This is a genomic window from Azoarcus sp. L1K30 (genome assembly GCF_018122735.1).
Classification (GTDB): domain Bacteria; phylum Pseudomonadota; class Gammaproteobacteria; order Burkholderiales; family Rhodocyclaceae; genus Parazoarcus.
The window spans coordinates 332,475-390,145 of the sequence record NZ_JAGRRD010000001.1; the positions used below are offsets into that span (position 1 = coordinate 332,475).

Here is a 57,671-nt window from a genome sequence, read left to right on the forward strand (position 1 = left end):
CCACAGCGCGTCGCCCAGCGGGGTGTGGGCTATGAGAAGACGGTTCATGGATGAATGTGCTCGACGAGGTTGTCGGTCGGGCGCGCCTTGGCGCGCCCGTTCTGTCGTTGGTGCGAGGTCTCAGAGGGCCGGGCGGATGAGGATGTCTACCCGGCGGTTGACCGCGCGGCCTTCGCGCGAGTCATTGGGGGCGATCGGCTCGGCTTCGCCGTGGCCTTCGAAGGCGACACGCGATTCCTCGATGCCGAGCGCGATCAGAGCCTCGCTGACGGCCTTGGCGCGTTCGGTCGACAGGTTGATGTTGCGTTCGGGGCTGCCGAGATTGTCGGTATGGCCGATGACCAGAAGCGCCAGTGCCTTGCGCGGGGCAAGGCTTGCGGCAATGTGTTCGAGCACCGGCAGCAGCTTGTCGTTGAGCTTGACGGTGGCGGTGCGAAAGGTCTGAGCCGAGCGGATCTGGACCAGCACGTCCTTGTTGCCGAGCTCGGTGACGCTCAGGTGGGGATCGCGGCGCAGGGCTTCGATGGCTTCGAGGCGTTCGAGCTGCCACTGAGCCATGGCCTCCGCGGCGGGATCGGGCTTGACCTCGGGGGCGGGCTCGGGTTCGGCCACGGGCTGAGTGGTGACGCAGGCACTCAGGACGAGCGACAGCGCGAGCGCGGGAAGAATCTTGGCGAGGGACAGCATGGGTAATCTACTCCGGAAAGGGATGATGGCGGCGTATGGTGCGGACGGGGGCGGCCGTTGGGCCTAGTTCGAGTACATCGACGACACGATGACATTCACCTGATCGATGTCGACGCCGTTCAGGAAGTCCTTCAGTGCGTTCAGCGCGGCGACGCTGTTGGAGACGAAGTCGGTGCCCCGGGTCTTGCCGACCAGCAGGCAGCCGTCGGTGTTCTCGGGGTAGTTGCCGTTGTGCATGAGGATATAGCGGCTCTGCGGCACGACGGCGTTGAACAGGTGCGGGACGGGGTTGTAGGGGGCGACGCCGCTGAGGCTGGAGTCGTGCCAACGCATCTGGTAGGTGCCTTCCGGGATGCGCAGGCGCAGGTTCGGCGTGCTCGAGTCCGGGCCCGGACGTTCGAGAATGAAGCCCTTGAGGTCGCCACCGTCGACGCTGTATTCGGAGATGGTGGACTGAGCGGTCTGCCACTTGCGGACGATTCTGATGAGGGTGTTTGCCATGGTCGAGTGCTTACTTGAGGGTCGGTTGTTGCCGTGCGGAAAAGTGCGCACGGCGCCGGGGGTCAGTCGGGTTCCGCCACCTGGTCGCGCATGACATATCCGCGCGCGGGATTGGCCGACGGGAGCGAGATTTCGATCCAGCGGTCGTCGTAGGTGGACAGTTTGTCGACAGTGGTGCCGGGATAACGGGTACCCAGAACGGGGCTTCCGGCATCGGGACGGGCAAAGATCGGTACCGGTCGATTTGCGGCGGACACGATCAGCAGGCGCTGTGGCGGCAGCATGGCGCAGCCCTGATCGCCGCTCGCCAGGGCTTCGGGCAGCGCGGTGAGCACCTTGGAGCCGTCCGGGGTGAAGGCGGCAAGGTCGATGTAGTAGTGCGTGCGGTCGCAGTCGACGGCCGAGAGGATGTTGCCGGCGTTGAGCCTTCCCCTGATCAGGACGGTGCCTTCCTGGTAGCGCAGAAATGACTCGGGAATCTGCGCCGGCGGAAAAGTGGCCCGCAACAGGGCCTCGCCCGAAGCGGCTGAGAAATACGCAGGTTGCGCGGACTTGGGGTCGATCGAGGCAAAAATGTCGAAGTGTCTTGCATCCTGGCGGATACGGGCGTCAAGGACCGGGTCGGCAAGGTGCGGGAGGCGGTTGATCGCGTCCGCCTCGGCATGAAAGCGGAAGGACAGCCGCTTTTCCTGAATGCCCGTGACCGCATCGGGGGCGGGCGACCAGTAGGCCTGCAGATAGCCGTCGAGCTCGATCGTGCCGCTGACGCGGATGCGATCTTCGCTGCCCGGGTGGACGTCGAGTACCGCAACCTGCGCTGTAGTGACAGGACTGCCAGCTGCCGCAGTGGCAGGGCCGGGGAGACTTGCTGTTGCCAGGACCAGACCGGCTATTGCCAGGGTCCGGGCTGTGATCGATCGCATCATTGAGCGTCCGTATTGAATCCGGGTTGAGGGGGTGTGCGTTCGGCGCCATCGCGAAAACGCTGCGTGGACGCATCTTCGATGTTCTGTGCGGAGCGGGGGCGTACTTTCATTCGTCGTAGGGAAAACGGGCGCCTGGGCATGCGAATGCCGCCGCCCGCGGCCGGCGCGCTTGCACGCGTCGACCGCTGGCGGCGGCTGGTGTCGATCAAGCCATGTTCTGCTTGACGTCCCAGGTGCCGGTCACCGAGGCGCCCATCGAGCCGTCGGCGTTCTGTTCCTTGACCTCGACCTTGATCTTCGAATACGAGATGGAGACGTTTTCGAGCACGCGCGCGGTATCGGTGGTGCCCGACGGTCCGGCGAAGGTGATGATGCAGTCGGTCAGGGTGATGTGCATGTATTCCTGCGAGCCGTCACCCGACTTGCAGCACGACACTTCGACCGAGCTCAGGTGCTTGCCCGATGCGCAGTACTGCATCAGGTTGGGCGTGGCCTTGTCGACGTAGTGGGTGAAGGTGATGGCGTCGAAGTTGGCCTTGCCGACGCCGCCGCCGCCGCCGGTGAACACCGACGAGGACTGCGACACGGCGTAGTTGAACGACAGGACGTCGATCCAGCCGGCGTGTTTGGAGTCTTTGGATTCACCGTCGATGCCGGTGATCTTGATGTAGAAGTCCTGCAATGATGCCATTTGATAGCTCCTGTAAAGTCAGGTTGGTGTAATTGGCCAGGCCAATCGGGGTGCCCGATATGCGTTAGCTTGCGGACGATTCCTTCACCGAGGGCAGCTTGGATACGAGCCGCAGGCTCATGGTCAGGCCCTCGAGTTGATAGTGGGGACGGAGGAAGAACTTGGCCCCGTAGTAGCCCGGGTTGTCAGGGACTTCTTCGACGACGACTTCGGCGGCAGCAAGCGGCTTGCGTGCCTTGGTTTCCTGGCTCGAGTTCGACGGGTCGCCATCGACGTAATTCATGATCCAGTCGTTGAGCCAGCGCTGGACGTCGTCACGCTCCTTGAACGAGCCGATCTTGTCGCGCACGATGCACTTCAGGTAGTGGGCGAAGCGGCAGCAGGCGAAGAGATAAGGCAGGCGCGCGGCCAGATGGGCGTTGGCGCTGGCGTCGGGGTCGTAGTACTCGGCAGGCTTTTGCAGGCTCTGCGCGCCGATGAACGCCGCAACGTCGGTGTTCTTGCGATGGACCAGCGGCATGAAGCCGTTCTTGGCCAGCTCGGCCTCGCGTCGATCGGAGATGGCGATCTCGGTGGGGCACTTCATGTCGACGCCGCCGTCGTCGGTGGGGAAGGTGTGGCAGGGCAGGTCTTCGACCAGACCGCCGGATTCGACCCCGCGGATCGAGGTGGCCCAGCCGTAGTACTTGAAGCTGCGGTTGATGTTGACCGCCATGGCGTAGGCGGCGTTGACCCACAGGTACTTGCTGTGGTCCGCCCCCTCGGTGCGTTCCTCGAAGTCGAAGTCGTCGATCGGGTTGGTCTTGGCGCCGTAGGGCAGGCGGCCGAGGAAGCGCGGCATGGCGAGGCCGATGTAGCGCGAGTCGTCGGTGGCCCGCAGGCTGCGCCAAGGCGCGTATTCGGTGTTCTCGAAGATCTTGGTGAGGTCGCGCGGGTTGGCGAGCTCTTGCCAGGAGTTCATCTGCATGACCGCGGGGTCGGCGCCGGCGATGAAGGGGCAGTGCGCGGCGGCCGAGATCTTGGCCATTTCGCCGAGGAGTTCGACATCCGGTGCGCTGTGATCGAAGTGGTAGTCGCCGACCAGGCAGCCGTAGGGGGCGCCGCCGAGCTGGCCGTATTCCTCTTCATAGATGCGGCGGAAGATCGGGCCCTGATCCCAGCCGATCCCCTTGTGCCGCCGCAGGTTGCGATGCAGCTCTTTCTTGGAGATGTTCATGACCCGGATCTTGAGCATCTCGTCGGTTTCGGTGCTGTTGACCAGATAGTGCAGGCCGCGCCAGGTCGATTCGAGTTGCTGGAACTCGGGGTGGTGGATGATGTGGTCGATCTGTTCGCTGAGCTTGCGGTCGATCTCGGCGATGATGGCCTCGATGGAGCGGTAGGCGTCGCCGGAGAAGGTGACTGCCGAGCCCAGTGCCTGCTCGGCAAGCGTGCGCACGGCGCCTTCGACAGCGGTGCGTTGTTCGTCGGACTTGGGCTTGAACTCCTTCTCGAGCAGCATGGCCAGATCGGAGCCGCTCGTGGTGGTCTCTTGCTGGAGGTCAGTCAGGGTATCGGTTTGGCGCATGGGATCAGCTCTCCTGGTCCTTGTCGTCCTGCGGTGCAGGTGGGTTGGCGCGCGGAAGGCCGGCGAGGGCCTTGAGCAGGGTGGGGTCGCGCAGGACTTCGGCGAGCAGGTTTTCTGCGCCGCTCTTGCCGTCCATGTAGCTGAGCAGGTTGTTGAGCTCGGTACGCGCTTCGAGCAGACGGCGCAGCGGTTCGACCTTGCGCGCGACGGCGCCGGGGGAGAAGTCGTCCATGCTGTCGAAGGTAATATCGACGGCGATTTCACCTTCGTTGGTGAGGGTGTTGGAGACGGGGAAGGCGACCCGCGGTTTGACCGCTTTCATGCGGTCGTCGAAGTTGTCGATGTCGACCTCGAGAAACTTGCGCTCGGACACCGCCGGCAGCGCCTCGGCAGGCTTGCCGGAGAGGTTGGCCATGACGCCCATGACGAATGGGAGCTGCACCTTCTTTTCCGAGCCGTAGAGTTCGACGTCGTATTCGATCTGCACCCGGGGGGCGCGGTTGCGGCCGATGAACTTCTGGCCGCTCTTGCCTTTCGCTACGTCATTACGCGTTGCCATGGTGTGCTTCCTGTCTGGTTGTCTGAAGTGGGGGAAGATCAGTTGCCGGCACTCGAACCCGCGAGTTGCTTGAGTTGCGTCATGCCTTCGGGGGCGAGCTCGGCCATGATTTCGATGAAGTCGAGGTCGGCGAGACGCTCGATGCGCCGGATCAGCAGGGGCGCGGGATGCGAGGGTTCGTGTTCTTCGAAGTAGCGCCTGGCGAGCGACAGCGCGCGGAAGGCGTCGGCCCGGCTGGAGATGTCGCCGAGTACCGACCTTGCGTTCCGGGATACCTGGGAGTCGGCGGCATTGGCGGTGCTGGCGGCATCGGGCAGGGCGTCGGCGGGCGCGTCGTCATGCGCGACGCCGCCACCTGTCGCGCGCTTGAGCCGAGCCAGCATGTCATGCAGGCGTGAGAGGTCGGGCCAGTATTCTGCTTCGACCTGCGCGCGCCACCGGGCTTCGATGTGTTCAAGGGTATCGGCCGCCTTCGCGATGGCGGCGAAGCGCTCGTCGTTGCCCTGGCGCTCGGCGTCGATGATGCGGGTGAGCTGGTCGAGCGAACCGACCTTTGCGCCCGTGGGCAATTGCAGCCCGCGCAGCACGGCTTCGGCGTCATCCACGGTGATGACGCCGATCCGGCTTTCCATCAGGGTGGCCTGGCGCAACGCGCGGATGAGGCCGCCAGGGTCGGCGAGTGCGGCGACGGCGTTGGCCCTGGGCAGGGGGTCGTATTCCCCGTCGAAGCTGAGTCCGGGGTGGATTTCGGTCCAGTATCGAGACAACAGCTCGGCCACGACGTGGAGCCCCTGGCACAGCCCCGGGATGCCATGAACATGCGTGGCGGCGAGGACGACGGCGGCGGCAATCCGCAGGTCGCGCGTTTCGGCCAGCAGCGAGGTGCCGGTCTTGAGGACATTGCGCCAGTCGGGCTCGTAGGCCGGCAGGGTGCTGTCGCCGAGTTGCTGTTCCGGGCGCGCCAGCGCGAGATCGAAGAAGGCGGCGAAGCGCGGCGTGTATTCCAGGTCCGGACCGCATGCGCTGCCGTCGGCAACCACGTCACCCAGGATGGTGGGGGCGAAGATCGAGGCGATCGATTCGCTCATTGGGATCTCTCTCCGTGGAGGAGGCGCGAGACGGCGTCAGCCGCCAGGTCGGGGCATGTGTGCCGCGCTCGATGACTCACTTTGGGGCTCATGGCACGCATTGTTGTTCGGTAACGAAATGATAAATGTGTATCAGGGTGCGGATTCTGAATTCGACGCTATCAACATGTCAAGTGACAATGCTTAAAGGATATACCAAGGTGATATGAAATGTTGCTATTTGCGGACGTGTTGGATATGCTCTCGGCGTCGTTCGAACTGGTGCGGTATCGGGTATGAAATCTGGATTTTCGAATCCCTCGGCATGGGGGTGGATGCTGTTGGCGTTGGTGCTGAGTGCGTGTTCCGGCAGCGTACGCAAGGAGCTCCCGGTGCCGTTCGAGCTGACCATCGTGGCGTCCGAGCGCCTGAATCCAACCGAGCTGGGGCGGCCGTCACCGGTTGTCGTGAAGGTGTTCGAGCTGGCCGACCGGGGGTTCTTCCGCTCTGCGGATATCTTCACGCTGCTGGGCGATGAGGGGGCTGCCCCCCATGCGGAGGTCATCGACGTACAGGGCTTCTCGATGATGCCGGGTGAAATCAGGGTGGTCCGGCGGTTGGCGACGCTGGGCGCCCGTTACATCGGTGTCGTGGCGGGCTACAGGGATGTCGAACGCTCGGTGTGGCGCGACGTGGCGGTGCTGCCGCCGCCGTACTACGCAGGCAGGCTGTGGTCGGACGGCGTGTCGCCCGAGCGCAAGTACGACGTTCTCGTCGGGGAGCGAGCAGTGACGATCAGGGAAACAACGAAATGACTGCCTGAGCGCGGTTGTCCGGTCGATTTCAAGTGCCCGCTTTGCACGTTGTGTGGCGCCCCCGTTGCGGACTGTCGCATCGAGGGGGCGGGCGGGAAAGCTCAATTGTCCAATCAGCGACGCGGTGGCGCGCTGTTCGGGATGCGTGCGGGATAGGTATGAGTTTCAGGCACAAGGTGGTTTGGTCAGAGGGGATGTTTCTGCGTCCCCAGCATTTTCAGCAGCAGGAGCGTTACCTGGAGGCCTATGCGCACCTTCGTGTCTCGGCTCTGGGTGACTTCCAGTGGGGGTTCGTCGAATTGGAGATCGATGACGATGCCCTGGGTCTGGGGTGCGTTGCGGTACGTCGTGCCCGGGGTGTGTTGCCCGACGGGCTGCCTTTTTCGCTGCCGGCGGATGGGGCTGACGGACTGGCGATCGATATTCCGTCGGGCGCGCGCGACGTGAAGGTCTGCCTGGCGCTGCCGCCGGTGCGGGAGGGCAGCGAAGCGCTCATCTTCGACGACGATCCCAAGAGTAATGCGCGCTTCGTTGCGCGGCTGGAGGAGGTTGCCGACGCCAATGCGATGGGGCAGGCGGGGGCAGAGATCCAGACCTCGAGAGCGCGTTTCAGGCTCTTGCTGGAGCCCGATGTGCCCGCGGGCTGGAGCACGCTCGGCGTGGTGCGCGTGCGTGAGCGGCTTGCCAACAACCAGGTGAACCTGGACCACGACTATGTGCCGCCGATGCTGAGTTGCAGGCAGCATGCCATCCTGGACGGCTATGTTCGCGAGGTGGCGGGGCTGCTCGGGCAGCGTGGCGAGGCCTTGGCGCTGCGCGTGTCGTCCGCGGGCAGGGGCGGGGTATCCGAAATCGGTGATTTCCTGTTGCTGAAGCTGGTGAATCACTGGCTGCCGTTCATGCTGCATCTGAATCAGAGCGAGGTCGTGCATCCGGAACGCCTCTTTTCCGAACTGCTGCGACTCGTCGGCGAACTGTCGGTATTTTCAAACCCGAACCGGCGACCGAATACCTACCCGGCCTATCGACATGACGATCTGCAGGCCTGCTTCGGACCCGTGATGGTCGACCTGCGGCGGGCGCTCGCGCTTGTGCTCGAGCAGACCGCACTGCGTATCGCGCTGGAGGAGCGCAAGTACGGGATCTGGACCGCGCTTGTCCCGGACCGCTTGTTGTTCAAGACCGCTTCTTTTGTCCTCGCCGCGCACGCAAACATGCCGCCGGAGCAGCTCCAGTCGCAGTTCCCGACGCAGGTGAAGGTCGGCACGGTCGAGAAGATCCGGGATCTGGTCAATCTGCACCTGCCGGGCGTTCGCCTGAAGCCGCTGCCGGTGGCGCCAAGGGAGTTGCCCTATCACGCGGGCTATCAGTATTTCGAACTCGATACACACCACGAATTGTGGAAAGAGCTCGAACGCAGCGCAGGAGTGGCCCTGCACATCGCGGGTGACTTCCCGTCACTGGAACTCGAATGCTGGGCGATCCGGCGCCAGGGCTGAGGCACAGAAACACATGGATGTTCGGTTGAGTCTTGTTGCAATCACGGCTGGAGGCGCCCGGCCGTGACTCAGAATAGTCTTCTTTTCGGGCTGGATGGCAGCGTACCGGGGGGGCAGCGGCACGAAAGCCGCGGCCCGACCCATCGTCAAGATGGCGAGCCGGTGAGTCTGCCGTCGTGGAGCGACAATCCGCTCGTCGCGGCGGCAGACAAGTTGTTGAACCTGTTGTCCCGCATTCCGACCGTCACCAAGCTGGATGACCCCGGTACGCTGCGCGAGCGACTGCTTCACGAGTTGCGTGCGTTCGAGCAGCGTGCGCTGGCGGCAAATGTCTCGCGCGAGGAGGTCATCGGTGCGCGCTACTGCCTGTGCACTGCACTTGACGAGATGGCGGCGCAGACGCCCTGGGGGAGCCAGGGGGTGTGGGGACGTCACAGCCTGCTTGTGACCTTCCACAACGAGACCTGGGGGGGGGAGAAGTACTACCAGTTGCTTGCCCGCCTGGCCCAGAATCCCGAACGACATCACAACCTGATCGAGTTGCTCTACTACTGCAACGCGCTGGGGTTCGAGGGCAAGTTCCGTGTGGTCGAGAACGGCCACTCGCAGCTCGAAATCCTGAAGCGCCGGGTTGCCGGTCTGCTGGGCGCCGGATCGGCGGGCTATGACCGTCGCTTGTCCCCCCATTGGGAAGGTGTGGCGACCACGCGCGACACCTGGCGCCTGGTTCCGGCCTGGGTGGTTGCGAGCATTTGCGCGTTTCTTGCGTTTCTGGCCTTCATGTGGTTCGTGTTTTCGCTTGCGCCACCGTCCGATGCGCTGTTTGCGCGGCTGGCGGGGCTCGACATTCCGCGCCCCGAGCTGAAGGCGGTGAGCGAGCCGCCACCGCCGCGGCTGCGCCGCTTTCTCGAAGCCGAGATCCGTGCCCGCATGCTCGAGGTGGAGGATCTGGCCGACCGAAGCGTCATTACGCTGGTGGGCGATGGCCTGTTCGATTCGGGCAGCGTCGACATCCAGGCGCGCTACTTGCCCGTGTTCGCCCGGATTGTCGATGCGCTCAACGAAGTGGGTGGCAGCATTCTGGTGAGCGGCTATACGGACAGCCGGCCGATGCGAAGCGTTCGCTTTCCTTCGAACTGGCACCTGTCCGAGGCGCGTGCCCGTGCGGTGGGCGAGCTGCTTGACGCCCGCCTTGCGGTGCGTGGCCGGGTCAGAACCGAAGGTCGCGGCGAGGCCGACCCGGTGGCGTCGAATGACACTGCGGAGGGGCGCGCGCGCAATCGTCGCGTGGTGCTGACGCTGATGCTGTCGGCCGAAGAGATTCATCGCCAGATCAACGTCGCAGCCTTGCCTGCCGCGGAGGCCGCGCAATGATCTATTCCCTGTTTCGCCGCATGCTTTCGGCATTGCTGTCGCGTGCGTTCTGGACCGTGGTCGGGGTGGTGTTTGCATCCCTGCTGATCTGGTTCGTCGGCCCGATCGTGGCCTTCGGCGAGATTCGCCCGCTCGAGAGCGTGTCGGCCCGTATCTGGACGATTGTCGTCCTGGTCGCGTATTTCGTGCTGCGCTACTTCGTGCGCAGGTGGCGCAAAGGGGCGACCAATGCGCGGATTGCGGACCGCTTGAGAAATACCTTGCTGCCCACGCGCGCCGACGAGTCGGACGAGGCGCGCATGCTCCGCCAGCGCTTCGACGATGCCTTGAAGATTCTGCGCCATGCGCGATTTGCGAAAGGCGGCACTTCGTTCGTGTCGCGCTTGATGGGGGGCGGACGCTACCTGTATGAGTTGCCCTGGTACATCATCATCGGCGCGCCGGGGGCAGGAAAGACCACCGCATTGCTCAATTCGGGGCTGTCGTTTCCATTGGCCAAGTCGCATGGCAAGGGGGCGGTAAAGGGCGTTGGCGGCACACGCCATTGCGACTGGTGGTTCACCGACGAAGCGGTGTTGATCGATACCGCTGGTCGGTATACGACGCATGAAACCGATGCCGAGGCGGACAAGGCCGAATGGCAGAGCTTCATGGGGCTTCTGCGCAAGACGCGCGCGAGCCAGCCACTCAATGGTGTCCTGCTCACGCTTTCCGTGTCGGAACTGCTCGATGCCAGTGTCGAAGCGCGCAAGGCCCATGCCGAGACGCTGCGGATGCGGCTCGACGAGCTGCGTAACGATCTTGGCATCGAGTTCCCGGTGTATCTGCTGGTAAACAAGTGCGACCTGCTGTCCGGTTTCGACGAGTATTTTGCCGCGCTCGATCGCAGCGGGCGCGAGCAGGTGTGGGGTTTTACCGCGCCCTATGCCGATGGCGCCGTCAATGTGCTGGATGCCGACGCGATCAATGGCGAGCTCGCTTTGCTCAAGAAGCGCGTGCACGAGGGCCTGGTCGACACGCTGCAGGGCGAGCCGGAGTTGGGCCGACGCGCGCTCATCTATTCGTTTCCGCAGCAGTTTGCCTTGCTGTGCGATGTGATCGGCGAGGTTGCGGCGGCCGTGTTCGCCGATTCGAGGTTCTCCAGTGCGCCGCTGCTCAGAGGGGTGTATTTCACCAGCGGAACCCAGGAGGGCACGCCGCTCGACAGGGTGCTCTCCATCATGGGGGCGCCGGCGCCGCGTCCCGAACGGCGCGTGGCCGGTCAGGGGAAAAGCTATTTCCTGAACGAGCTGCTGACGCATGTCGTCTTCGAAGAGGCGCACCTGGCGGGGAAGAACCGGCGTGTGAGCCGTCGGCAGCGTCTGCTTGCGATCTCTGCATATGGCCTCAGTGCCGTCCTGCTCGTCGGTGCGCTGGCAGCCTGGACGGTGAGTTATCGCAATAACCTTGCCTACCTTGCCGAGGTCGATAGCAAGACGGCACGTCTCGAAGCCCATTTGCAGGCGCTCTCGCCAGAGGTCGACGGCAATCTCTATGCGCTGCTGGGTACGCTTTCCGAAGCCGAATCGGTTGCCGATGCCACGGCCTTCCCGGTGGCCCAGCCTCTGCTTGCGTGGACCTTCGGTCTGTACCAGGGAGACAAGCTGCAGGCCGGCGCGCGTCCGGTGTACGAGGCATTGCTGCGGGAGCGTCTTGCGCCTGCCTTGAACGTACGCCTTGAGAATCTGCTCAGGACGGTGGCGGTCGAGGACCTCGAGTTCGCCTACGAGATTCTCAAGGCCTACCTGATGCTGCACGACCCCGCCCATTTCAACGCCGACGAATTCAAGGCCTTCGTCATGGCCGATTGGGACTACAACATGCCTGCCGGTGCCGCTGCCGGCGAGCGGGCAGCGCTCGAGCGCCACGTCAGCGCGCTGGCCAGCCTCGGTAGCGTCGCCTCGGGGACGGCGGTGAATGATGCGCTGGTGGCATCGACCCGGGCCAGGCTGTCGCAGTACTCGTCGGCGCAACGAACCTATCGGCGTCTGGTACGCGCATTGACGAAGAATGCACTGCCCGATTTCTCGGTGGGCGGCACGGTCGGGCCCGGCGCGCCGACCGTTTTCCGCCGGGTGAGCGGGCGCCCGCTCACCGACGGGGTCGCTTCGCTGTACACCTACCGCGGCTACCACGAACTGTTCGAGAAAGAGGTCGCGAATGTCCTGCGCTACGTCGGCAAGGATGAATCGTGGGTGCTGGGCGTTTCCGAGAAAAATGCCAAGGACCGCGCCGAGGCACTGGCCAGCGGCGAATTGGCGCTGGAGGTCAAGCGTCTGTACATGTGGGACTACGTCGCGCGTTGGGAACAGTTTCTCGACGATGTCGACATCGTTGCGCCGACCACACTCAGCGCGGCAACCGAGCTTGCGAGGATTCTCTCGTCGCCGGATTCGCCATTGTCCCGGCTGATGCTTGCGGTCGTGCGCGAAACGACCCTGCTCAAGCAGGACAAGAACGATGCCCGCGCCGAGTATTCGATGCTCGACCGCGTGCGGCGCACGGCGAAGGCGACCAGCGACGATGTGACCCGGATCGTGGGGCCCAGCGCGCTGCCCGGAAGAATCGGCCCGGCCGAGCGCCCCGAACTGATCGTGGACAATCGCTTCGAGTCCCTGCGCCGGTCCGTGGGCACGGGGACGGACGGTTCTGCCGCATTGGGGGGCTCAGCCCAGGGTCTGTCCGAGTTGTATCTGTTGCTGAGTTCGGCCGAGGCCGCGCGGGCAGGCGGCTACCCGCCCCCGAGCAGCGATCTGCCGGCGCGCCTGCAGGCCGATGCCGCACGCCTGCCGCAGCCGGGACGGCGCCTGCTGGAGACGCTCGCGAACTCGGGGGCCACGCTGGTGGCACGTGAAACCCGCGTGGCCAAGAGCAAGCAGTTGGTCGGCACCGTCACGCGCAGTTGCCGCGAGGCGATCGAGGGGCGCTATCCGTTTGCGCAAGGGGTGTCCAGCGAGGTGGCGGTGGGCGACTTTACCCGTCTGTTCGGTCCTGGCGGCATGTTCGACAGCTATTTTCAGACTGAACTCGCGCCCTTCGTCGATGCCTCGACCAACCCATGGAGATTGCGTCCCGGCGCTCAGGGGGGGCTTGGTGCGGGGGGCGCGTTGAGTGCATTCGAGCGCGCGGACGTCATCAAGGACGTGTTCTTCCGCAGTGGCTCGGGGGCGCCGACGGTGACCGTCATCATCAAACCCATCGTGATGGATGCGTCGATCACCAGCCTGGTACTGGATGTGGATGGACAGGTTGTGCGTTACCAGCACGGGCCGCAGGTCGGCCACACGCTGCGGTGGCCCGGCCCCAAGGGCAGCAACCAGATCCGGGTGGCCATGGAGCCCGCGCTGGCGGGGCAGTCGTCGGGTCTGGTCGTCGACGGGCCATGGGCGCTGCACAGGCTGTTGGACAAAGCGGAAATCATCGCTGGCGACAGCCCCGAGCGTTTTCGGGCAGTGCTCGACGTCGGTGGCCGCCATGCGACTTTCGAGATTGCTGCCAGCAGTGTGAAGAATCCGTTCCGCCTGAAGGAAATGAGGGAGTTCAAATGTCCGACAGGTCTGTGAGCGTGGCTTCCCGTCGTGGCGGGCACTCGGTGCCGGTGCGGCAGGGGCGGGGCCGCAACAGCATTCGTTCGAAGTGCCCGATCGTGTCAGCGTTGGGCGGTCCTGTATGAATTCGGAATTTCTCGACTATTACAACAAGGAGCTCGGCTACCTGAGGGAGATGGGGAGCGAGTTCGCCGCCGCCTTCCCGAAGGTCGCGTCCCGCCTCGGCATGCAGGGCGAGACCGTGGCCGATCCCTACGTGGAGCGCCTGCTGGAGGGCTTTGCCTTCCTCGCGGCGCGTATCCACGTGAAGCTCGATGCCGAGTTTCCCCGCTTTTCCCAGCGCCTGCTGGAGGTGGTCTACCCGCACTACCTCGCGCCGACGCCATCGATGGCGATCGTCCAGATGGTGCCGGACGAGCAGCAGGGCGAGGACAAGCAGTCGGGCGGGATGCTGATTCCGCGCGCAACTCGTGTCAGTACTGCGGCGGTGCCCGGGACGCAGACACCGTGTACCTTCACCACCGGCCAGGATGTCGAGGTGTGGCCGATCGACATGCTCGATGCCACGGCCGAACTGCCGGGCGAGGACTTGGGTAATCTGCGGCTCGAAGGCACGGAGCCGGTGAAGGGCGTCATTCGCCTGCAGTTGCGATACCGTCAGAACGACCCCGCATTGCGTGGGTGTCCCGATCGCCTGACGTTCCACATCGCTGCGGAAGAGCCGGACGCCAGTACCTTGTACGAGGCCGTCGTCGCGCATGGACTGGGCGTCGTCGTCAGGGAGCGTTTCGGTCGTGGCGTACGAACGGTGCTGGGTCGAAGCGCGATCAGGCCGGAAGGCTTCGGTGCCGATCAGGCCTTGCTGCCGACGGACAGTCGCGTGTTTCAGGGCTACCGGCTGCTGCACGAGTATTTTGCCTTCCCGCGGCGCTACCTGTTCTTTTCGCTGTCGGGCCTGGCCAAGGGGCTGCGGCGGATCGACGAGGCCCACTTCGAGTTGTTGATCCTGCTCGATTGCGATCCTGCGACGCTGGGACTGCAGGTCAGCCGCAAGGACTTCGAACTCAACTGCGTGCCGGTCATCAATCTGTTTCCCGCACCGGGAAACCGGCTCCTGGTCGGGCCGGAGACGCTGGAGCACCATGTGGTGGCCGACCGCACCCGGCCACTGGATTTCGAGGTCTATCGCGTCGACGCGGTCGATGGTTTCGATCGTGGCAATGACCCGGTGCGAACATTCCGTCCCTTCTATCATTACATCGCGCCCGATTGCAGTGGTACGGGCGAGGCTTTCTTCTCCGTGAGACGTGCCCCCAGGCGGATTTCAGAGCCGGCCAAGCGCAGCGGGGGGCGCTCGGGCTACCTGGGTTCGGAGGTCTATCTGTCGCTGGTCGATACCAGGGAGGCGCCGTGGCCCGAGCGCATCGACCAGCTCACCGTCGATCTGTTGCTGACCAACCGGGATTTGCCCTTGTTGCTGCCGACCGGGGACGTGCTGCGCCTGGAGGTCGATGCCGGACTGCCGGTTCATGGACGGTTGATCAAGGGGCCGACGCGGCCGCGCAACCCGGTCGCCGAGCGCGAAATGACCTGGCGCCTGATCAGTCACCTGTCGCTCAACTATCTGGCGCTGCGCGACATGGATCCGGCCAGCGGCGCGGGCCTGCTGCGTGAGTTGCTGGGTCTGTATGCGACGCTGGCAGACCCGGTGGTGGCGCGCCAGGCCGATTCGATCACCGCCACCGACACGCGCGCAGTCAACCGTCGCCTGCCGGTCAGCGGCCCGCTGGTGTTCGGGCGGGGAGTGGCGGTGTCGGTCACGGTCGATGAGCAGCCCTTCGCCGGTGGCAGTCCCTATCTGTTTGGTGCCGTGCTCGAGCAGTTCCTGTCGCGTCATGTGTCGATGAACATGTTCTGTGAGCTCGAGTTGGTGAGCACGACCAGAGGCAGTCTGGCGAAATGGCCGCCGCGCTGGGGAGGACGTCCCGATGTCTGAATCACGCGCGGTCCGCGCGGGCGAGATTCCGTATCGGCGTGTGCTGGAGTCCGAGCCGTGGCGGGTGGACTGGTTCAACGCGCTGCGCTGGTTCGATGCCCGGCATTCGGACAAACCGCGCTTCGGCAGGGCGTTCCGGCCGGGTGACGAGTCGATCCGGGTGAGCCAGCCGCCATCCCTGCAGTTTGCCCCCGCTGCGGTCTCGGGCTTCGGCCATGACCGTGCCGGGCGTGTCCGGATCGAGCAGCTCGGGTTCGGGCTCTTCGGGCCGAACGGCCCTTTGCCGCTGCATCTGACCGAGCATGTGCGCAGCCTGAGTGCGCTCGACAAGGATGAGTCGCTGTGCGCCTTCGTCGACATGTTCCATCACCGCTTCGCCATGCTCTTTTACCGCGCGTGGGCCAGTTCGCAGTCCGCCGCCAGCCTGGACCGGGATGATGAGGACCGATTCGGAACCTACGTCGCGAGCCTCATCGGCTATGGCGAAGCGGCCGCTACCGGGCGCGACGCCGTTCCCGATCGGGCGAGGCGCTTCATGGCCGGGCATCTGGTGCGGACGACACGCAACCCGGAAGGATTGAAATCCATTCTCTCGAGCTATTTCGGCTGTCCGTTCCGCGTCGAGGAGTGGGTGGCACATTGGCTTGAGCTGGCACCGGAGGATCAGTCGGCGCTGGGCTCGGTGGCGGCACATTCGGGCTTGGGGACTGGGGCCGTGTGCGGCGCGCGGGTGCCCGACCGGCGGCATCGTTTCCGCCTTCATGCCGGGCCCTTGTCCATCGCCGAATACCGCCGCTTCCTGCCCGCGGGCGATTGGCATAGGGCCGTCCGGGATTGGGTGAGGAACTACATCGGCTTCGAACTGAGCTGGGACCTGCGACTTGTTCTGCGGCGCGACGAGGTGCCAAGGACGGCGCTGGGGGGCGGGGAGCGATTGGGGTGGACGACGTGGTTGGGTACGCGGCTCCACGAAGCCGACCGAGGGGATCTCGTTCTCGATTGCGAGCGATCGGGCAGCGCCGTGCGGCCCGCCGACGCGTCGGGCGCGCAGTCAGAAATTCACTGAAATAGAGGAAGTCATCATGACCACAGTCAGCCGAGTTGCGCTGTTTGGAAAACTGAACTCGCTGTTGTACAAGGCGATCGAGGCGGCGACGGTGCTCGCCAAGCTGCGCGGCAACCCGACCGTCGAGCTGAGCCACTGGCTCTATCAGTTGCTGCAGCTCGACGATAGTGACCTGCACCGTATCCTGAAGGCTTCGGGATGCGATCACGGACGTTTGCTCGCACAGTTGCTGGCGTCGCTGGAGCGCCTGCCTGCGGGCGCGAACGGCATCGAGGATCTGTCCGGCGACATCGATCTGGCGGTCGAGCGTGCGTGGATACAGGCTTCGGTGCGCTTTGGTGCATCTGCCGTGCGCAGCAGCCATCTGGCAATCGCGTTGCTCGCCGATCGCCGCCTGCGGGAGGTCGTGATGTCGGTGTCGCGCGAGTTCGCCGCCATCGATCCGACCGCGCTCGGGGACAAGCTTGCCGGGCTTCTCGCCAACAGTCCGGAGAACGCGAGCGGCGCAGCGGAACAGGCCTATGGCGGCGCGCTGGCGGCCCCGGGAGAGACGGCGGGCGCGACTGCGCCGGCGGTCATGGGGCGCGGCGAGGCGCTCAAGCGCTACACCGTCGATCTGACCGCGCGTGCGCGTGCGGGTGAAATCGATCCCGTCACTGGCCGCGATGATGAGATCCGCCAGGTGATCGACATCCTGATGCGGCGCCGTCAGAACAATCCCATCCTGACCGGGGAGGCGGGCGTGGGCAAGACCGCGGTGGCGGAGGGCTTTGCACTGCGGATCGCGAGCGGGGAGGTGCCGCCGCCCCTGCGCGATGTCGAGCTGAGGTCGCTCGACATCGGCCTGCTGCAGGCCGGTGCGAGCATGAAGGGCGAGTTCGAGCAGCGCCTGCGGCAATTGATCGAGGAAGTGCAGCAATCCGAGCGTCCGGTGATCCTGTTCATCGACGAGATCCACACGCTGGTTGGCGCGGGTGGGGCGTCCGGTACCGGCGATGCGGCGAACCTCCTCAAGCCGGCCCTGGCGCGCGGGACGCTGCGCACGGTCGGGGCGACGACCTGGAGCGAATACAAGCGCTACATCGAGAAGGATCCTGCCTTGACCCGTCGTTTCCAGGTGGTGCAGGTGCACGAGCCGGACGAGGAGCAGGCCGCCGCCATGCTGCGGGGCGTGGTCGCTGCGCTGGAAAAACACCATGGGGTGAGCATTCTGGACGAGGCCGTAGCGGCCGCCGTGAGCCTGTCCCACCGCTACATTCCCGCGCGCCAGCTGCCCGACAAGGCGGTCGCCTTGCTCGATACGGCTTCGGCGCGGGTTGCGATCAGCCTGAACGCCATGCCGGCGGCGCTCGAAGATGTAAAACGGCGCATCGAGGTCAATGCGACGGAGCGCGCCCGCTTGTTGCAGGAGTGTGCCGTTGGCCTGGACCATGCGGAGCGCATCGCGAAGATCGACGCCGTGCTGGCAGGCCTGAATGAAGAGGCGGATGCGCTCGAGCAGCGCTGGGTCGAGGAGCGCGAACTGGTCGAGCGTATCGTCAGCCTGCGAAAGTCGCTCCTGGCGCCCCCGAGCGCGAAAGAGGGCGCGGGCAGCCCCGAACAGGCCGGGTCCGACGAGGGCGTGCATTCGTGCGATGAACCGGAGGCCGCGCCGAGCCTGGGTCGCGCCGATCTGATCGAGCTGGAGGCACAGCTCAGGCTGATCCGGGGCGAGTGTCCGCTGGTGTCATCGGCGGTGGATGAGCAGGTGGTGGCAACGGTGGTGGCGGACTGGACCGGTATTCCGGTGGGCAGAATGGTGCGCGATGAACTCAAGAGCGTGCTTGAACTCGCCGACCATCTGGAGGCGCGGGTGGTGGGGCAGCGCCACGCGCTGGAAACCGTGGCGCGCAGGATTCAGACGGCCCGTGCGCGGCTTTCCGATCCGGTCAAGCCGGTCGGTGTCTTCCTGTTGTGCGGCCCGTCCGGCGTGGGCAAGACAGAAACCGCGCTGGCGCTGGCCGAAGCCTTGTACGGCGGGGAGCAGAACCTGATTTCGGTCAACATGAGCGAGTTCCAGGAGGCGCACACCGTGTCGACGCTGAAAGGGGCGCCGCCGGGCTATGTGGGTTTCGGCGAGGGCGGGGTGCTGACCGAAGCGGTGCGGCGCCGACCCTACAGCGTGGTGCTGCTGGACGAAGTGGAAAAAGCGCATCCGGACGTGCACGAGATCTTCTACCAGGTGTTCGACAAGGGGCGCATGGAGGATGGAGAGGGGCGCGAGATCGACTTTCGCAATACCGTGATCCTGCTGACCTCGAATATCGGAACCGAGCTGATTGCCGCCATGTGCCAGGATCCGGCGCAGCAGCCCGAGCCCGAGGCGCTGGCCGACGCACTGCGTACCGAACTGCTCGAGGTGTTCCCGCCTGCACTGCTTGGCCGGCTGATTGTGGTGCCCTATGTGCCGCTTTCGGAGGACACGCTGGCGCGCATCGTCAGGTTGCAGCTCGATCGCGTCCGGGCCCGCGTGACGAGCGCACACGGCTCGCGCTTCGAGTATGACGAGCGCGCCGTGCAGCTGGTGATCGATCGGTGCAACGTGGCGGCATCGGGCGGGCGGATGATCGACGCCGTGCTCACCCATTCGGTGCTGCCGGAGATCAGCCGGACCTTCCTGGGTGCGATGGTGGATGGGCAGCCGATCGTGGATGTCCGTCTGTCTGCGGACGAGGGCGGCTTCGCGCTTGCGTTCGACCATGGCGATCGCGAAGTGGCGGCTGAAGACGCGCTTGATGCCAGCATCGACTTGGAGCGCGCGCAAGCGCCTGCTCCTGGACGGGACGGCAATCAGTTGATAGACGAAACGGTGGCTTGAGATGACGACGACCCCGTTTCAGAAGTTGAAGCCGACTGCCATCCACCCGCTCAATGCCCTTGGGGCGGGGATGCGATTGCAGGAGTTCGAAATCCGCACGGTGATCGGCGAAGGTGGGTTCGGTATCGTCTATCACGCGTTCGACACCTTGCTCGAGCGCGATGTTGCGATCAAGGAGTATCTGCCGGTCAGTCACGCGGTACGGGCGAACGATGGCAGCGTGGTGGCGCGTTCCGAGCGCCATGCGGAAACCTTCGCCAAGGGCTTGATGTATTTCCTGTCCGAGGCACGCATGCTCGCCCGCTTCAAGCATGCGGCACTGGTCGAGGTGTTTCGGTTCTGGGAAGAGAACGGTACGGCCTACATGGTCATGCCGTATTACCGGGGAAGTTCATTGAACCAGATGATCCAGGCAGGTTTTCGTGTCGAGAACGAAGACGAGTTGATGGCCTTTCTCGATCCGCTCATGCAGGGCTTGAAGCAACTGCATGAGGCCAGTTGCTTCCATCGCGACATCGCGACCGACAACATCCTGATGCTGGAGAGCGGTGAGCCCGTGCTGCTCGACTTCGGTGCCGCGCGTTCGATTCTGGTGGGCGAGGCGGAGCACTCCACCGTGATCCTGAAACCGGGATTCGCACCCGTCGAGCAGTACAGCAATGACAGGCAGCTCGCACCCCAGGGCGCATGGACCGACTTGTATGCGCTTTGTGCGGTGGCTTACCAGTTGATTACGGGCGACATGCCGGTGATGTCGGTCGCGCGAATCATGCGCGATCCGTTGGTGCCTTTGAGTACGCGAGCGCCGGCAGGCTTCAGTGCCGAGGTGCTGCATGCGATCGATTGCGGGATGAAGGTGGATCCGGCCAGCCGCCCTCAGTCCGTCGATGAACTCTTCGAATTGTTGCATGCTTCGGCAGCAGCGGGCCGAGATGGCGTGGGCTTCGCCCCCGACCTTGCCGCTCCGGTGGAACGCCCGGCGGCAGTGGCGCCTCCGACCGCATCGCCTGATCCTGTCACGCATGGGCGTGCCGACCACTCCGCCACGGCGTCGGGACGTGCGCAGGTGAGCGACCCAGGCGGCCGGGCGGATCGCGCGCCTCCTCGGTCGACGCCAATCTCGACCGTGCGTCCGGCTTCCGTGCCGCAACGCCAGTCGGCATTGTGGCGCGTGCTCGGTGCGGCGGGCGCGATCGGGGCGCTTGCCGGCTGCGTTCTGATCTATCAATCCATGAACAGCGAGCCGACATCGCTCGATGACGGCGTGGCCATCGCCGCAACCGAGCAGCAAGCCATGCCTTTTGGCATTCAGCCTGCGCCGGCCGGCGCGAATGCCGAAGTGGCGCGCGCCGCCGATTCTCCGTCCACCGCTGCCTCGGTCTCCGCGCCGATGCACGAGGTGATCGCCCATGATGAGGCTGTGACACCGGGCGCGAGCGTGGAGCGCGGATCAGCGCCGCCAATCGTGCTGGCGGCCGAGCAGGGGCCGGGTGCCGGCCCGGCAGCAGTGAGCCCGGCCACGGTTGCCGCGGCAGCTCAGACCGCTGCGTCTCAGCCGGCAAGCGCGCCGGAGGCGCCGCCGGTAGGCAAGGTCGTCGATGCGGGCGTCGTTGGTCGCGGCGAGGTCAGGCAGGTGGCACTACAGGGCACCGAGGTGCCCGCCGGCGCGACGTCGGTTCCAGCTGTCCCCGCAGCGGAAGGCGCGGCGACGGAGGCGACCGATGCGACCCGGCAGGTGCTCGATCATGGCGTGGTGGAGGTCACGGTTGCGCCCTGGGGCAACGTCTATCTGAACGGTCAGCTGGTCGGCGTTGCGCCACCACGGGTGCAGATCGAAGCCGCGCTGGGGGCGAACGAGGTCGTGATCAGCAATGAGACGCACCCGCCGCGGACGGTCAGCCTGTTCGTCGAGGCCGGAAAAACTTATCGGATCCGTCATGACTTTACGAAGCAGTGAGGCGTCTCGCCGTGCGTCCGTGTCTGTCTTATGCGGATTGATGTCTTTGGCAATATTGGGCGGATGTTCGATCCTGTTCGACTCGCCTTCGGCCGATGACGTGCCGTCGGTGTCGATCGACCACGTGATGGTGCGAAAGGCGCGCGAGACAAGCGCCGGGGGTACGTTTCCCATTGGCGGTGGCATCGGCGCTGGCGCTCCGGCGAACGATCAGGCAATGGCGTCCGCGCTCTCGATCGAGACGGGACGCAGCGGTTCCGACGCGTCCTTCCTTGTGATTGAAACCAGCGTGACCGGCGAGGTCTTCGTGGACGGACAGGCAATCGGCCTGGTCCAGGACGCGAGCCGTGCCCGCCTCGTCACGCTGATCCCGGGCAAGCACGAAGTCCGGGTGGAGCGCTTGCATGCAGCGCCGGTGCTCGCGCAGTTCTATATCGATTCGGGAGAGCGCATTACCTTGCGCTGGGAATCCCGCCAGTCACGATAAGTGGATCCTTCCATGCTTGAAATTGTTGCCATTACCTATAACGACATTGCGCCGGTTCTGCCGATTGCGGCGGTTTTGCCCGACTCCGGTGGGACGATCGGGCGTGACGAGCGCAATACCGTCGTGTTGCCCGACCCGATGCGCGTGGTATCGAGACGCCATCTCGAACTGCTGTGTGCGCCAGACGGCATGTCCCTCACCAACATCAGCGAATCGAATGCTGCGCTGGTCAACGATGTTTCGCTGGCCCCGGGGGCGAGCTGTCGCGTCGTCATCGGGGACCGGGTCACCGTGGGATGCTATGTGCTCGAGATTCGTGAGCATCGGGGCGAGGATACGCGCTGCGCGGACGGTGGCGACCTCATTGTGCGCGACTCTCCTGCAAGGTCGGTGGCGGCCGAGTACGAAGCCAGTGGGCGTGGCGGAATCGGGTCCGTCGAGGCGGAGATCGCTTCCCTGTGCGGCGGGACACCGCTGGCCGCAGCTGGCGTGACCGATGCTGATGCAACTGCGGATGCAAATGTCGATGCCATTCTCGAGACTCGCAGCGTCCGGATGTCGGACATCGATCCACTGGGTGAGGCATGGACGCACGGGGTCGATCTGGTGGATCTGTCGGGCAAGGGCGATGCCCTGGTTCGTGGCATCGACGACAATGCGCTGGCTCAGTCTCTTGTGCTCGACCCTTCCGCATCCACTGCCCGAGCGGTCCTGTCCGAGACGTCATCGGATCCGCTGGAGATCTTCGGCGCAGTGGACGGAGTCGATCTAGACCTGGCCGACATGGGCATCCTGCAGCACCCCAAGCCATCGAGCGAAAGCCATAGCGTCAATCACCGTGTCGAATTGAGCACACCCTTCGTTCTCCCGGTATCGGAAGCAGCGGCAGAGGGGCATTGGGCGGACGCGTCCTCAGCGTCGGACTCGGCGGCCGCGGCGGGTGTGCGGCCGACAGCATTCATCCCGGACGACGATTTCCTGAACGTCGCCGATGTGGTGGCGGCCCCTGCGAGTGCGGAGGCGAAGCCGAATGGCGGCGTTGCGGGCCGCCAGGGCGCGTTCAGCCAGGATCGTGGCGAACGGCTCCCGCCGGTTGGGGCGGTACCACCGCGAAGACCCCAGGCCGCGGCGCCCAAGGCATCACGGGTTGCTGACAACGCGGACACGGCAGCCAATGTCAATGAACTCTACCAGGCGCTTCTTGAAGGACTGGGGATCGACGCGCTACCGGACAGGCACGCGATCGATCCCGATTTCATGCGCCTGATCGGCCAATTGCTCAAGGCCACCACACATGGAACGGTGCGCCTGATGTCGGCGAGGGCGGCGGTCAAGCGCGAAGTCAGGGCGAACGTGACGGTGATTGCGCCAGTGAAGAACAACCCGCTGAAGTTCTCGCCCGATGGGGAAGTGGCCATGATGTACCTGCTTGGTCGTCCCTACCCGGGGTTCATGGGGGCACTCGAGGCCATCGATGAGGCCTATGGGGATCTCTATGCGCACCAGGTGGGCATGGTTTCGGGAATGCGCTCGGCACTCGGACATGTACTGGAGCGCTTCGATCCGGAGGCGATTTCACGCAACGCCAATACCAACGGCTTGATCGAAGGGCTACTGTCCGTGGGACGGAAGGCGCGGCTGTGGGACGCCTACGGACGATATTTCGAGAATACGCGCGAGTTGGCGGAGGATCGCTTCCAGGAGTTCTTTGGTGCCGCATTTCTCGAGGCCTATGAGGAGGTTTCTCAGGCGCGCGCTTCGTCGGGCTCGAACGGCGATCAGGGAGCGGCTTGATGCATCTGGCGATTGCACACTGCACGGACGAAGGCGGGCAGGCCTCCAACGATGACTTCGTGGGATTCTGTGCCACCGAGGAGATCGGCTGTTTCGTTCTCGCCGATGGTACCGGAGGGTACCGGGGTGGCGCCCTTGCCGCTCGCACCGTTGTGAACGAGGTCCTGCGGCGCTTTCGTGAGTCGCCCGTCCACCATTGCACCTGCGCCGACTGGAGCCTCGAGATTGCACGCGATGCCCTGCTCAGGGCGAGGGCCGCTCATCCGCAGATGTCGGAGATGAACACCACCTTGGCGACCTTGCTGATCGACCTGAACGCCGGTCAGGCCTGCTGGGGGCATCTTGGAGACAGCCGCATCTATCTTTTTCGCAATGGACGGGCACGTTTGCTGACACACGATCACAGCGTCGTTCAGGCCATGCTGGATGCGGGTTACACGCGGGAACCGATTCGCGGCAGTGCATACCGCAATGCGCTCTATGCATCGGTGGGGTCGGAGGAAATGCCGCCGACCGCACTTGGCGCCGAACCGCTCGTTCTGGCCGAGGGCGATGTCTTTCTGCTGTGCAGTGACGGATTCTGGGACGCGCTCGACGAATACGGCATGGAGGCAACATTGCAGGACGCCGAGACGCCCGAGGCCTGGGTACAGGTCATGGTCGACATGATCAGGAAAGAGGGGGGGACGGTGGACGACAACTTCAGCGCACTGGCAGTGTGGGTGGGAAAGAGGATATCCGTTACCCGGATTCTGGGCGCGCCCGCACCGTCCATCTCTGCCGTATCGACTGCCGGGGCACGTGGAGAATGAGGTTTCCGTTCTCGCGCCGTGAGGAGGAGCCGGTGCTGGGCTGGTTCGGAAAACTCCCCGCTGTGGGTGACTTTGCCGGGCGGGGCCTGTCCGTGTCGCTGCGTGAAAGCGTCGGGGGATGGTGCGAAGATGGTATGAAGGCGCTGGTCGATCGCGGCGGTGTCGATTGGCGTGAGGCCTACCTGGTCTCGCCTGTATGGCACTTCGTCATGAATGCCGGCCTATGGCACGACGGTGCGCTGACCGGCTGCTTTGCGCCGAGCATTGATCGCATCGGTCGATGCTCGCCGTTGATCGTATTGCGCTCCTTCGACCCGGCGCGGATCACGGACATCTTGCCGCCGACGAGCGATTGGTTGTACGCGGTCGACCGCCTGATTCGCCAAGTCGTCGGTGATGGGCTTCCGGTCGACGCGGTGCTGCCGGCGCTCGAGTTGGCCACCGATGCGGACAGGCAGGTGGGCGTGGGGGCGGAGGGGACGGGCGGTATTCTTGCCGATCTCGGTATCGAGGCGGCGCCCCTGTCCGGGGCTGCATGGTTCTCATGGCCCGGGCTCAAGACGCAATTCGGCGAACGGCGCATGACGAGCTACTGGTGGGCCGAGCCCTCACCCAAGAAGCCGCCGCTGCAATTCATTCATGGTGGAATGCCGGATGCGGCGCTGTTCGCGCTGCTGATGGGAGGATGGGTCGGGCGTGAGCACACATGACACAACGACCGTGAGCCGTGCCGGTTTTCTGCCTGCGCTCCTCGACCGCCTCACCGAACCCACGGCGGAGGCGGCCGCGCCCGGGCGGGCACAGGGGCGTGCGGCCTACCAGGAATCGGTGCTGAGAGACCTGCGCTGGCTGCTGAACAGTACGACGGCATTCCACCGAGGCGAGTTGCGCGCATTTCCCCACGCATCGCACTCGGTCGTCAACTTCGGCATTCCCTGTGCGACGGGCCTGCATCGCTCCGAAAAGGAGGCGCAGGAACTCGCCAAGGGGATCGAACAGGCCATTCTCCGGTTCGAACCGCGAATTCTCGCGGAATCGCTGATCGTCGAGGTCGTCCCCGAACAGGAGGGAAAATCGCACGCCCATCTCTTGCTGAGAATTCACGCGGCATTCTGGTTCGAACCGCACCCGATCGAGCTTTCGATCCGGGCACGTTGGCATGTCGAAGGTGGATCGGTTGAGGTCGAGAGCATCTCGGAAAGAGCCGGGCGACGCTAGATGGTGCGGATGGCCAGGCCGGCGCATGCGCGTGCGCCGAGCATCAAACGATGGGCTTCACGCCGGCCATAACGGCGGCTCATCCATCAGCGCAATCTGTTCGCGCAGCTCGAGGACACGGTCCTGCCAGTAGCGCTGGGTGTTGAACCAGGGAAACGCCGAGGTGAATGCGGGGTCGTTCCAGCGCCGCGCGAGCCATGCCGAATAGTGGATCAGGCGCAGCGTACGCAGGGCCTCGATGAGGTGAAGTTCGCGCGGTGCGAAGTCCATGAAATCTTCGTAGCCGGCGAGCACGTCGGCCAGCTGCCTGACCTGTTCGTGGCGCTCTCCGGAGAGCAGCATCCACAGATCCTGCACCGCCGGCCCCATGCGTGCATCGTCGAAATCGACGAACTGCGGACCGCTGGATTCGCCTTGTTGCCACAGGACGTTCCCCATGTGGCAGTCGCCATGCAGGCGCAGTGAGGTGGTTTTGCCTGCGCGCTCGAAGCAGCGGCGCACGCCGTCGAGCGCCTGGTCGACCGTGCTCTTCCACGCCGGCAGGATATCGGGCGGAATGAAATCGTGTGCGAGCAACCAGTTGCGTGGCTCCTCGCCGAAGCTGGCGATATCCAGCGTCGGGCGCGCCTTGAAGGGGCGCAGCGCGCCGACAGCGTGGATGCGGCCGATGAAACGGCCCAACCACTCCAGCGTCGCCGGGTCGGAGAGCTCTGGCGCACGGCCGCTGAGGCGCTCGAACAGCGTGAAGCGCATGCCGGCGTGGGCATGCAGGGTGCTGCCGCGGATGATGATGGGTTGCGCTACCGGGATCTCGCGTTCGGCGAGTTCGGCGGTGAATGCGTGCTCTTCGAGGATGGCGGCGTCGGTCCACCGGGCCGGGCGGTAGAACTTGACCACCTGCATCGGTCCGTCCTCGATGCCGATCTGATAGACGCGGTTTTCATAGCTGTTGAGCGCCAGCAGCCTGCCATCGGGCCGCAGGCCGACGCTCTCGAGCGCGTCGAGAACGAAGTCCGGGGTCAGCCCCGCGAACGGGGCTTGACTGTCTGCGGCCTTCGGCACTCAGTCTTCCCTGCGCTTCTTGGGCTTGTCCGCCGAGTAGGGGGCAGAGCGCCCGGGGCCGGCACGTCCGGGACCGCGCTCGTCCTTGCGCGGGGCGCCGGCCCACGGTTTGGCCGGTGCGCCGGGTTTGCCGTAGCCGCCCGTGGGCTTGTTGCCCCATGCCGGCTTGCCTTCGCCGCCGGCAGGGCGCGGTGGCCGACGCTCGTAGCCACTGTCTTCACGGCGCGGTTCGTGTTCGCGGCGGGCGCCATGCTCTGGCCGTGGCGCGCGCGGGCGCTCCGGCGTGGCGAGTGCTTCGGCGTCGGTCAGCGGACGGATGTTGAGCGTGCACTGCTTGACGCGGGTACGCTTGAGCACACTCAGGAGGTCGTCGGGCAGGTTGGCCGGCAGCTCGACGGTGGAGAAATCGTTGAAAAGATGGATCTGGCCGATGAAGCGACCGTCGATGCCGCCTTCGTTGGCGATGGCACCGACGATTTCCTTGGGGGTCGCGCCCTGGTTGCGGCCGACCTCGATGCGATAACGTGCCAATGCGCCATCCGCGAAGGAGCGGCGACGGGCGAGGATCTCGTCGCGATTCGGACGTTGCGTGCGTTCGCGTGCGGCACCGGTGGTGAAGACCTCCTCGCGTGGCGGGCGACCGCCGGCACTGCTGGGCGCGGTGGCCAGGTCCCAGCCACGTCCCGACTCTTCGACCTGCAGCGGGCGCTCACGCTGGGCGAGAAAGGCGAGGGCGGCAGCAATCTCGTGGGCGTCGAGTTCATTCTCTTCGACGAGGCCATTGACGACGTCCATGAAGAAACCGAGATCCTGATTGCCCAGGGTGTCGAGCACCAGTTGCTTGAACTGGTTCACCCGCAGCGTGGACACTTCCTCACGGCTGGGTAGTGCAATCGGTTCAATGGGCTGGCGGGTGGCGCGCTCGATGGTCTTGAGCATGCGCGTCTCGCGCGGCGCCACGAACAGGATCGCCGAGCCTTCGCGGCCGGCGCGCCCGGTTCTGCCGATCCGGTGCACATAGGCCTCGGTGTCGTAGGGAATGTCGTAGTTGATGACATGGCTCACGCGCGGCACATCGATACCGCGGGCGGCGACGTCGGTGGCGACGACGATATCGAGGCTGCCGTTCTTAAGCTGTTCGATGACGCGTTCGCGCAGGCCCTGGGTCATGTCGCCATTAAGCGCGGCCGCGGCATAGCCGCGGGCGGCGAGCTTGTCGGCGAGCTCCTCGGTCGCGATCTTGGTGCGGACGAAGGCGATGGCCGCGTCAAAGGACTCCTCCGCATCGAGGATGCGGGTCAGGGCGTCGAGCTTGTCCACGCCGCGCACCAGCCAGTAGCGCTGACGAATCTTGGCCACGGTGGACGTGGATGCGCGAATCTTGATCTCTTCCGGTTCGCGCAGATGGCGACGCGCCACGTCGCGAATGACGTTGGGCATGGTGGCCGAGAACAGCGCCGTCTGGCGGGTTGCCGGGGTGTGATCCAGAATCCACTCGACGTCGTCGATGAAGCCCATGCGCAGCATTTCGTCGGCTTCGTCGAGAATCAGCATCTTGAGTGCATCGAGCTTGAGGCTGCCGCGTTCGAGGTGATCCATGACCCGGCCCGGCGTACCGACGATGACCTGGGCACCGCGCGACAGCTGGCGCAGCTGCACCACCATGCTCTGCCCACCGTAGACCGGCAGTACATGGAAGCCCTTCAGGTGGTGGGCGTACTTGGCAAAGGCCTCGGCCACCTGGATGGCGAGTTCGCGCGTAGGCGTGAGCACCAGGACCTGGGGGCGGGTGTCGGCGACGTCGAGCATGGCCAGCGTCGGCAACGCGAAGGCGGCCGTCTTGCCGGTACCGGTCTGGGCTTCGCCGAGAAGGTCGCGTCCGGCCAGCAGGTGCGGGATGCACGCGGCCTGGATCGGGGACGGCGTTTCGTAGCCGACTTCGGCAAGCGCCGAGAGCAGATTGTCGGGCAGGCCCAGCTGGGCAAAGGATTCGATGGATTCAGTCATGGCAAAGGGTGAAACTCAGTGAGGCCGGGGCCAGGGGGCGCGGTGATCTGCAGCCTGAACAATGTCCAAGTATGGCTGGCCGGCACCACAAAAACAAAAACGCGGCCCGCAGGCCGCGTTATGCGTAATCAGAAAGAACTGATCAGAGCGGGCGAATGTTGGCTGCCTGCAGGCCCTTGGGGCCGTTCTTGACTTCGAATTCGACGCGTTGGTTCTCGGCCAGGCTCTTGAAGCCCTTGCCTTGAATTTCGCTGAAGTGAGCGAACAGGTCGTCACCGCCCTGTTCCGGAGTGATGAAGCCGAAGCCCTTGGCGTCGTTGAACCACTTGACGGTACCGGTTTGAGTGCTCATTTTGCGTTCCTTAAAAACATGAATAAGGGCTTTCGCCCGGAGTGCAGGAACGATCAAGAAACAAGTATCGAGGGAATCAAACCGTAAAGTTCGCGGAACGAACACGCGGAAACGACACCACAAAGACAACTGCTTGAATCGACTGCGACGCCACAATACACGTTTTTACTGGGGTGTGGGGTTTTTTTTAATGTTCGGATTGTTGTCCGGGATATGACGGAGACGATGCTGCAATGCATCGTCGTGAGCGGGCGCGCTCAAGGATGGCCCGATGATGGGATAATGCAGCCCCTTTTCCGTTTGTCCGGATTTCCGATGCCCATCCAGTGGTTCCCTGGCCATATGAATTCTGCGCGGCGCAAGGCCGCGGAGACGCTGGCCGCGATCGATGTCGTCATCGAGGTCACCGACGCCCGCCTGCCCGAGGCCAGCAGCAACCCGATGATCGGCGAATTGCGCCGGTTTCGTAACCGTCCGTGCCTCAAGCTGCTGAACAAGGCCGACCTCGCCGACCCGCAGGCGACCCAGGCATGGATGGACTTCTACAACCGCCAGCCGGGGGTGAAGGCGGTGGCGATCTCGGCCAAGAAGCCGGCGGACGTGGCCCGCATCACCGGCCTGTGCCGGCAGTTGGCCCCCCATCGCAGCGACAACATCAAGCCACTGCGCATGATCCTGATGGGGATCCCCAACGTGGGTAAATCCACGCTGATGAATGCACTGATCAAGCGCAAGGTGGCCAAGGTGGGGGACGAACCTGCAGTGACCAAGAGTCAGCAGACGCTGGACCTTGGTCCCGGGCTGACGCTCACCGACACGCCCGGACTGATGTGGCCCAAGATCGATCATGACGCCGACGGCTTCATGCTCGCCGCGAGCCACGCGATCGGCCGCAATGCGGTGATCGACGAAGAGGTTGCAGCCTTTCTCGGCGAAGTGCTGCTGCGCCGCTATCCGGCCCTGCTCGCGGCGCGTTACCGCATCGATCCGTCCACGCTCGACGGCCCGGCACTGGTCGAAGAGGTCGGGCGCCGTCGCGGCTGCCTGCAGAAGGGCGGCGGGCTCGATCTGGAGAAGGCTGCGCAGATCCTGTTGCTCGACTATCGCAGCGGTGCGCTGGGCCGGATCAGTCTCGAGACGCCGGACAGCCGCGGCGAGATGCTGGCGGCGGCGCTGGCGAACGGTCCCGCACCGGTGAATCCCGATCTTGCTCGGAATGACGACGAGGACGAAGACGAGTAGCGCTGCCCTGGACGGCTTACGGCTGCCGTGCAGCGGTGCCCTCAGGTGCTGGCCGCGTCGATCGGCCTGATTTCGACCCACTGCAGCCATTGTCCGCAAGCGTTGCGCGGTCCACGCAGCGAACCGTGCCATGGCCCCTCGGTGCATTTTCCACGATTGTTGGCAGGGTCGAGTTCGACGCTGTGGCCGTCTTCGCCTAGCCTGCGCATGCCTGCCCAGCGCTGGCAGGTCGGGCAGCGGCCCAACTCGGCAATATCGACGGCCACGCTCAGATTCCGAAATAGCGGCCGGGACGGTGGTTGACCGCGATGACGAAATTCACCGCCACTGCGCCCAGCACCGATAGCCCCACCAGACGGGCATCCACCGCCAGCAGCGACAATGCCATGATCACACAGTCCGCCGCCATCTGCACCCAGCCGGCCCGCCAGCCCTTGCGCTGTTGCAGGTAGATCGCCAGGACACCGACGCCCCCCAGGCTGGAGCGGTGCCGAATGAGCATCAGCAAGCCGGTGCCGGCAAGCAGCCCGCCCATGACTGCTGCAAAGACCGGGTCGACGCGGGCAATGCTGAGCAGGCTGGGCAGCCACTCGGTACACACCGAGAGCAGCAGCACGGTACAAAAGGTCTTGAGCGTGAATTCGCGCCCGAGCGCGCGCAGTGCAAACACGTAGAAGGGCAGGTTGATGGCGAAGAAGACCGGCCCGAATGGCAGCTCGAAAGCGTAGTGGATCAGGAAGGCCAGACCGGCCGTGCCGCCGGTGAGCATGCCTGCATCGCGAAAGAACGAGATCGACAGGGCAAGAAACAGGGTGCCGACGAGCAGGCCCTGTACGTCGTCGAGCAGGCCGTGACGGGCGGGCGGTTCCGCGGTGGTGTTTGAGCTGACGTTCGATGGAACCTTGGACATGACGACCTGAGCGCGGGGTTGTGCTGCGATGATAACGGTTCGGTGGCCGTCTCGTAGCGCGGGATTTCCGTCATGTTCGTCGTCGTGGCCGTTGCGCGTACAGGTCTGACGGGGCGCTCAGATCTGCTGGCCGGATTCGTCAAACTCGATCGACGTGGTTTCGTCATCGATATCCGTGATTTCCGCCTGTTTCAGCGTGCCGTTGTCGTGATAGACGTAACGATGCACGAGTTCGGTCTCGCCATAGGCCAGTTTTTCGAAGCCGACAAGGCGATCGGCCTCGTCGAAGTGGCCCTGGAAGTAGGTATTGCGGTTGTCGAGTTCGTTCGCGCCGAGTTCATTGACCAGCTTGAACGGAAGCTTGACGCCGCTGTAAGTGACGAAATAGCGTGTGGTGCGTGAAGATGTGCTCATGGCCTTTCTGCCTGTAGGGTTAATCGGGCAATGATTGCATACAGGCAGGGTCGCCACAAACAGGGGGGCGCAGGCGCGGTGCGCGAGGGCAGTGCGTCACGGCGTGACGCCTTGAACGGGAAATTGTCGAGAATCATACACAGAAGGATGCATATGCATTCTTCGAGGTAAATTTTTATCCATGAATAATCATATGGATACGGATATTTCTCGAATTTGGAAGAACTGGCACTCAATCTGCTGGAAGGAGGATAACCCCGACCAAGAGGAGCCTGCCCCATGCAACAGAGCGCATTGCCCATTACCCGCGACGCCGCGCTGCGCGTTGCCCTTGCAGCCCGGGCCATGCCCGGAATCAGCCTGGCACAACTGATCGATGTGCTGCTCAATCGCCTTGGCAGCGACCGGATTGATGTCGACGAACTACGTACGGTTACGGTCACGGACCTCAAGACCGCCTTTGCCAGCGCCGATGGGGAGGAAGACGGAGAGGATATCGGCATTGGCCTGGAGGCGATGAAGCTCGCTGTGCGCATCTTGTGGGGCGATACCGAGGGCGATCCGCTACCGCCGGTGCAGGAATACGTTGACGGCGACATGCCGGGATCGGTGCGGGTGGCATTGGCCTCCGATAGCGGCGAAGCATTGAACGGACACTTCGGTTCCTGTATTCGCTATCTGGTGTACCAGGTGTCGACGACGGAGATTCGCCTGGTGGGTATTCGCGACGCGCTAGAGGCCGATTTCGCCGAGGACAAGAATGGCTTTCGCGTGCAGTTGATTTCGGACTGCCATGTCCTCTACGTCGTCTCGATCGGCGGTCCCGCAGCGGCGAAGGTGATCAAGGGCAATATCTATCCGATCAAGCGTATCGAAGGCGGGCCTGCGGTCGAGGTCATGGCCGAATTCCAGGGCGTGATGAACGGCTCGCCTCCGCCATGGCTGGCGAAGATTCTCGGTGTCAGCGCCGAGCGGCGACTGCGCAACTACAACGCTGCGCTGGTCGAGGAGTGAGATCGTGGCCGACAAGGACTATCAGCGTATCGTTTCCGACCTGATCGCCAACGCCGTTTCCACCAGTCGTGTGGCGGGTGAAAACGGGCGTATCACGCGCCTCGTCGCCGGCAGCATCGGCCGCTTTGCAGCCGAGTTGAAGGTGGGCAATCAAGCGGCCGAAGCCGATGCCTTGCTCGCCCATGCGCTTCAGCTGCTCGACGAAAGCGAAGGGGCGGAGGTCGTGCCGGCGCTCACCGCCGCGGTCGAGGCGATGGCGACGATGCGCTGAAATGCCGGCTGTGCGTCCTGTTTCCAGTGGGGCGGGGTAAAATCCGCGCCCCGGAGCCATTTATTGCCGCCAGTGTGCGGCCACCCCATGGAAGAGCGCATCGAACGACTCGAATCGAAACTGATGTTCGCCGAGGATCTGCTCGACGAACTCAACCGTACGGTGTATCGCCAGCAGCAACAGATCGATCTGCTGCAGCAGCACCTGCGGCAACTCGCTCAGCAACTGCAGTCCGCCCAGCCGCCCGGACGCCTGAGTCCCGAAGACGAGGTGCCACCGCACTATTGAGCGGTGAAGCCGGCGCCGGGGCGCGTTGGGTGGAAGCTGATTTTCTGCGGGGCGACCTGCGCCTGCAGCCTGGCGACATGCGGTTTGAGCTCACCCATCACATGCATCTCGCAGCGCTTGCAGTCGAAGCGCAAGGTGAGTGTTTCGTTGCCGTTGATCAGCGTCATCGGGTCGGGCCGAATGCCTTTCACTTCCTTGGGGCACAGGTTGAAGCTGTAGCGCAGGCAGTGCTTGGTGATCATCACGGACACTTCGCCGTGCTCTTCGTTGGCTTCGTAGGCAGCGTCGATCAGCTTGACCCCGTGCCTGACGTAGAAGTCGCGGGCTTTTTCGTTGAGCACGTTGGCGAGATAACTCAGCGAGTCCTCCGGGAACGGCACTGGCGGCTCGACAGGGGCCGCGCGCAGCGGGCGGACGTGGGCGCGCTGACGCACGGCTTCCAGCTGCTCGACGGCGTCGCGGCGTAGCGCATTGAGTGCCGAGGCTGGCAGGAAGGGCGCGTCGGCGACATCGAGCGTGATTTCTTGTGCCGTGAAGATCGTGTTGCCAAGCTTCGCGATGTGGTCGCGGATCGTGCTCCGTGCGCGTTCGGCGTGCTGTGCGGCTTCGTGCGCTGCCTGGATGGCAGCCGTCGCGGTCACGCCGTCCTCGTCGGTCAGGGTCAGCGCGTAGCCATCGGACGTCGCGAAAAAGCGTGCGTCCACCGTGATGCGGCGATCGGCGGATTTCTTTTCCAGCGCACGCTCGAAAGCCTGATCGTGGTTGCGGAACACCGAAGTGCCCGGCACCAGGTCGGCCGGCAGGGCGTCGGCGGTAAACACGCGATCCACGCCTTCGCCGGCGGCGTCATGCTCGGCGCGGTTGATGCGCAGGCCGGTGAGCTCGCCCCTGGCGTCGTACCAGGTGAGGCCGTCGCCGTTATTGATTGGTGCCACACGCTCGATCTCGAAGAACTTGTGTGTCTTGCTGTCGATGCGGGTGACGCGGCCGATCGCTTCACCGACGAACTTGGGCGACTCGAAGGCTTCGATGCCGTGCTGGCGCTTGTTGGTGAAGTAGTCGGTGTAGCCGCGATTGAAGGTCTTCTCCGCCTGCGGCGTGAACAGGAAGGTGCTGCGTCCGCTCGAGGCCCGCTGCCAGGCCGGGCCGTCGGTATCGGGATGTTCGATGATGTCGTCGAGCAACTGCCGGTAATGGGCGGTGATGTTCTTGACGTAGGAGAGGTCCTTGTAGCGGCCCTCGATCTTGAACGAGCTCACGCCGGCCGCAGCCAGGGTGCGCAGGTTGGCGCTCTGGTTGTTGTCCTTCATCGACAGCATGTGCTGGTCGCGCGCGATGATCTTGCCGTCCTTGTCGGCGAGGTCGTAGGGCAGACGACAGGCCTGCGAGCATTCACCGCGGTTGGCGCTGCGTCCGGTGTGGGCGTGGCTGATGTAGCACTGGCCGCTGAAGGCTACGCACAGTGCGCCGTGCACGAAATATTCCAGCTGGCACGTGGTGGCGGCGGCGATCTTCTTCACTTCGTCCAGCGTCAGCTCGCGCGCGAGCACGATCTGCGAAAAACCGACATCCTGCAGGAAGCGGGCCTTGGCGGCATTGCGGATGTCCGTCTGGGTGCTGGCGTGGAGCTGGATCGGCGGCAGGTCGAGTTCGAGCAGGCCCATGTCCTGCACGATCAGGGCGTCGGCCCCGGCATCGTGGAGTTGCCACACGAGCTGGCGTGCGGGTTCGAGTTCGTCGTCGCGCAGGATCGTGTTGAGCGCCACGAACACGCGCGCGTGAAAGCGGTGAGCGTGCGCGACCAGACGTGCGATGTCCTGGACGGTGTTTTCCGCCGCTGCGCGCGCGCCGAACGACGGTCCGCCGATATAGACGGCATCTGCCCCGTGGGTGATGGCCTCGATGCCGAAATCGGCATTCTTGGCCGGGGACAGGAGTTCGAGATGATGGCGGGTGTTCATCGGTGTGGTTGAGGCAAGCGCTTGAGCGGAAAGGCGGTAATGATACCGGTTCGCGATTTCTCAGGCGCGCCTTTCTGCCTGCCCGCCGTCTGTATTCCGCGCCACCGACGGGGGGCGCAGCGACGCAAACAGGCGCAGTGCGAGCCCTGCGGCGAGCAGTCCGATGGCGTCGGCAAGCCAGTCCCAGACGTCGCCGACGCGATAGGTGGTGAATGACTGGGCGATTTCCATCGCGGCGCCATAGATCAGCAGACCGATGGCCAGCCGAAACAGACGATCCCGCCAGCCCAGGCTGCCCAGCACCATCAGCCCGGCGAACAGCACCGCATGTTCGATCTTGTCCTGCCAGCTGACGATCTGTATCAGCTCGGGGGCAGGGCGCAGGGCGAGCCAGAAGGCGCCGATCAGGGCGAGAGCGAACAGCCCTCGATAAAGGCGCGAAGAACGATGCATCGTGTCGGGAGGCAATCGGATGCCTGATGGTTGGTCAGGCCCGGATTCTATCAGGCGGGTGTGACGGACAGTCCGGCCCGGGGAAGATGGGCGCGCCACTTGCGCACGACATGAACGAGATTGAGCTGCAAAAAGACGAACTCGACGATCAGCATGATGCCGGCGACGGGTCCCAGAGGCGGCGCAAGTCCTGCCGCGAGCAGGGTCGCGAGTGCCGCCGCATGGACCCTGAGTTGCGTTCTGGCGCGCACGTCGGGGAGCAGCTTCTTGACATTGGGGGCCTTGATGCCGGCCTGGGTGAGATGAAGCCAGGCCAGGAAGGGCACGATCTTGTACAGCATGGCACTGGTTGCGCCGCCGAACCCGCCATGCAGGATCAGGATACCTGCGAGCACCGGCCAGTGGTCCGCGTCGGAGGGGTGGGGGAAGGCCAGCAGCGCGGCGCCGGCCGCGAGTGCCAGCATGGCCAGGCGGAACGCGCGAAACGAGGCGTCGGGCGTGCTGCGTCGCGAACGCGCCTGCTGCCGCAGCGTGATCACGGCAAAGCCGGTCGCGGCGCCGATCAGGCACACCGACATCGTGGCCGCCAGCGTGGTGACGTTCGCGACGAGGGCGACCGACCAGGCCGCGAGCAGGACGGTCACCGTCGGGGCCCAGTAGCGGGTGAGGCGCGCCGGATAGGCCGGCGTGATCTGGAACATCGGTACCACCACCCAGCTCGTGGCCGCCAGCAGCAGGCCTGCCCAGTCCAGCAGGGCCCAGGTAGCGTGGAGATTGACCGCGACGGCAAGCGGCAGCGGCGCGCCGCGTCCAAGCCCGAGTTCGAGGACCAGCGACAGCCCCAGCAGCAGTGCGACCGTGAGCCCGCCCAGCGCCAGTCGCAGATCGCGTGGGGTGTGGCTTGCCATGCGTGTTTTCGGCGCGCGGATCGCCGCCAACGCCGCACTGCATAGAAATCCGGTCACGCCGAGCCCGAGAAAGGTCGCGCCGCCAAGCAGCAGCGAGGGGCGGCCGAACTGGAATCCGGCCGTCAGTCCGATCGCGCCGAGATTGAGGCCGATATGCGTGAGGCGTGCAGTACGCAGCGGGGCGGTCAGCGTGATGCCTGCCACCACGGGCAGGATCTGGATCAGGGCGCCGAGCATGATCTGCAGCAGGAAGCCCACCGCCAGCAGATGCACCAGGGCGAGCGTGCCCGGTGTCCACCTCGATGCCAGCAGACCGCCATCGACAATCAGCAGCAAGCCTGCGGCAATGCCGAACAGCGGCGCGGTGAGGAAGAACCTCAGCGGCGCGCTGAAGGGGGGCGTGGCGTCGTAACCGAGGCCGGGATTGGCGCCGCTCATCGACGTTCGATCAACACCTCGACCGCGCCGTCTGCCCGGATCTGCGGTGTGTAGGCATAACCGTCGCGCTCGAGAATGCGAAACAGCGGATGAGGCATGCGATCGAGCAGGAGCAGTATCGATCCGCCCGCGCCGAGATCGGCCACGGCTTCCAGGGCCATTTCGAACGGGGCCGGAGGCTCCAGGCCGCGCGCGTCCACCAGGATGGGGGCGCTCATGCCGCCACTCCATGCGTGGCGCGCGCGTGCAGCGTGGTGTCGAGCGCGGCCGCGAGCGCATCGCGCTCGAGGGCAAGGCGATCGTCGCACATGGGGTAGAGGATGTTCTCTTCCTTCATGTTGTGCTGCTGGATCATGATCATCAAGGTTTCGGCTTCGCCGCCAAAATCATCGGCTTCACCGGCATCGATGGCGGCGGACATGGCGTCGAGGAAGGTGCGCATTTCCGCGTGCTCTGCCCGCATCACCGCGGTCGGCCCGGCACTGAATCCGGTTACCGCCTCAAAGCGGGGAAACAACTGCGTCTCTTCGGCCCTGAAATGCAGCTCGAGCGCATCGGCGAAGTTTCGCATGGCGGTTCTCGCGGCCGACCAGTCGCCCGCTGCAACATGCGTTTCGACCCGGGCGAAGAGGTGGTCGCAGGCGCGGTGATCGTCGGTCATCAGGGTGGAGAGTGTGCTCATCGGGGCTCCTTCGGCAATGGAGTCGATTTTCCGCATCGATGCCGGTACCACCTTGATGCGGGTCAAGACGCCCATGACGACCTCCGCCACAAAGCGGCCCGCTGCACGCCTAATGCAGGCAGAATGCCGCCTTTGCCTTGATTGTCGGGGTGCTGAAATGAGTGCTGCGCATGCCCCGGGCAGCTGGGGGCGGATCTTCCTGCCTTTCGCGCTGGGCTATTACCTCTCCTATCTGCTGCGTACCGTGAATGCGGTCATCTCGCCCGCCCTGAGCGGGGAGCTGGGTCTGTCGGCGGCCGACCTCGGACTGTTGACCAGTACCTATTTTCTCTCGTTCGGCCTGGCGCAGATTCCGGTCGGCATCGCGCTCGACCGCTTCGGGCCACGACGGGTGGAAGGCGGACTGATGCTGCTCACCGCACTTGGCGCCGTGGCCTTTGCCGTGGGCGATTCGCTGGCCGCACTGGGCGGTGCGCGGGCGCTGATCGGCGTCGGCGTGTCGGCCTGCCTGATGGGCGCCTTGAAGGGCTTCGCGATGTGGTACCCGGTCGAGCGTCAGAGCTCGATGACCGGATACATCATGGCCGCGGGGGCACTTGGCGCCCTGACCGCGAGCGCCCCGGTCGAGGCACTGCTGCCGTTGATGGGGTGGCGCGGCGTGTTCTGGATCATCGCCGGGCTGGCGCTGACGATTTCGGCATGGATCTTCATGTCCCTGCCCGACGAGGCCAGCCATGCCGGCGGCGAGAGCATCGGGGCCGCACTGCGCTCGGCCGCGCGCATCTTTCCGGCGCCGGCCTTTCTGCGCTTTGCCGCTTCGTCGATGTTCTTTACCGGTGGTTTCATGGCGATGCAGAGTCTGTGGGCGGTGCCGTGGATGATGCATGTGAGTGGTCTGACGCTGGCGCAGGCGGCTGCCTATCTGGTTGCGCTCAATGTCGGCATGCTCTGCGGACAATTGTCGATCGGCGTGCTTGGTGCCCGCCTGGCCCACAATGGCGTGCGTCCGCTCAACCTGCTGCAATTCGGCTATGCAGGGATGCTCGTGGTGCAATTATGCATCCTGTTCGACCTGGGGCCGCTGCTGCTGCTGTGGTTCCTGCTCGGCGTCCTGTCCTCGGTGAATGCACAGACCTACCTGGCGACGGCAGCGAATTTTCCTCGGCAGGTCTTTGCCCGCGTGTCGACGTCGATCAACCTGATGGCCTTCGCCGGCGCTTTTGCCGTGCAGTGGGGGCTGGGACTGGCGCTCGACGCGCTGCAGGGCGCGGGGCGGACGATGCCTGCCTCCCTGTCGATCGCCTTTGGCGGGCTGATCGCGGTGCAGGTGCTTGCCTATCTGCCGCTGCTGCCATGGAAGCGCGGCACCAGACCATGAGCGCAGGCGTCAGGAGGCGAGCCCTTCAGGCTGCGTGGTGGTACTTGCCGTCTGCTCCGCTTTTGGCGCAGGCAGCGCCGTGACGGCATGGTGTTCCCCGCGCCAGTGGATCAACTCGAGGCGGCCATCGAGATGCTCGACGATGGCGGTGCAACTGTCGACCCAGTCGCCGCAGTTCACGTAGGTCAGATCATCGGACTCGCGGATCGTGGCCCAGTGGATATGGCCGCAGATCACGCCATCGACGCCGCGTTCGCGTGCGCCATGCATCACCGAATCCTCGAAATCGAAGATGAAGCTGACCGCAGTCTTCACCTTTCGCTTGGCGTAGCCGGCCAGCGACCAGTAGCCGGAGATGCCCAGACGCCGACGGATGCGCGACAGCCCGCCATTGATGCGCACGAGGGCGTTGTAGGCGACATCGCCGAGCACGGCGACCCAGCGATGATGGCGCGTGACCTGATCATATTCGTCGCCGTGCAGTAACAGGAAGCGGCGTCCGTCGGCGGTTTCGTGGATCCAGTCGTTTTCGAGCTGGATGTCGCCGAAGGTGATGCCGATGTATTCGCGCAGGGCTTCGTCATGGTTGCCGGGGATGAAAATCACCCGCGTGCCTTTGCGCGCGCGTCGCAGCACCTTCTGCACCACGGTATTCTGCGTACGCGTCCAGTGGATGCTGCGGCTCATCGACCAGAAGTCGACGATGTCGCCGATCAGGAACAGGTTCTCGGACTCGTGGTAGCGCAGGAAGTCGAGCAGACGCTCTGCCTGGCAGCCGCGTGTGCCGAGGTGGATGTCCGATAGGAAGATCGAGCGAAGCTGTTTTTCCTGCATGGGCAGTCTGGGGCGAAAGGGCGCCGCCCAGCTTGGCGCAAGCGTGTGACAGGGCGATGAAAATGCGCCTGCTCAGGCGTGCTGACCCGCGGCGTAGCCGGACGACCAGGCCCACTGGAAGTTGTAGCCGCCAAGGTGACCGGTGACGTCCATGACTTCGCCCACGAAATACAGGCCCGGCACCGCGCGCGCCTCCATGGTTTTCGACGACAGCGCATGGGTATCGACGCCGCCAAGCGTCACCTCAGCTTTGGCATAGCCCTGGGTGCCAGAAGGCACGAGCTGCCAATCGGCCAGGGTGGCGGCGATCTGCCGCAAGTCGGTATGGCGGAAGGTGTTGACCGGACCTTCCCACCCTTGCAGCGCGCACAGCGCGTGGGCAAAACGCCGTGGCAGGTGGGCAGACAGCAGGTTGGCGAGCAGCCCGCGCTCGCCAGCGTGAGCCAGCAACCATGATTCCGCGTCGATGCCGGGCAACAGGTTGAGACTGACCGGTGCCCAGTCGGCCTGGTCATAGGCCTGCGCCTGCCAGTAGCTGGAGGCCTGCAGGATGGACGGGCCCGACAAGCCGCGATGGGTGATCAGCGCAGCTTCGCGAAAGGCCGGGCCGCGGCAGGAGGCCTCGACCTCGAATGAGGCGCCCGCGAGCGGCGCGAGGCGGGACAACGTTTCTGGCGGCAGCGTGAGCGGCACCAGCGCCGGGCGGGGCGGGATGACCGATATGCCGAACTGTTCCGCGATGTGGTAGCCAAACGGACTGGCGCCGATCTTGGGGATGGACAGTCCGCCGGTCGCGATCACCAGGCTGTGGGCGTAGAATTGGCCCAAGCTGGTGGCAATGCTGAAGCGATCATGTTCGCCGTCCGTGGCTTCGATCGAGTGCACGGTTGCCGGCATGCCCCACCGCACGGCGCCTTCCTCACATTCGGCGCGCAGCATGTCGATGATCTGTTGCGCGGAATCGTCACAAAACAGTTGTCCCCAGTCACGCTCGTGATAAGAAATCCCATGGCGTTCGACAAGGTCTATAAAATCGCGCGCCGTGTAGCGTGAAAGCGCGGAACGGACGAAATGCGGGTTGCGGCACAGGAAGTGTTCGGCGGTAACGCGGCGATTGGTGAAGTTGCAGCGGCCGCCGCCGGAGATGCGGATCTTTTCGGCAAGTTTGGTGGCGTGGTCGAGCAGCAGCACGCGGCGTCCGCGCTGTCCGGCGGTGGCTGCGCACATCATGCCTGCCGCACCGGCGCCGATGACTACGAGGTCGAAGCGTTGCTCTGCCACAATGGTGCCCGTTGCATTGAAAGCGGCGCAGAATACGCCCGGCGGCGACCCGCGGCAAACCTGAAGGCTTCTGGCTGGGAATTTTCCGGCCAGAAGTGTGTTGATTGAATTGAGAGCGGTTTTCCAGCAAGTGGAGCATGTGAATGTCTGATTCAACCCCCGGCCCGATTCCGCAACCCCGTCTGCAGCGCCTGCTTCGGCCGGCGAAGTGGGGGGTGGGTGTCCTGCTGGCCGTGGCCGCGATCGGATTCGGCGTGGTGCCGCCGGTGGCGCGGCATTATGCGATCAAGATCGGGGGAGAGATGCTGGGGCGTGAGGTCGCGATCGACGGCGTCATGTTCAACCCCTTCACGCTTGCCACCGAGGTGCGCGGTGTCAGGGTGATGTCCGCCGACGGCCAGCAGCCCGATCTGTCGGTAGCGCGCGTGGATGCCAATTTCGAGCTCGAATCCATCATACGCGGCGGACCGGTGCTGCATTCGTTCGCGGTCGACGGTCTGCAGCTTGCGGTGGTAAGGCTGCCCGAGGGTCGGCACAACTGGTCGGACGTCCTCGAACGTCTTGACGAGCAGCCCGAGCGCGAAGGCGAAATGCATTTTTCGGTGGGCAACATTCAGGTCAGCAACAGCCGGGTTACCGTCGACGACAAGGTCACCGGTCTGCGCAACGAACTTACTGACATCCAGGTCGGCGTGCCTTTCGTCTCAAATCTTCCGGTCAAGGTGGACGTGTTCGTCGAACCTGCGCTGTCGGCCATGCTCAATGGACAGCCGCTCGGCATCAGTGGCCGCAGCAAGCCTTTCAGCGATGAACGCGAGACGGTTGTAGACCTGACGCTGAAGCACTTCGAACTGTCGCCGTGGATGGCCTATCTCCCGTTCGAACCCGCATTCAAGCTGCCTTCGGGCGTGCTCGGTGCCGATCTGCAGCTGAGCTTTCGGCAGCCGGTGGATGCTTCGCCGGTCGTGGCGTTGAGTGGTCAGGTGCAGATTGATCAACTGCTCATCCAGGACAAGGCGGGGCAGCCGGCCTTGAGCGCTGCCGAGTTCGGTATCGAGCTGGCGGATGTGCAGCCGCTGGTGAATCGCTACCAGTTCAGCAAGTTGCGCCTGATGCAGCCCGAAGTCGATCTGGTACGTCTGGCCGATGGCGGCATCAATCTCATGCAGATGCTTCCTCAGCCGTCGAAGAAGGTGCAGGCAAAGAAGGCGGCTGGCACGGCCAAGGTGGCGAAGAAGGTGGCAGACACACCTGCCGGGACGCCGCCCGCGACGGCCGCTGCGCAGCCTGGACAGATAGACTTTCTGCTCGCTTCGGCGCGCATTCGCGATGGCGTGCTCCGTTTCGAGGATCGCACCGTTGCGGGGCCATTCAAGACCCGCATCGACGCGATCAATCTCGATCTGCGCGATCTGTCTACTACCGGTGACATGCCCGCGGAAATCCGGCTCGACTACGTCAGCGAGGCCGGCGAGAAGCTCGTGCATCAGGACAGTCTGCGGCTGGTGCCCTTCGAACTCGACGGCAGCGTGACGGTAGAGCAGCTGCTGCCGGCGCGCTACGCGCCATACCTAGCTGCGGTGCTGCCCAATGGCGAGGTGCGGGGCGGCCGCATCGATGGCGCGTTGCGCTACAAGGTGGCATTGAAGGGCGACGAGCCGCAGGTTGAGCTCAATGCCGAGGCGCTGACGCTGAAGGATTTCGTGTTCGGCCTCAAGGGCGAAAAGGGGGCCGCGGTGAAGGTGCCCGAGCTCAATATCCGCAATGCGCAAGTGCAGTCAGGCGCGCGCAAGGTGAGCATCGGCGAGCTCGAGCTCAAGCGCGCGGCAGTGTCGACCATCCGTCAGCGTAATGGCGATTTCGATCTGATGGCGCTGGGTGCAAAGGCCGGAGGATCATCGTCGGCCAAGCCCCAGGGCGACAAGCCCTGGATTGTTACCGTGGGCAAGCTCGGTCTCGATGGCGCCTCCGTCCGTGTGGAGGATCGCAGTGCCGGCAAGCCGGTCGTGCTGCAGGCCGATGGCATCATGCTCAAGGTGGAGGATTTCTCGTCCGCGAAAGGTACGACGCTCAAACTCGACCTGAAAAGCCGTATCAACGAGCGCGGCAAGATCGGTGCCGCGGGTAGCCTGTCTCTGGATCCGCTCAAGACCGCACTCGCGCTTGAAGTAGATGATGTCGACCTGCTGCCGCTGCAGCCCTATGTGCTCGAAGAGACCAAGATCGCCATCTCGCGAGGCAGCCTGAGCACGAAGGGAAAGCTGGTGCTGGCCTCGGCCCGTGACGGAGGCCTCGAGGGACGCTTCAGTGGCGATCTCGGGGTGGCCGACTTCTCCTCGGTCGATCGCCTGAATTCGACCGATTTCGTGCGATGGCGCGCGCTCAATCTGAATGACGTCGACCTGCACCTGTCGCCCTTCGCGCTGAGCATTCGCGATGTCGCGCTGAGCGACTTCTACACCCGGCTGATCCTGAGTGCGCAGGGCAAGCTGAATCTGCGCGAACTGCAGCCCGAAGCCGAGGCGGCTGCATCCGAGCGGGCGAAGGCGGAAGCCGCGCTTGCAGATGGCCAGGCGCAGCGAGCGGCAGCGCCGATCAAGATCGGCCGGATCAGCGTCAAGGGGGGTAACATCGCTTTCAGCGACCGCTTCGTGCGTCCCAACTACGACGCGAACCTCACCGGGATGAGTGGGGAGCTGAGCGGACTGTCCTCCGATCCGAAGACGATCGCGAAACTCAAGTTGCAAGGCAAGGTCGACAAGTCTGCCCCGGTATCGATCAGTGGCGAACTGAACCCCTTTCGCCAGGACCAGTATCTGAACATCGGTGCGTCGGTCAAGGATTTCGAACTGACGGGCCTGTCCGGGTATTCGGGCAAGTACGTCGGCTATGGTATCGAGCGCGGCAAGCTGTCGGCGCAGGTGAACTACAGGATCGAGGCGCGCAAGCTGTCGGCGACGAACAATATCTTTCTCGATCAGCTGACGTTTGGCGAGGCCGTTGACAGTCCGGATGCGGTCAAGCTGCCGATACAGCTTGCGGTGTCGCTGCTCAAGAACAGTCGCGGCGAGATCAACCTCGATCTGCCGGTGAGCGGCACCATGGACGACCCCGACTTCAGCGTTGGTGGCTTGGTGGTGCGTGCGCTGTTCAATCTCATCGGCAAGGCCATCACCTCGCCCTTCGCGCTGCTGGGGTCGGTCGTCAGCGGGGGCGAGAACCTGTCCCGGATCGAGTTCGATCCCGGTGTGGCGCAGCCCGGCCCGGCGCAGATCGAGAAGCTGACCACTTTGGCGAAGGCGATGGTCGAACGTGAGGGCTTGCGCCTGGATATCGTTGGCCAGGCCGATGCGGCGACGGACGTGGAGGGGATTCGCCACGAGAAGCTGCTCGACAAATTGCGCGCGGTCAAACTCAAGGCCATGCTCAAGCGTGGCGAGTCGCCGCCACCGCTGGCGGAGATCGGGATTGCCGAGGACGAATACCCGGTGCTGTTGAAAGCCTTGTACGACGAGACCGACATCGAGAAGCCGCGCAACTTTTTCGGTATTGCCAAGACCTTGCCGGTCGCAGAGATGGAAGCGCTGTTGCTGCCCACGATCAAGGTCGATGACGAGGATGTCCAGGCCCTGGCCCAGCAGCGTGCGCAGGTAGTGCGTGAGTGGCTGGTGACGAATGGACAGGTTCCGGCCGAACGCGTCTTCATGGTCAAGCCCAAGGCCGACAAGGTGGCGTCGGGACGACTGGTGCTGTTTTCCCTGCGGTAAGTGCGGAGGCTGCGATGAAACTGGACGATGCGGAGCGGGCGATGGCGTTGGCCGGATTGCCGGCGTGGACGATGGTGGACGGGCGGGATGCGATCGAGCGCGAGTTCAGGTTCGCCGATTTCAATGCGGCCTTCGGCTTCATGAGCAGGGTCGCGCTGCAGGCCGAGAAGCTGGACCACCATCCGGAATGGTTCAACGTCTATAACCGTGTGAAGGTCGTGCTCAGTACGCATGATGTCGGTGGCCTGAGCCGGAAGGATGTGGCGCTGGCTACCTTCATGGATGGCGTCGCCTCAGGGCAGCGCTGAGGGCGGAGGCCTTGGTCCGGCGGCGGGCCGGGCCTGGCGATTCAGCCGAAATAGCCTTGCAGATACCAGTCGCGGGGCGAATCGAGCTTGCGGTATACCCACCACAGTGCGCCGTTGGCGTGACGTGCCAGATAGTAGTCGCGACGCACGTCGTGACCATCCCACCAGCCTTGTTCGATGCGTTCAGGACCGCGCAGCAGCTTGATCTGGCGCGGATCGTCGATGCGTTGGGGCGCATCGAGCAGCCATAGCGGCCGCTGGGTATCGACCCGAGCCCTTGCCGATACCCGTGCGGCCTTGTTCGCGGTATTCGGCGCGCTGCCGTGCCAGGCCCGTTCCGGGCGCCAGTCCGGCTTCGGCGCGATCTGTCTCACGCCATCATCCCCCAGTCTCGCCCGCAGCCGCTCGAGTAGCAGCAAGGCATTCTCGCGTGCGGTCGCCGCGTCGCCGAAGAGGTCATCCGATCTTGCCGCGAGCGCGCGCGGGGCGTTGGCGATCAGCTCGAGGCCATCGACCGGCGCGGGCAGTTTCAGTGCGGCAAGGCGTTCGCGCGCGAGCAGATTGAATCGGGCCTCGTCGCGGCTGGGGGTGCCGGTGAGAATGTCGAGGGTCGAGGCCGGACGGCGTTCATGCAGCAGTAGGAGCTGGCAGTGGTCAATGCCGGCATGGCGGGCGGCAAGCCAGCTCGCCAGCCCGGCAAACAGGCGACGGGCGGCGAACAGCAGCGGTTCGGTGCTGGTGGTCGCGAGCGCAAGGCTGATGTGGCTGCTGTAGCTGGGCGGCGGGAGGTAGGCTTCACGCAGGTCGTGTTCTTCGCCATAGGCGCGGGCGAGGGCGTCGATGACGGCTGTGGCCTGACGACGGGCGAGTCCGGCGGCGGGCAGGGCACGGACCTCACCCAGTGTGCGCAGGCCGAGGCCGCTCAACAAGTCGAGCTGGGTCTGGCCGATGTTCCCGCGGTCGGCCAGGGCGCTCAGCGGCAAGGCATCGAGGCGCTGCTGCCAGGCGGCGGGCGGCTTGGTACAGGCCGCGGCGGGATTGCGCCCCGCTTCGCGCGCAAACCAGCGTGCGGCCAATGGCGTGGGGGCATCGGCGATGGCGGGGGTGAGACCTTGGCGTTGCAGGCCTTCGAGCAGTGCGTGCCTGAGCGCATCGAGACCGCCGAACAGGCGCAGGCAGGAGGCGACTTCCAGCACGATGCCGTCGGGCGGGTCGAGACAGACGCGGGCGCTGAAGGCGCCTGCCCAGGCCGCCACATCCTGCAGCAGGGCGGCTTCCTTGTCGGGTGTGCGTGGCACCAGATTGAGTTCGGGCACCATGGCCAACGCGCTGGTCACGCTTTGTCCGGCCTGTATGCCACGGGCGGCGGCGGCGGGGGCGACGGCGATGACGTGGGGGCGTATATAGATTGTTTTTCTGAGAGGAGCCGTACACGACAGAGAACCCACGTAGCGTCTCCGTCGGAAGCGTCAGAAGGGAATAAGAGACAGACGTGGGGGCGGGGGCGGCTTTCGGTGATGGCGATCAGTTCCGGCGCGGCCTGCCCACGCAGGTGAAGCTGCAAGGGTAATCCGGGAAAAACCAGTGCCAGCCACAGCATGATGCGCAGCCCGTCCGCTCAGAGACTGTCGTCGTGCAGTGACAGCAGCACTGGCGCGTGTGCCAGCGGCCCCCGGCGCTTGAGCAGATCGATGCGCAGGGCGCCGTGCTGGGGCGACAGGGCCAGCCGTAGCGGAGCCGGCGAGGGCTGGCGTGCGCTGGCGCATGGGCGGAACAGGAAGAGTGGTGTCGCGCCGGATTCCGCCGCCAGCTGCAAGCGCCGCAGCCCCGCCACGTCGACATGCGGCAGCCACGCCAGCACCATGCTGCACGTGGCCGAACCCAGTGCCTGACGCGTGGCCCACAGTGCCTCGTCGGGGGTGGGCGGATTGATCAGCAGCAGGCTTTCCAGATCGACACCTGCGGCCTGCAGGGCTGGCGCATAGGGGTGTTGTGGTGGGCCGATCCAGACCTGCCAGCGTCCTGCCTCGGCACGCCGCAGCAAGGGTAGCAGCAGCGACAGCTCACCCACTCCGGGCTGGTCGACCAGCAGTTCGGTGATGGCCGCACCGGGCCAGCCGCCACCGGGCAACTGCGCATCGAGCGCAGCATGGCCGGTTGGCAGGATGGGGCCGCCCTGGCCCGCCAGCTGCCGTCCATGCCAGACCAGTCCGGCAGGCAGGGTGGCAAGGGCGGATGCGGCGCTCATGATGGCGGATGGAGTGTGGCGGATGGAGTGGCGGGCCGGAGGCGGGCAAGGGCGGACAGCTCGGCTGTGCCGGTCGCCCGGCTCAGTGGTCCTTGCGGATCAGGCCGACCATGATGCCTTCGATGACGAGATGGTTGCGTTGCGGGTCGACCACGATGGGGGCGAAGTCCGGGTTGGCTGGCAGCAGTTCCACATGGCGGCCCTTGCGCTGCAGGGTCTTGACGGTGACTTCGTCATCGATGCGGGCGACCACGATCTGACCATTGCGTGCCTCGCCTGCGCGATGCACGGCGATCAGGTCGCCGTCGAGAATGCCGGCATCGCGCATGCTCATGCCGCGTACCCGCAGCAGGTAATCCGCGCGCGGGGAAAACAGTGCGGGATCGAGCTGGAAATGCTGCTCGACATGCTCAGCGGCAAGAATCGGGCTGCCTGCCGCAACCCTGCCGACCAGCGGCAGGCCCAGCGCCTGGGCCAGTCGGATGCCGCGTGCCCGGCCTTCTTCGAGCAGGATGGCGCCCTTGGCCGCCAGTGCGCGCAGATGCGACTCTGCTGCATTGGGCGAGCGAAAGCCGAATGCGGTGCATACTTCGAGCCGGGTAGGCGGACGCCCCTCGCTTTCCACCGTCTGGCGGATGAAGTCGAGGATCTCCTGCTGGCGTGCAGTGAGGTTTTCGCTGCGGGTATTCATGTCCATCTCCTGATGTCGGCTGTAATTTTAAACAGTAAATCGGGGCCTGCAAATCTTTATCAGCAAACAGCGAATGACGCACTGCGTCTTGAGCATGGCGCCGGACTGGGCTATTGATGATTCAGGAACGTATTTTCGTTGCCTGGCGTGCCATAACCAGAAAGGAGCGATGTCATGCTTGTCGAGCCCCGATCACAGTCCGGTAGAGTTCGCACCGCCACTCCGCTAGAATCCCGAGCACGTCAGGGAGAATCAATGCTGCAGAGCGGAGACATCGCCCCCGCTTTCTGTTTGCCGGATGCAGACATGGAGACATTCGATCTCCTGTCCGCACGCGGCAGGCAGCGCGTGATTCTCTACTTTTACCCGCGTGACAACACCCCCGGCTGTACGCTGCAGGCTGCCGACTTCAGTGACCACGAAGACGAGTTTGCCCGCTGTGACTGCATTGTCGTGGGTGTCAGTCCCGACGACTGTCTTACGCATGCCGAGTTTCGGGACGCGCACGGACTGGCGGTCCGGCTGCTGTCGGATACGGATATGGACGTGGCCCGCCTCTACGATGTGTGGCAGGCAAGAGAAGTCGACGGGGTAAAGAAGATGGGCGTGGCGCGGACAACCTTCATCATCGACAAGGAGGGTGTCATCCGTCACGTGCTCCGTGATGTCACGCCCCGCGGCCATGTGGCTGCGGTACTCAAACTGGTCAAGGAACTGGATACATAGCATGCAAACGGAAATTGCAAAGAACAGCGTCGTCACCCTGAAGTACACCGTGACCGACCCCGACGGTGCGGTGATCGACGATGGTCAGCATCCGCTGGTTTATCTTCATGGCGGTTACGACGGCATCTTCCCGATGCTCGAAGAAGCGCTGCACGGCAAGAAGCTGGGCGAGAACTTCAAGATCAAGCTGCAGCCGGAAGACGCTTTCGGTGACTACGATGAAGAGCTGGTGTTGGTCGAGGATGCCAAGCTGTTTCCCGACAACATCGAGGTGGGGATGTCGTTCGAACGCGTGAGCGACGACGGCGAGGAAGAGATCATCTACCGCATTACCGACATTGCCGAAGGCAAGGTGGTGGTCGATGGTAATCATCCGCTGGCCGGCATTGCGCTGATTTTCGACGTGACGGTGGCGGAGGTGCGCGCCGGTACTGCAGAGGAAATCTCCCATGGACACGTCCATGGTGCAGGCGGACATCATCACTGATCGCCTGACGGGCCGCAGCTGCGGCCCTTTTCATATCTGATTGCCGATGGCCTTGCTGGCATGATCGATACGGTGCTCGAAGCCGGCGACACGGAGGATGGCGTGCGCCCGGTTTCTGCCGGGCCGCTGCTCAGGGTCGAGGGCTTGAAGGTCGTGATCCGTTCAGGCGGCAGGGCGGTGCGGCCGGTCGATGGCGTCAGCTTTTCGATTGCGGCAGGCGAGACCTTCGCCCTGCTTGGCGAGTCAGGCTGTGGCAAGTCGATGACGGCGCTCGCCATCAATCGGCTCCTGCCAGACGCGGCGGTCATCGAAGGCGGTGAGGTGAGCCTGGGCGGTGACGACATTCTGCGTCTGCCCGAGACCCGGATGCGCTCGGTGCGCGGCGGACGGGTGGGGATGGTCTTCCAGGAGCCGGCCACCAGTCTCAATCCGGTGATGACGGTCGGTGCCCAGATCTGCGAGGCGCTGCAGTTGCATCGCAAGCTCGGGGCTGCGGCTGCGCGCGCCGAGGCGCGCCTGCTGCTGGAGTCCGTCGGCATCCCGGGCGCCGACAGCCGGCTCGACGACTACCCTTTCCAGTTTTCCGGCGGCATGAAGCAGCGCGTGATGATTGCCATGGCGCTGGCGGGTCGCCCCGAGCTGCTGATTGCCGACGAGCCGACGACTGCGCTCGATGTGACCATCCAGGCCCAGGTGCTCGACCTGCTGGCCGGTTTGCAGGCCGAGCGTGGCATGGCCATGTTGCTGATCACCCATGACCTGGGTGTGGTGGCACGCATGGCGCACGGCGTTGGTGTCATGTATGCGGGGGAACTGGTCGAGACCGGCCCCCGCCAGGCCTTTTTCCAGACGCCGCTGCATCCCTATGCGCGCAAGTTGTTCGCGGCCCTGCCCGACGGCGCACGGCGAGGCAGCATGCTCGATGCGCCCGTCGGCAGCGTGCCGGCACTCGATCAGGCCTTTACCGGCTGTCGCTTTGCCGAGCGCTGCGCCCAGGCCTTCGATCGCTGCGACGATGAGTCGCCAAGGTGGCAGCAGGTCGGTTCGCAGGCGGTTCGATGTCATCTGTACGATGCGGACAGCGTGCCGCGTCCACTGCATCGAACGTCCGGCGCGGCATTCGGTCAGGCCGATGCCAGCGCCGGCACGCCGTTGATCGAGGTGCGCGATCTGGCGGTGCATTTTCCGGTGCGCAAGGGCGTGTTGCGCCGGGTCGTGGGCCAGGTGCGCGCGGTCGACGGCGTCAGTCTGCGCCTCGGTGCCGGGCGCACGCTCGCGCTGGTGGGCGAATCCGGCTGTGGCAAGACCACCGTGGGCAAAGCCATTCTGCAACTCAACGCGGCTTCCGCAGGCGCGGTTTTCTACAAGGGTGAAAACCAGACTGGCTTGACGCGCGAGGCATTGATGCCGATGCGGCGCGCGGTGCAGATGGTGTTTCAGGACCCGTTCGCCTCGCTCAACCCGCGTCTGCGTGTCGGCGAAATCATCGAGGAGGGCATGGTCAGTCTCGGCGTGGCCGGTGACGGTCCATCCCGTCGCCGGACCGTGGATGCACTGCTCGAGCGTATCGGCCTGTCGGCGTCGATGCGCTGGCGCTATCCACATGAGTTTTCAGGCGGTCAGCGCCAGCGTATCGCCATTGCGCGCGCGCTCGCCGTGTCGCCCGACGTCATTGTCTGCGACGAGCCGACCAGCGCGCTCGACGTGTCGGTGCAGGCGCAGCTGCTCAACCTGATGCGCGAACTGCAGCGTGAACGCGGGCTGGCCTACCTGTTCATCACCCACAATCTGGCGGTGGTCGAATATCTCGCCGACGAGGTGGCGGTGATGTACCTCGGCCGTATCGTCGAGCATGGTCCGGCAGCGCGTGTACTCGGCGCACCGGCGCATCCCTATACCCGCGCATTGCTCGATGCCGTGCCCAAGATCAGCGCGGGCAGCAGTGACAGCCTGCCCGCACTCGCGGTGGCAAGCGATCTGCCGTCGCCGCTCGATCCGCCCGCGGGCTGTCACTTTCATCCGCGTTGCGGGCTTGCCAGCGATATCTGCCGGGTCTCCTATCCGGCTGAGCGGAGCATGGGGGGCGGGCACAGGGTGCGCTGCCACTGGGCCGATGCGTCTGCGCGGGGACTGCGTCGGCCGGATTGATCGCGGCGGGCGCCGATTGCCTGATCCGGGTAATCCGGTCGCGCATCGACCCAGGCTTTCGTGTTTTCGCTCTTGAACTGCACGTGTTTCGCCCCACATGGGAGACAACCCGAATTCATCAAGGATGTCAGCCATGCGCTTCGACAAGCTCACGACCAAATTCCAGCATGCACTGAACGATGCACAGAGCATCGCCCTGGGCAATGACCAACAATTCATCGAGCCGCAGCACCTGATGCTGGCCATGCTGAGCCAGGATGACGGCGGTACGGTATCGCTGCTGCAGCGCGCGGGCGTCAACGTGCCGCCGCTCAAGGTAGCCCTGCAAAAGGCCGTGGAGCGTCTGCCCAAGGTCGAAGGCCATGGCGGCGAGGTGCAGGTGGGCCGCGACCTCGGCAACCTGCTCAATCTGACGGACAAGGAGGCGCAGAAGCGCGGAGACCAGTTCATCGCCAGCGAGATGTTCCTGCTCGTACTGAGCGACGACAAGGGCGAGACCGGCCGTCTGATGAAGGAGCATGGCCTCTCGCGCAAGCCGCTCGAGGCTGCGATCGAGGCCGTTCGCGGCGGGGCCAGCGTCGGCAGTCAGGATGCCGAGGCACAGCGCGAGTCGCTGGCCAAGTATTGCCTCGACCTGACCGAACGTGCGCGCTCGGGCAAGCTCGATCCGGTGATCGGACGCGACGACGAGATCCGCCGTGCGATTCAGATCCTGCAGCGCCGCACCAAGAACAACCCGGTGCTGATTGGTGAGCCGGGTGTGGGCAAGACCGCGATCGTCGAAGGCCTGGCGCAGCGTATCGTCAATGGCGAAGTGCCCGAGACGCTCAAGGGCAAGAAGGTGCTCTCGCTCGACATGGCCGCATTGCTGGCCGGCGCCAAGTACCGCGGCGAGTTCGAGGAGCGCCTGAAGGCCGTGCTCAAGGAGATTGCCCAGGAGGAGGGGCAGGTCATCCTCTTCATCGACGAAATCCACACCATGGTCGGTGCGGGCAAGGCCGAAGGTGCAATGGATGCAGGCAACATGCTCAAGCCGGCACTGGCGCGCGGAGAGCTGCACTGCATCGGCGCCACCACGCTGGACGAGTACCGCAAGTACATCGAGAAGGACGCCGCGCTCGAGCGCCGCTTCCAGAAGGTGCAGGTCGACGAGCCGACGGTCGAGGCTACCATCGCCATCCTTCGCGGTCTTCAGGAGAAGTACGAAATCCACCACGGGGTGGATATCACCGACCCGGCCATCGTCGCTGCGGCCGAGCTGTCGCATCGTTACATCACCGACCGCTTCCTGCCCGACAAGGCCATTGACCTGATCGACGAGGCCGGTGCGCGTATCAAGATGGAGATCGATTCCAAGCCGGAGGTCATGGACAGGCTCGATCGCCGCATGATTCAGCTCAAGATCGAACGCGAGGCGGTGAAGAAGGAAAAGGACGAGGCCTCGAAGAAGCGTCTGCAGCTCATCGAGGACGAGCTCGCCAAGCTGCAGCGCGAATACAACGATCTGGACGAGGTGTGGAAGGCCGAGAAGTCGAAGGCAGCCGGCTCGGCGCACATCAAGGAAGAGATCGACCAGTTGCGGGCCCAGATGGCCGATTTCCAGCGCAAGGGTCAGCTCGACAAGGTGGCCGAGCTGCAGTACGGCAAGCTGCCGCAGCTCGAGGCCCAGCTGAAGATGGCCGAGCAGGCCGGTGAGACCGCGACCCCGAACAAGCTTCTGCGCACGCAGGTGGGCGCCGAGGAAATTGCCGAGGTGGTGTCGCGCGCCACTGGCATCCCGGTGAGCAAGATGATGCAGGGCGAGCGCGAGAAGCTGCTCAAGATGGAAGAGCGCCTGCACACCCGCGTGGTGGGGCAGGACGAGGCGGTGCATCTGGTGTCGGATGCGATCCGTCGCTCCCGTGCCGGTCTTGCCGACGAGAACCGGCCCTACGGCTCCTTCCTCTTCCTCGGTCCGACCGGGGTCGGCAAGACCGAGCTGTGCAAGACCCTGGCCGAGTTCCTGTTCGACTCCGAGGAGCACCTGATCCGCATCGACATGAGCGAGTTCATGGAGAAGCATTCGGTGGCGCGTCTGATTGGTGCGCCGCCGGGGTACGTCGGCTACGAGGAGGGTGGATATCTGACCGAACAGGTCCGTCGCAAGCCCTATAGCGTGATCCTCTTCGACGAGGTCGAGAAGGCGCACCCGGACGTGTTCAACGTGCTGCTGCAGGTGCTCGACGACGGCCGCATGACCGATGGTCAGGGGCGCACGGTGGATTTCAAGAATACCGTGATCGTGATGACCTCGAATCTGGGCAGCCAGATGATCCAGCAGATGGCCGGTAGCGACTACGGGGTGGTGAAGCTGGCGGTGATGGCCGAGGTGAAGACCTTCTTCCGTCCGGAGTTCATCAACCGTATCGACGAGGTCGTGGTGTTCCACTCGCTCGACGAAAAGAATATCGCCGGCATTGCGAAGATCCAGCTGCAGTATCTCGAGAAGCGTCTGGCCCGGCTGGAGATGAAGCTCGAGGTCAGCGATGCCGCACTGGCCGACATCGCCTCGGCCGGCTTCGATCCGGTGTTCGGTGCGCGTCCGCTCAAGCGTGCGATCCAGGAGCGGATCGAGAATCCGCTGGCGAAGGCGATTCTCGAAGGGCATTTCGGTGCTGGCGATCGCATTCGGGCAGACCTCGAACACGGGCATATCGCATTTTCGCGCATGCATTAAGCATTGTTTCTGACCGCGTCGTGCAAGGGCTTGTCGCCGGAACGCCGGCGGCAGGCCCTTGTCTTTACGCGGTTTGTTGGCGCGCCTCGACCCAGGCTTCGAAATCCGCCGTGGTAAGTGGTCTGGAAAACAGGAAACCTTGCAGCGAGTGGCAGCCACGCTCGAGCAGATAATCGCGCTGCTCGATGGTTTCGACCCCTTCTGCAACGACTTCCAGGCCGAGATCGCGCGCCAGGGACAACGTTGCCGACGTGACCGCCGCGTCTTCCTGGTCGCCAGGCAGGTCTTTGACGAAAGAGCGGTCGATCTTCAGGCGCCGGATCGGCAGGCGTTTCAGATAGGCAAGACAGGAGTAGCCGGTGCCGAAATCGTCCAGTGCGAGCGTGAGCCCCATGTCACGCAGGCACAGAAGGCGTTCGGTGAGCGTATTGCCCGGCTGCATCAGCGCGCTCTCGGTAATTTCGAGTTCGATGCGGTGGGGATTGGCGCCGGTTTCGGCGAGCGCATGACGTACGGTGTCGACGAAATCGGCCTTGATGAACTGGAGTGCCGAAATATTGATGGCCACCTGCAACTCGCTGAGTCCGCTCCTTTGCCATTGCGCCTGCTGGCGGCAGGCTTCATGCAGCACCCAGTTGCCCAACGGCAGAATCAGGCCGGAGTGTTCGGCGATGGGGATGAACTGCACGGGCGGCACCAGTCCGAGATCGGGGTGGTTCCAGCGCACCAACGCCTCGCAACCATTGATACGGCCGCTGCCAGCATCGATCTGCGGCTGGTAGTGCAGCACCAGTTCGTTGCGCTCGATGCCTCGGCGCAGGGCGTTTTCCAGCATCAGCCGCTCGAATGCCCGCGCATTCATGTCCTGCACGAAGAACTCGAACTGGTTGCGTCCCGCTGCCTTGGCGCCGTACATCGCCGTGTCGGCGTGCTTGAGCAAGGTATCGATGTCGTCGCCGTCGGTAGGGTAAATGGCAATGCCGATGCTGACCGAGGTCGACAGTTCGTGTTCGCCGATATGAATTGGCGCGTCGAGCGTTTCGATCAGCTTGCGTGCAACCAGCGCCGCATCGTCGGGTGAAGAGATCCTTGGCAGCATGGCAACGAATTCATCGCCTCCGACGCGGGCAAGCGTATCTTCCTCGCGCAGACAGCCGCTCAGTCTGCGTGCAACGGCGGACAGCATGCGGTCGCCCACCGGATGGCCCAATGAATCGTTGATGGTCTTGAAGTTGTCAAGATCCAGAAACAGGATCGCAAGCATTTCGCCGTGGCGGCGCGCGCCGATCAGCGTGTTACGGGCCTGATTGGTCCATGCGCTGCGATTGGGCAGTCCGGTGAGCGGATCGAAGTGTGCCAGATACTGAATATGGGCTTCGGCCTCACGCTGGGCACTGACGTCCTGTGCGGTGCCGCGAATGCGGTGGAGGCGATGATCCTGCCATTCGCTTTCGATCTGAATCTGGACGATGCCCGATCCGGCCTCCACCAGGTTGCAGTCGAAGGCGGCATGTCCAGGGGCTTCGGAAACGCGGGCGATGGCGCGCCTGAGGCGGCCCTGATCGGTTTCCGAGAGGCTGCCGATCAGATCGTCGAGCGTATTCAGCGACGCGGGTTTGCGCTTGAGGATCTGGTAGAGCTCGTCCGAAACACTGAGCCGGGTGCCACTGTGGTCGATTTCCCAGCTACCGAGCCGGGCAATGCGCTGAGCTTCGGCAAGCGCGTCCTGCTGCCCGCGCAGACGATCGGTGGCACTTTGCAGTTCGGCGGTGCGGTGCTCGACCAGCGCGGCAATGCGGCGGGTGTGGCCGGTGGTGATCAGCAGGAAGGCGCCGAGCATGCCCACCGCCAGCAGTCCGACGGCCACCGTACTCCAGGCTGCCCAGCTGCGCGTCGCGTCGATGTACCCGGGAGTTGCGTTCAGGCGCAGCTCCCATTGCCGACTGGCAAACACGATGGGCAATGCGCGTCGAACGGGATGCAACAGCCAATCGGCGGTGTCGCATCCTTCCGCGCCGGACAGACGGCGATTGGCTGGGGATGCGTTCAAGTCGATCAGACAGAGTTCGATGCCGATGTCGTGCGCCTGCTCGACTGCCGAAGCCATCGAATCGTCCATGCGGAAGGCGGCCGAGACGACACCGACAAGCGAGCCGACCTGACCTGCGTCGTCGGCCTTGCGGAACGTGGCGAGATAGACGACGACGCCCCGCTGCACCTGTTGTTCCTGAACCAGACGAATGGCCTCGGATGCTACGGGAAAGCCTGTTTGTCGCGTGGCCTCGATCGCACTCGCCGTTGCAGGCAGCGAGGCGGGGTTGAGGCCCAGTGCCTTCCTGTTCAGCGCCAAAGGCTCGACGTAGGTGATTGGAAAATACTCTTCCGCCGAAGGCGCGGGAAAGGTCTCCCCGCGGGCGTCGCGTCCAAGGATGCGGAAGTCCGCGTGTTCGGTGAGCTGAATCCGTTTCTCGAACTGGCTTCTTTCCGCATCGCGCACGAGCGGGCTCCAGCCAAAGTTCTGCGTGCCCGGGTAGCGCTCCAGCCATGGTGTGACGAAATCGTGGAATTCGCTGCTGGTGACCTCGCTGCTGACCGCGATGAAGCGTTCGATGGACAGCAGCATGTCGATTTGCACCTCCAGCCGCTTGCGCACCGTGCTGGCAACATGCTCGACGTCGCGGTTGAACTGTGTGTGCACCCGCAGAGCCTCCCAGTTGCTGACGGCGTGAATGGCGAATGCGAGCAGCGCAATGGCAAGGGTGAGCGGCACGATGACACCGAGCCTGCGTGGGCGCCAGTCTTCGGCTGGGCGGCCGAAGAGGACGAACATCAGGGGCGCCGAGATGATGACGCCGACGGTGTCGCCGATCCACCAGTTCCACCAGTTGAACGGGAGGTCGTCGGTTGCGATGGTGCCGGCCAGGTGCAGGATGGGGATGGAGATGCTGGGACTGACCAGGCAACTCAGCGGCGCCACCACGCCGAGGAAACGCAGGATGTGCCGCGGCGAGCCCAGCGCGTTGGGAAAACCAATCAAACGTTGCGCGAGCCAGGCGCCAAACAGGGCCTGAAGCGTGGCGCCCACCGGGACCATGGCAGAACCCCACCACGCGGTGTCGGGAGCATTGCTCTGTGCAAGTGCAGCGATATTGACCAGTAGCGACCCGATGAACACTGCCGGCCACAAGCGGATGCCAAAAATCAGCAGCGCAGTGAGCGCGATCCCGGCGGCGGGAAAGAATGGCGCGGCATAGCCCGGCGGGACCGCGAGTTGGAGCGCCAGCCAGCCGGTGAGGGTGTAGGCAAGTGTGAGGGCGGTGAGCCGGATCAGGTTGGCGTGCATGGGGCCGAAGTATATCCAAGCGATATGGCCTTGCGCGAAGAGCGCCGCCGGTTTGCTATCATCGACCGATGAAAACAAGTCGAAGCCGGTTTCTCGATGTGCGCGGCCTGCGCTATCACCTGCGGGAGTGGGGTGAGGAGGGGCGTCCGGTGCTGTTTCTGCTGCACGGCTGGATGGATGTGTCGGCATCATTCCAGTTCGTGGTCGATGCACTGGAGCAGGACTGGCACGTCATCGCGCCGGACTGGCGCGGATTCGGTCTGAGCCAATGGTGCGGGGACG

At 64.5% G+C, this 57,671-nt stretch carries 49 protein-coding genes (1 of these 49 only partly in view); 25 read left to right on the forward strand and 24 right to left on the reverse strand.

All coding sequences use genetic code 11. The annotated features are described in order from the left end of the window. Positions 1–120: 120 nt before the first annotated feature. The 7 genes from J5J83_RS01540 to tssA form a co-directional block, all read right to left on the reverse strand. On the reverse strand, positions 121–687 hold the full coding sequence (locus J5J83_RS01540) for an OmpA family protein (RefSeq protein ID WP_212344423.1): 567 nt from the start codon (positions 685–687) through the stop codon (positions 121–123). A 63-nt stretch (positions 688–750) separates the two neighbouring features. Further along, positions 751–1,188, reverse strand: coding sequence for a DUF5675 family protein (locus tag J5J83_RS01545; protein WP_212344426.1), 438 nt, complete (start codon positions 1,186–1,188; stop codon positions 751–753). 62 nt (positions 1,189–1,250) lie between these two features. Next, positions 1,251–2,114, reverse strand: coding sequence for an SH3 domain-containing protein (locus J5J83_RS01550; protein ID WP_212344428.1), 864 nt, complete (start codon positions 2,112–2,114; stop codon positions 1,251–1,253). Between the two features lie 205 nt (positions 2,115–2,319). Continuing rightward, entirely contained in the window at positions 2,320–2,805 is a 486-nt protein-coding gene (locus J5J83_RS01555; RefSeq protein ID WP_212344430.1) for a type VI secretion system tube protein Hcp, read from the reverse strand. A gap of 64 nt (positions 2,806–2,869) precedes the next feature. Beyond that, positions 2,870–4,372, reverse strand: coding sequence for a type VI secretion system contractile sheath large subunit (tssC, locus tag J5J83_RS01560; RefSeq protein WP_212344432.1), 1,503 nt, complete (start codon positions 4,370–4,372; stop codon positions 2,870–2,872). 4 nt (positions 4,373–4,376) lie between these two features. After that, positions 4,377–4,931, reverse strand: a complete 555-nt coding sequence (tssB, locus tag J5J83_RS01565; protein WP_212344434.1) for a type VI secretion system contractile sheath small subunit — start codon at positions 4,929–4,931, stop codon at positions 4,377–4,379. Positions 4,932–4,969: 38 nt separating this feature from the next. After that, positions 4,970–6,019 (reverse strand): type VI secretion system protein TssA, encoded by a 1,050-nt coding sequence (gene tssA / locus J5J83_RS01570; protein WP_212344437.1) that lies wholly within the window; start codon positions 6,017–6,019, stop codon positions 4,970–4,972. A 275-nt stretch (positions 6,020–6,294) separates the two neighbouring features. Here tssA and tssJ point away from each other — a divergent pair, with 275 nt between their 5' ends. The 13 genes from tssJ (at position 6,295) to tssE (ending at position 25,460) form a co-directional block, all read left to right on the forward strand. Continuing rightward, positions 6,295–6,813, forward strand: a complete 519-nt coding sequence (tssJ, locus tag J5J83_RS01575) for a type VI secretion system lipoprotein TssJ (RefSeq protein ID WP_212344439.1) — start codon at positions 6,295–6,297, stop codon at positions 6,811–6,813. A gap of 158 nt (positions 6,814–6,971) precedes the next feature. Continuing rightward, the gene (tssK, locus tag J5J83_RS01580) at positions 6,972–8,312 is read left to right on the forward strand and encodes a type VI secretion system baseplate subunit TssK (RefSeq protein ID WP_212344453.1); all 1,341 of its coding nucleotides are present in this window, start codon (positions 6,972–6,974) and stop codon (positions 8,310–8,312) included. A 63-nt stretch (positions 8,313–8,375) separates the two neighbouring features. Further along, positions 8,376–9,686, forward strand: coding sequence for a DotU family type VI secretion system protein (locus J5J83_RS01585; RefSeq protein ID WP_212344457.1), 1,311 nt, complete (start codon positions 8,376–8,378; stop codon positions 9,684–9,686). Then, positions 9,683–13,288 (forward strand): type VI secretion system membrane subunit TssM, encoded by a 3,606-nt coding sequence (gene tssM, locus J5J83_RS01590; RefSeq protein WP_212344459.1) that lies wholly within the window; start codon positions 9,683–9,685, stop codon positions 13,286–13,288. The genes J5J83_RS01585 and tssM overlap by 4 nt, the downstream gene beginning before the upstream one ends. Positions 13,289–13,394: 106 nt before the next feature. Then, entirely contained in the window at positions 13,395–15,269 is a 1,875-nt protein-coding gene (gene tssF, locus J5J83_RS01595; RefSeq protein WP_212344464.1) for a type VI secretion system baseplate subunit TssF, read from the forward strand. Further along, positions 15,262–16,335 (forward strand): type VI secretion system baseplate subunit TssG, encoded by a 1,074-nt coding sequence (gene tssG, locus J5J83_RS01600; RefSeq protein ID WP_212344467.1) that lies wholly within the window; start codon positions 15,262–15,264, stop codon positions 16,333–16,335. The genes tssF and tssG overlap by 8 nt, the downstream gene beginning before the upstream one ends. A 16-nt stretch (positions 16,336–16,351) precedes the next feature. After that, positions 16,352–19,192 carry a type VI secretion system ATPase TssH gene (gene tssH / locus J5J83_RS01605; protein WP_212344471.1) on the forward strand — a complete coding sequence of 947 codons (2,841 nt, stop codon included), beginning with the start codon at positions 16,352–16,354 and terminating at the stop codon, positions 19,190–19,192. A gap of 1 nt (position 19,193) precedes the next feature. Beyond that, positions 19,194–21,149: a serine/threonine-protein kinase gene (locus J5J83_RS01610; protein WP_212344473.1), complete on the forward strand. Its 1,956-nt coding sequence runs from the start codon at positions 19,194–19,196 to the stop codon at positions 21,147–21,149. A gap of 40 nt (positions 21,150–21,189) precedes the next feature. Further along, a complete protein-coding gene (locus J5J83_RS01615) occupies positions 21,190–21,636 on the forward strand; it encodes a hypothetical protein (RefSeq protein WP_212344476.1) in 447 nt (148 codons plus the stop codon). 12 nt (positions 21,637–21,648) lie between these two features. After that, positions 21,649–23,430 (forward strand): type VI secretion system-associated FHA domain protein TagH, encoded by a 1,782-nt coding sequence (gene tagH / locus J5J83_RS01620; protein ID WP_212344479.1) that lies wholly within the window; start codon positions 21,649–21,651, stop codon positions 23,428–23,430. Next, positions 23,430–24,242, forward strand: a complete 813-nt coding sequence (locus J5J83_RS01625) for a protein phosphatase 2C domain-containing protein (RefSeq protein WP_212344482.1) — start codon at positions 23,430–23,432, stop codon at positions 24,240–24,242. The genes tagH and J5J83_RS01625 overlap by 1 nt, the downstream gene beginning before the upstream one ends. Then, on the forward strand, positions 24,239–24,952 hold the full coding sequence (gene tagF / locus J5J83_RS01630) for a type VI secretion system-associated protein TagF (protein ID WP_212344483.1): 714 nt from the start codon (positions 24,239–24,241) through the stop codon (positions 24,950–24,952). The genes J5J83_RS01625 and tagF overlap by 4 nt, the downstream gene beginning before the upstream one ends. Beyond that, the gene (tssE, locus tag J5J83_RS01635; RefSeq protein ID WP_212344485.1) at positions 24,939–25,460 is read left to right on the forward strand and encodes a type VI secretion system baseplate subunit TssE; all 522 of its coding nucleotides are present in this window, start codon (positions 24,939–24,941) and stop codon (positions 25,458–25,460) included. Before tagF ends, tssE begins: the two co-directional genes overlap by 14 nt. Before the next feature lie 57 nt (positions 25,461–25,517). On the opposite strand, the gene J5J83_RS01640 is transcribed toward tssE, so the two are convergent. The 3 genes from J5J83_RS01640 to J5J83_RS01650 all read right to left on the reverse strand — a co-directional run bounded on the left by J5J83_RS01640 (position 25,518) and on the right by J5J83_RS01650 (position 28,881). After that, entirely contained in the window at positions 25,518–26,522 is a 1,005-nt protein-coding gene (locus J5J83_RS01640) for a serine/threonine protein kinase (RefSeq protein WP_212344487.1), read from the reverse strand. After that, positions 26,523–28,529 (reverse strand): DEAD/DEAH box helicase, encoded by a 2,007-nt coding sequence (locus J5J83_RS01645; RefSeq protein WP_212344488.1) that lies wholly within the window; start codon positions 28,527–28,529, stop codon positions 26,523–26,525. Between the two features lie 142 nt (positions 28,530–28,671). Further along, complete coding sequence (locus J5J83_RS01650) at positions 28,672–28,881, reverse strand: cold-shock protein (protein ID WP_108948709.1); 210 nt, start codon at positions 28,879–28,881, stop codon at positions 28,672–28,674. Between the two features lie 315 nt (positions 28,882–29,196). Here J5J83_RS01650 and ylqF point away from each other — a divergent pair, with 315 nt between their 5' ends. Continuing rightward, entirely contained in the window at positions 29,197–30,123 is a 927-nt protein-coding gene (ylqF, locus tag J5J83_RS01655) for a ribosome biogenesis GTPase YlqF (RefSeq protein ID WP_212344489.1), read from the forward strand. Positions 30,124–30,164: 41 nt separating this feature from the next. On the opposite strand, the gene J5J83_RS01660 is transcribed toward ylqF, so the two are convergent. From J5J83_RS01660 to J5J83_RS01670, 3 genes are all read right to left on the reverse strand, one after another. After that, positions 30,165–30,389, reverse strand: coding sequence for a hypothetical protein (locus J5J83_RS01660; RefSeq protein ID WP_212353634.1), 225 nt, complete (start codon positions 30,387–30,389; stop codon positions 30,165–30,167). 2 nt (positions 30,390–30,391) lie between these two features. Continuing rightward, positions 30,392–31,033 carry a YitT family protein gene (locus tag J5J83_RS01665; protein ID WP_212344490.1) on the reverse strand — a complete coding sequence of 214 codons (642 nt, stop codon included), beginning with the start codon at positions 31,031–31,033 and terminating at the stop codon, positions 30,392–30,394. 117 nt (positions 31,034–31,150) lie between these two features. Continuing rightward, entirely contained in the window at positions 31,151–31,447 is a 297-nt protein-coding gene (locus J5J83_RS01670; RefSeq protein ID WP_212344497.1) for a DUF6156 family protein, read from the reverse strand. Positions 31,448–31,726: 279 nt separating this feature from the next. Here J5J83_RS01670 and J5J83_RS01675 point away from each other — a divergent pair, with 279 nt between their 5' ends. The 3 genes from J5J83_RS01675 (at position 31,727) to J5J83_RS01685 (ending at position 33,020) form a co-directional block, all read left to right on the forward strand. Next, entirely contained in the window at positions 31,727–32,461 is a 735-nt protein-coding gene (locus J5J83_RS01675) for a dinitrogenase iron-molybdenum cofactor biosynthesis protein (protein ID WP_212344500.1), read from the forward strand. 4 nt (positions 32,462–32,465) lie between these two features. Next, positions 32,466–32,732 carry a hypothetical protein gene (locus J5J83_RS01680; protein WP_212344503.1) on the forward strand — a complete coding sequence of 89 codons (267 nt, stop codon included), beginning with the start codon at positions 32,466–32,468 and terminating at the stop codon, positions 32,730–32,732. Positions 32,733–32,819: 87 nt separating this feature from the next. Continuing rightward, positions 32,820–33,020 (forward strand): SlyX family protein, encoded by a 201-nt coding sequence (locus J5J83_RS01685; protein ID WP_212344506.1) that lies wholly within the window; start codon positions 32,820–32,822, stop codon positions 33,018–33,020. Here the strand turns inward: J5J83_RS01685 and J5J83_RS01690 are convergent. The 5 genes from J5J83_RS01690 to J5J83_RS01710 are packed head-to-tail and all read right to left on the reverse strand — an operon-like array spanning position 33,014 to position 37,537. Then, positions 33,014–34,981, reverse strand: coding sequence for a U32 family peptidase (locus J5J83_RS01690; RefSeq protein ID WP_212344509.1), 1,968 nt, complete (start codon positions 34,979–34,981; stop codon positions 33,014–33,016). The two genes, J5J83_RS01685 and J5J83_RS01690, sit on opposite strands and share 7 nt — an antisense overlap. A 60-nt stretch (positions 34,982–35,041) precedes the next feature. Continuing rightward, positions 35,042–35,434 (reverse strand): VanZ family protein, encoded by a 393-nt coding sequence (locus tag J5J83_RS01695; RefSeq protein WP_212344512.1) that lies wholly within the window; start codon positions 35,432–35,434, stop codon positions 35,042–35,044. 50 nt (positions 35,435–35,484) lie between these two features. After that, positions 35,485–36,780 (reverse strand): hypothetical protein, encoded by a 1,296-nt coding sequence (locus tag J5J83_RS01700; protein ID WP_212344514.1) that lies wholly within the window; start codon positions 36,778–36,780, stop codon positions 35,485–35,487. Next, complete coding sequence (locus J5J83_RS01705) at positions 36,777–36,998, reverse strand: DUF2249 domain-containing protein (protein ID WP_212344516.1); 222 nt, start codon at positions 36,996–36,998, stop codon at positions 36,777–36,779. Before J5J83_RS01705 ends, J5J83_RS01700 begins: the two co-directional genes overlap by 4 nt. Beyond that, a complete protein-coding gene (locus J5J83_RS01710; RefSeq protein WP_349251851.1) occupies positions 36,995–37,537 on the reverse strand; it encodes a hemerythrin domain-containing protein in 543 nt (180 codons plus the stop codon). The genes J5J83_RS01705 and J5J83_RS01710 overlap by 4 nt, the downstream gene beginning before the upstream one ends. Positions 37,538–37,619: 82 nt before the next feature. Between J5J83_RS01710 and J5J83_RS01715 the strand changes: the two genes are divergently transcribed. Beyond that, positions 37,620–38,840: an MFS transporter gene (locus tag J5J83_RS01715; RefSeq protein WP_212344519.1), complete on the forward strand. Its 1,221-nt coding sequence runs from the start codon at positions 37,620–37,622 to the stop codon at positions 38,838–38,840. A 9-nt stretch (positions 38,841–38,849) separates the two neighbouring features. On the opposite strand, the gene J5J83_RS01720 is transcribed toward J5J83_RS01715, so the two are convergent. Both J5J83_RS01720 and J5J83_RS01725 read right to left on the reverse strand, forming a co-directional pair. Then, positions 38,850–39,674, reverse strand: a complete 825-nt coding sequence (locus tag J5J83_RS01720) for a UDP-2,3-diacylglucosamine diphosphatase (protein ID WP_212344521.1) — start codon at positions 39,672–39,674, stop codon at positions 38,850–38,852. A 72-nt stretch (positions 39,675–39,746) separates the two neighbouring features. Further along, positions 39,747–40,955, reverse strand: coding sequence for an NAD(P)/FAD-dependent oxidoreductase (locus tag J5J83_RS01725; protein WP_212344523.1), 1,209 nt, complete (start codon positions 40,953–40,955; stop codon positions 39,747–39,749). Between the two features lie 143 nt (positions 40,956–41,098). Between J5J83_RS01725 and J5J83_RS01730 the strand changes: the two genes are divergently transcribed. Both J5J83_RS01730 and J5J83_RS01735 read left to right on the forward strand, forming a co-directional pair. Beyond that, entirely contained in the window at positions 41,099–44,722 is a 3,624-nt protein-coding gene (locus J5J83_RS01730; RefSeq protein WP_212344525.1) for a DUF748 domain-containing protein, read from the forward strand. A 14-nt stretch (positions 44,723–44,736) separates the two neighbouring features. Next, positions 44,737–45,030 carry a 4a-hydroxytetrahydrobiopterin dehydratase gene (locus J5J83_RS01735; protein ID WP_212344526.1) on the forward strand — a complete coding sequence of 98 codons (294 nt, stop codon included), beginning with the start codon at positions 44,737–44,739 and terminating at the stop codon, positions 45,028–45,030. A 41-nt stretch (positions 45,031–45,071) separates the two neighbouring features. Here J5J83_RS01735 and J5J83_RS01740 read toward each other — a convergent pair whose 3' ends face one another. The 3 genes from J5J83_RS01740 to lexA all read right to left on the reverse strand — a co-directional run bounded on the left by J5J83_RS01740 (position 45,072) and on the right by lexA (position 47,969). Next, a complete protein-coding gene (locus J5J83_RS01740; protein WP_349251852.1) occupies positions 45,072–46,478 on the reverse strand; it encodes a DNA polymerase Y family protein in 1,407 nt (468 codons plus the stop codon). Positions 46,479–46,648: 170 nt separating this feature from the next. Continuing rightward, on the reverse strand, positions 46,649–47,278 hold the full coding sequence (gene imuA / locus J5J83_RS01745; RefSeq protein ID WP_212344527.1) for a translesion DNA synthesis-associated protein ImuA: 630 nt from the start codon (positions 47,276–47,278) through the stop codon (positions 46,649–46,651). A gap of 82 nt (positions 47,279–47,360) precedes the next feature. Continuing rightward, positions 47,361–47,969, reverse strand: a complete 609-nt coding sequence (lexA, locus tag J5J83_RS01750; protein ID WP_212344528.1) for a transcriptional repressor LexA — start codon at positions 47,967–47,969, stop codon at positions 47,361–47,363. Positions 47,970–48,224: 255 nt separating this feature from the next. On the opposite strand from lexA, the gene J5J83_RS01755 reads away from it, so the two are divergent. The 4 genes from J5J83_RS01755 to clpB all read left to right on the forward strand — a co-directional run bounded on the left by J5J83_RS01755 (position 48,225) and on the right by clpB (position 54,046). After that, on the forward strand, positions 48,225–48,695 hold the full coding sequence (locus J5J83_RS01755) for a peroxiredoxin (protein WP_212344532.1): 471 nt from the start codon (positions 48,225–48,227) through the stop codon (positions 48,693–48,695). A 1-nt stretch (position 48,696) separates the two neighbouring features. Beyond that, a complete protein-coding gene (locus tag J5J83_RS01760; RefSeq protein WP_212344535.1) occupies positions 48,697–49,182 on the forward strand; it encodes a peptidylprolyl isomerase in 486 nt (161 codons plus the stop codon). Positions 49,183–49,242: 60 nt separating this feature from the next. Beyond that, entirely contained in the window at positions 49,243–51,330 is a 2,088-nt protein-coding gene (locus J5J83_RS01765; protein ID WP_212344538.1) for an ABC transporter ATP-binding protein, read from the forward strand. A 133-nt stretch (positions 51,331–51,463) separates the two neighbouring features. Next, positions 51,464–54,046: an ATP-dependent chaperone ClpB gene (clpB, locus tag J5J83_RS01770; RefSeq protein ID WP_212344541.1), complete on the forward strand. Its 2,583-nt coding sequence runs from the start codon at positions 51,464–51,466 to the stop codon at positions 54,044–54,046. 64 nt (positions 54,047–54,110) lie between these two features. On the opposite strand, the gene J5J83_RS01775 is transcribed toward clpB, so the two are convergent. Beyond that, positions 54,111–57,389, reverse strand: coding sequence for an EAL domain-containing protein (locus J5J83_RS01775; RefSeq protein ID WP_212344544.1), 3,279 nt, complete (start codon positions 57,387–57,389; stop codon positions 54,111–54,113). Positions 57,390–57,457: 68 nt separating this feature from the next. On the opposite strand from J5J83_RS01775, the gene J5J83_RS01780 reads away from it, so the two are divergent. Then, positions 57,458–57,671, forward strand: the 5' end (the start) of a protein-coding gene (locus tag J5J83_RS01780; protein ID WP_212344545.1) for an alpha/beta hydrolase. Its footprint extends 662 nt past the window's final position; the window shows 214 of its 876 coding nt (coding positions 1–214); the start codon lies at positions 57,458–57,460; the stop codon falls past the right edge of the window.

Bases quoted from the DNA above. Each gene is read 5' to 3' on its own strand.
- tagH (WP_212344479.1), top strand. From the start codon at position 21,649: ATGCTTGAAATTGTTGCCATTACCTATAACGACATTGCGCCGGTTCTG.
- J5J83_RS01695 (WP_212344512.1), bottom strand. From the start codon at position 35,434: ATGCATCGTTCTTCGCGCCTTTATCGAGGGCTGTTCGCTCTCGCCCTG.
- tssC (WP_212344432.1), bottom strand. From the start codon at position 4,372: ATGCGCCAAACCGATACCCTGACTGACCTCCAGCAAGAGACCACCACG.
- imuA (WP_212344527.1), bottom strand. From the start codon at position 47,278: ATGAGCGCCGCATCCGCCCTTGCCACCCTGCCTGCCGGACTGGTCTGG.
- J5J83_RS01555 (WP_212344430.1), bottom strand. From the start codon at position 2,805: ATGGCATCATTGCAGGACTTCTACATCAAGATCACCGGCATCGACGGT.
- J5J83_RS01645 (WP_212344488.1), bottom strand. From the start codon at position 28,529: ATGACTGAATCCATCGAATCCTTTGCCCAGCTGGGCCTGCCCGACAAT.
- J5J83_RS01730 (WP_212344525.1), top strand. From the start codon at position 41,099: ATGTCTGATTCAACCCCCGGCCCGATTCCGCAACCCCGTCTGCAGCGC.
- J5J83_RS01685 (WP_212344506.1), top strand. From the start codon at position 32,820: ATGGAAGAGCGCATCGAACGACTCGAATCGAAACTGATGTTCGCCGAG.
- tssA (WP_212344437.1), bottom strand. From the start codon at position 6,019: ATGAGCGAATCGATCGCCTCGATCTTCGCCCCCACCATCCTGGGTGAC.
- J5J83_RS01735 (WP_212344526.1), top strand. From the start codon at position 44,737: ATGAAACTGGACGATGCGGAGCGGGCGATGGCGTTGGCCGGATTGCCG.
- tssF (WP_212344464.1), top strand. From the start codon at position 13,395: ATGAATTCGGAATTTCTCGACTATTACAACAAGGAGCTCGGCTACCTG.
- J5J83_RS01545 (WP_212344426.1), bottom strand. From the start codon at position 1,188: ATGGCAAACACCCTCATCAGAATCGTCCGCAAGTGGCAGACCGCTCAG.
- clpB (WP_212344541.1), top strand. From the start codon at position 51,464: ATGCGCTTCGACAAGCTCACGACCAAATTCCAGCATGCACTGAACGAT.
- tagF (WP_212344483.1), top strand. From the start codon at position 24,239: ATGAGGTTTCCGTTCTCGCGCCGTGAGGAGGAGCCGGTGCTGGGCTGG.
- tssM (WP_212344459.1), top strand. From the start codon at position 9,683: ATGATCTATTCCCTGTTTCGCCGCATGCTTTCGGCATTGCTGTCGCGT.
- ylqF (WP_212344489.1), top strand. From the start codon at position 29,197: ATGCCCATCCAGTGGTTCCCTGGCCATATGAATTCTGCGCGGCGCAAG.
- J5J83_RS01670 (WP_212344497.1), bottom strand. From the start codon at position 31,447: ATGAGCACATCTTCACGCACCACACGCTATTTCGTCACTTACAGCGGC.
- tssB (WP_212344434.1), bottom strand. From the start codon at position 4,931: ATGGCAACGCGTAATGACGTAGCGAAAGGCAAGAGCGGCCAGAAGTTC.
- J5J83_RS01765 (WP_212344538.1), top strand. From the start codon at position 49,243: ATGATCGATACGGTGCTCGAAGCCGGCGACACGGAGGATGGCGTGCGC.
- J5J83_RS01760 (WP_212344535.1), top strand. From the start codon at position 48,697: ATGCAAACGGAAATTGCAAAGAACAGCGTCGTCACCCTGAAGTACACC.
- J5J83_RS01625 (WP_212344482.1), top strand. From the start codon at position 23,430: ATGCATCTGGCGATTGCACACTGCACGGACGAAGGCGGGCAGGCCTCC.
- tssH (WP_212344471.1), top strand. From the start codon at position 16,352: ATGACCACAGTCAGCCGAGTTGCGCTGTTTGGAAAACTGAACTCGCTG.
- J5J83_RS01615 (WP_212344476.1), top strand. From the start codon at position 21,190: ATGTCTTTGGCAATATTGGGCGGATGTTCGATCCTGTTCGACTCGCCT.
- J5J83_RS01675 (WP_212344500.1), top strand. From the start codon at position 31,727: ATGCAACAGAGCGCATTGCCCATTACCCGCGACGCCGCGCTGCGCGTT.
- J5J83_RS01665 (WP_212344490.1), bottom strand. From the start codon at position 31,033: ATGTCCAAGGTTCCATCGAACGTCAGCTCAAACACCACCGCGGAACCG.
- J5J83_RS01755 (WP_212344532.1), top strand. From the start codon at position 48,225: ATGCTGCAGAGCGGAGACATCGCCCCCGCTTTCTGTTTGCCGGATGCA.
- J5J83_RS01610 (WP_212344473.1), top strand. From the start codon at position 19,194: ATGACGACGACCCCGTTTCAGAAGTTGAAGCCGACTGCCATCCACCCG.
- J5J83_RS01650 (WP_108948709.1), bottom strand. From the start codon at position 28,881: ATGAGCACTCAAACCGGTACCGTCAAGTGGTTCAACGACGCCAAGGGC.
- J5J83_RS01700 (WP_212344514.1), bottom strand. From the start codon at position 36,780: ATGAGCGGCGCCAATCCCGGCCTCGGTTACGACGCCACGCCCCCCTTC.
- tssJ (WP_212344439.1), top strand. From the start codon at position 6,295: ATGAAATCTGGATTTTCGAATCCCTCGGCATGGGGGTGGATGCTGTTG.
- J5J83_RS01710 (WP_349251851.1), bottom strand. From the start codon at position 37,537: ATGGGCGTCTTGACCCGCATCAAGGTGGTACCGGCATCGATGCGGAAA.
- J5J83_RS01540 (WP_212344423.1), bottom strand. From the start codon at position 687: ATGCTGTCCCTCGCCAAGATTCTTCCCGCGCTCGCGCTGTCGCTCGTC.
- J5J83_RS01550 (WP_212344428.1), bottom strand. From the start codon at position 2,114: ATGATGCGATCGATCACAGCCCGGACCCTGGCAATAGCCGGTCTGGTC.
- J5J83_RS01690 (WP_212344509.1), bottom strand. From the start codon at position 34,981: ATGAACACCCGCCATCATCTCGAACTCCTGTCCCCGGCCAAGAATGCC.
- tssK (WP_212344453.1), top strand. From the start codon at position 6,972: ATGAGTTTCAGGCACAAGGTGGTTTGGTCAGAGGGGATGTTTCTGCGT.
- J5J83_RS01720 (WP_212344521.1), bottom strand. From the start codon at position 39,674: ATGCAGGAAAAACAGCTTCGCTCGATCTTCCTATCGGACATCCACCTC.
- J5J83_RS01705 (WP_212344516.1), bottom strand. From the start codon at position 36,998: ATGAGCGCCCCCATCCTGGTGGACGCGCGCGGCCTGGAGCCTCCGGCC.
- J5J83_RS01775 (WP_212344544.1), bottom strand. From the start codon at position 57,389: ATGCACGCCAACCTGATCCGGCTCACCGCCCTCACACTTGCCTACACC.
- lexA (WP_212344528.1), bottom strand. From the start codon at position 47,969: ATGAATACCCGCAGCGAAAACCTCACTGCACGCCAGCAGGAGATCCTC.
- J5J83_RS01715 (WP_212344519.1), top strand. From the start codon at position 37,620: ATGAGTGCTGCGCATGCCCCGGGCAGCTGGGGGCGGATCTTCCTGCCT.
- tssG (WP_212344467.1), top strand. From the start codon at position 15,262: ATGTCTGAATCACGCGCGGTCCGCGCGGGCGAGATTCCGTATCGGCGT.